Annotated in this window: 28 protein-coding genes and 1 pseudogene (2 of these 29 only partly in view); 25 read left to right on the forward strand and 4 right to left on the reverse strand. The window is 61.2% G+C overall.

Going from position 1 to position 57,671, the window contains the following annotated elements:
- From NKT35_RS10050 to NKT35_RS10085, 8 genes are all read left to right on the forward strand, one after another.
- On the forward strand, window positions 1-930 hold the 3' portion of the coding sequence (locus NKT35_RS10050) for an MFS transporter (RefSeq protein WP_254300953.1). It extends 264 nt beyond the left edge of the window; the window shows 930 of its 1,194 coding nt (coding positions 265-1,194); its start codon lies beyond the left edge, outside the window; it ends in the stop codon at window positions 928-930.
- A 53-nt stretch (window positions 931-983) separates the two neighbouring features.
- Window positions 984-1,787, forward strand: coding sequence for a 2,5-didehydrogluconate reductase DkgB (gene dkgB / locus NKT35_RS10055; protein ID WP_254300954.1), 804 nt, complete (start codon window positions 984-986; stop codon window positions 1,785-1,787).
- Between the two features lie 105 nt (window positions 1,788-1,892).
- The gene (locus tag NKT35_RS10060; protein ID WP_254300955.1) at window positions 1,893-2,729 is read left to right on the forward strand and encodes an AraC family transcriptional regulator; all 837 of its coding nucleotides are present in this window, start codon (window positions 1,893-1,895) and stop codon (window positions 2,727-2,729) included.
- Window positions 2,730-2,834: 105 nt separating this feature from the next.
- Window positions 2,835-3,548, forward strand: a complete 714-nt coding sequence (locus NKT35_RS10065; RefSeq protein ID WP_254300956.1) for an AzlC family ABC transporter permease — start codon at window positions 2,835-2,837, stop codon at window positions 3,546-3,548.
- Window positions 3,545-3,856: an AzlD domain-containing protein gene (locus tag NKT35_RS10070; protein WP_254300957.1), complete on the forward strand. Its 312-nt coding sequence runs from the start codon at window positions 3,545-3,547 to the stop codon at window positions 3,854-3,856. The genes NKT35_RS10065 and NKT35_RS10070 overlap by 4 nt, the downstream gene beginning before the upstream one ends.
- Before the next feature lie 58 nt (window positions 3,857-3,914).
- Window positions 3,915-4,256, forward strand: a complete 342-nt coding sequence (locus NKT35_RS10075; RefSeq protein WP_254300958.1) for an FKBP-type peptidyl-prolyl cis-trans isomerase — start codon at window positions 3,915-3,917, stop codon at window positions 4,254-4,256.
- A 116-nt stretch (window positions 4,257-4,372) separates the two neighbouring features.
- Window positions 4,373-5,233: an AraC family transcriptional regulator gene (locus NKT35_RS10080; protein WP_254300959.1), complete on the forward strand. Its 861-nt coding sequence runs from the start codon at window positions 4,373-4,375 to the stop codon at window positions 5,231-5,233.
- Between the two features lie 132 nt (window positions 5,234-5,365).
- The gene (locus NKT35_RS10085) at window positions 5,366-7,054 is read left to right on the forward strand and encodes a hydrogenase maturation protein (RefSeq protein ID WP_254300960.1); all 1,689 of its coding nucleotides are present in this window, start codon (window positions 5,366-5,368) and stop codon (window positions 7,052-7,054) included.
- A 25-nt stretch (window positions 7,055-7,079) separates the two neighbouring features.
- On the opposite strand, the gene NKT35_RS10090 is transcribed toward NKT35_RS10085, so the two are convergent.
- The gene (locus NKT35_RS10090; RefSeq protein WP_254300961.1) at window positions 7,080-7,532 is read right to left on the reverse strand and encodes a hypothetical protein; all 453 of its coding nucleotides are present in this window, start codon (window positions 7,530-7,532) and stop codon (window positions 7,080-7,082) included.
- Window positions 7,533-7,596: 64 nt separating this feature from the next.
- The gene (locus NKT35_RS10095) at window positions 7,597-8,052 is read right to left on the reverse strand and encodes a ricin-type beta-trefoil lectin domain protein (RefSeq protein ID WP_254300962.1); all 456 of its coding nucleotides are present in this window, start codon (window positions 8,050-8,052) and stop codon (window positions 7,597-7,599) included.
- 417 nt (window positions 8,053-8,469) lie between these two features.
- On the opposite strand from NKT35_RS10095, the gene NKT35_RS10100 reads away from it, so the two are divergent.
- From NKT35_RS10100 to NKT35_RS24155, 4 genes are all read left to right on the forward strand, one after another.
- Window positions 8,470-10,110, forward strand: coding sequence for an acyl-CoA dehydrogenase family protein (locus NKT35_RS10100; protein ID WP_254300963.1), 1,641 nt, complete (start codon window positions 8,470-8,472; stop codon window positions 10,108-10,110).
- A 182-nt stretch (window positions 10,111-10,292) separates the two neighbouring features.
- On the forward strand, window positions 10,293-10,598 hold the full coding sequence (locus NKT35_RS10105) for a transposase (RefSeq protein WP_254300964.1): 306 nt from the start codon (window positions 10,293-10,295) through the stop codon (window positions 10,596-10,598).
- Window positions 10,576-11,055: a transposase gene (locus NKT35_RS10110; protein ID WP_254300965.1), complete on the forward strand. Its 480-nt coding sequence runs from the start codon at window positions 10,576-10,578 to the stop codon at window positions 11,053-11,055. The genes NKT35_RS10105 and NKT35_RS10110 overlap by 23 nt, the downstream gene beginning before the upstream one ends.
- 2 nt (window positions 11,056-11,057) lie before the next feature.
- On the forward strand, window positions 11,058-11,450 hold the full coding sequence (locus tag NKT35_RS24155; protein WP_371926500.1) for an Arm DNA-binding domain-containing protein: 393 nt from the start codon (window positions 11,058-11,060) through the stop codon (window positions 11,448-11,450).
- Between the two features lie 225 nt (window positions 11,451-11,675).
- Here NKT35_RS24155 and NKT35_RS10115 read toward each other — a convergent pair whose 3' ends face one another.
- Window positions 11,676-11,828 carry a hypothetical protein gene (locus NKT35_RS10115; RefSeq protein ID WP_254301436.1) on the reverse strand — a complete coding sequence of 51 codons (153 nt, stop codon included), beginning with the start codon at window positions 11,826-11,828 and terminating at the stop codon, window positions 11,676-11,678.
- Window positions 11,829-12,306: 478 nt separating this feature from the next.
- On the opposite strand from NKT35_RS10115, the gene NKT35_RS10120 reads away from it, so the two are divergent.
- The 13 genes and pseudogenes from NKT35_RS10120 to NKT35_RS10180 all read left to right on the forward strand — a co-directional run bounded on the left by NKT35_RS10120 (window position 12,307) and on the right by NKT35_RS10180 (window position 57,622).
- Entirely contained in the window at window positions 12,307-12,684 is a 378-nt protein-coding gene (locus tag NKT35_RS10120; RefSeq protein WP_254300966.1) for a hypothetical protein, read from the forward strand.
- Between the two features lie 33 nt (window positions 12,685-12,717).
- Complete coding sequence (locus tag NKT35_RS10125; protein ID WP_254300967.1) at window positions 12,718-13,824, forward strand: MupA/Atu3671 family FMN-dependent luciferase-like monooxygenase; 1,107 nt, start codon at window positions 12,718-12,720, stop codon at window positions 13,822-13,824.
- Between the two features lie 5 nt (window positions 13,825-13,829).
- Window positions 13,830-19,790, forward strand: coding sequence for an SDR family NAD(P)-dependent oxidoreductase (locus NKT35_RS10130; protein ID WP_254300968.1), 5,961 nt, complete (start codon window positions 13,830-13,832; stop codon window positions 19,788-19,790).
- Window positions 19,736-23,071 carry a beta-ketoacyl synthase N-terminal-like domain-containing protein gene (locus NKT35_RS10135; protein ID WP_254300969.1) on the forward strand — a complete coding sequence of 1,112 codons (3,336 nt, stop codon included), beginning with the start codon at window positions 19,736-19,738 and terminating at the stop codon, window positions 23,069-23,071. Before NKT35_RS10130 ends, NKT35_RS10135 begins: the two co-directional genes overlap by 55 nt.
- Before the next feature lie 20 nt (window positions 23,072-23,091).
- On the forward strand, window positions 23,092-23,997 hold the full coding sequence (locus tag NKT35_RS10140) for a beta-ketoacyl-[acyl-carrier-protein] synthase family protein (RefSeq protein WP_254300970.1): 906 nt from the start codon (window positions 23,092-23,094) through the stop codon (window positions 23,995-23,997).
- A 141-nt stretch (window positions 23,998-24,138) separates the two neighbouring features.
- Entirely contained in the window at window positions 24,139-30,336 is a 6,198-nt protein-coding gene (locus NKT35_RS10145) for an SDR family NAD(P)-dependent oxidoreductase (protein ID WP_254300971.1), read from the forward strand.
- Between the two features lie 60 nt (window positions 30,337-30,396).
- A complete protein-coding gene (gene fabD / locus NKT35_RS10150; RefSeq protein ID WP_254300972.1) occupies window positions 30,397-33,660 on the forward strand; it encodes an ACP S-malonyltransferase in 3,264 nt (1,087 codons plus the stop codon).
- 40 nt (window positions 33,661-33,700) lie between these two features.
- Window positions 33,701-53,878: an SDR family NAD(P)-dependent oxidoreductase gene (locus NKT35_RS10155; RefSeq protein WP_254300973.1), complete on the forward strand. Its 20,178-nt coding sequence runs from the start codon at window positions 33,701-33,703 to the stop codon at window positions 53,876-53,878.
- A gap of 101 nt (window positions 53,879-53,979) precedes the next feature.
- Window positions 53,980-55,145 (forward strand): annotated as a pseudogene (locus NKT35_RS10160) (NADH:flavin oxidoreductase/NADH oxidase family protein).
- A gap of 68 nt (window positions 55,146-55,213) precedes the next feature.
- Window positions 55,214-55,495, forward strand: coding sequence for an acyl carrier protein (locus NKT35_RS10165; protein WP_254300974.1), 282 nt, complete (start codon window positions 55,214-55,216; stop codon window positions 55,493-55,495).
- Between the two features lie 31 nt (window positions 55,496-55,526).
- On the forward strand, window positions 55,527-56,276 hold the full coding sequence (locus NKT35_RS10170; RefSeq protein ID WP_254300975.1) for an SDR family NAD(P)-dependent oxidoreductase: 750 nt from the start codon (window positions 55,527-55,529) through the stop codon (window positions 56,274-56,276).
- 13 nt (window positions 56,277-56,289) lie between these two features.
- The gene (locus tag NKT35_RS10175) at window positions 56,290-57,321 is read left to right on the forward strand and encodes a zinc-binding dehydrogenase (protein ID WP_254300976.1); all 1,032 of its coding nucleotides are present in this window, start codon (window positions 56,290-56,292) and stop codon (window positions 57,319-57,321) included.
- Window positions 57,322-57,370: 49 nt separating this feature from the next.
- Window positions 57,371-57,622 carry an acyl carrier protein gene (locus NKT35_RS10180; protein ID WP_254300977.1) on the forward strand — a complete coding sequence of 84 codons (252 nt, stop codon included), beginning with the start codon at window positions 57,371-57,373 and terminating at the stop codon, window positions 57,620-57,622.
- A 9-nt stretch (window positions 57,623-57,631) separates the two neighbouring features.
- Here the strand turns inward: NKT35_RS10180 and NKT35_RS10185 are convergent, their stop codons facing one another.
- Window positions 57,632-57,671, reverse strand: partial view of an SDR family NAD(P)-dependent oxidoreductase gene (locus NKT35_RS10185; RefSeq protein ID WP_371926477.1) — the final stretch only. The gene runs 980 nt beyond the window's last position; the window shows 40 of its 1,020 coding nt (coding positions 981-1,020); its start codon lies beyond the right edge, outside the window; its stop codon occupies window positions 57,632-57,634.

The raw sequence follows: 57,671 nt of genomic DNA on the forward strand, positions 1-57,671 counted from the left end.
CCGGGCTACCAGGCGCTGATCGCCGCCCGCGTATTGACTGGCCTGGCGCACGGCGTGTTCTTCTCGATAGGTTCGACGCTGGCCACCGGCCTGGTGCCCAAAGACAAGGGCGCCAGCGCCATCGCGCTGATGTTTTCCGGCCTGACCGTGGCGCTGGTGACCGGCGTGCCGCTGGGCACCTTCATCGGCCAGCATTTCGGCTGGCAGTCCACCTTCCTGGCGGTGTCGCTGCTGGGCGTGCTGGCGCTGCTGGGCAGCCTGGTTCTGGTGCCGTCCAATCTGCCCAAGCCAGCGCGGGCTTCGCTGTCCAGCCAATTGGCGGTGCTGGCGCAGCCGCGGCTGCTCTTGGTGTACGCGATGACGGCGCTGGGTTACGGCGGCTCGTTCACCGCTTTCACCTTCCTCGCGCCGATGCTGGAGAACGTGAGCGGCTTCGCGCCGGGCGCGGTGGCGCTGATCATGCTGCTGTACGGCGTGTCGGTGGCCATCGGCAATATCTGGGGCGGCCGCTTGGCCGATCGCAAGGGCCCGGTGGGCGGGCTGAAGATCATCTTCGCCGGCCTCTCGCTGGTGCTGCTGGCCCTGACCTTCACTGCCGGCTCCAAGTGGCTGGTGGCGCTGACGGTGCTGGCCTGGGGCGCGGTGGCCTTCGGCAACGTGGCCGGATTGCAGCTGTATGTGGTGTCGCAGGCCAAGGCCCGCGTGCCGCACGCGGTGGACGTGGCCTCCGGTCTCAATATCGCAGCGTTTAACGTCGGCATCGCCGGCGGCGCCTGGCTGGGCGGCCAAGTGGTGGCCAGCCTGGGGCTGATGGCCACGCCGTGGATAGGCGCCTTGATCGTGCTGGGGGCCTGGCTGTTGACCGCCTGGTCGGGTAGGCTGGACGCCATTGATGCTGAAAGCATGCCGTTGGCCGCAGACCGAATTTGATTCTCTCGCCGGGCGCGAGCCGCCCGGCCTTACATTGCAAAAGGAAACGCAGCATGAAAATGCCGAAACTGGGCGTGGGCACCTTCCGCCTGAAGGATCAACAAGCCGAGGAATCTGTAGTGATGGGCCTGGAGCTGGGCTACCGCCACATCGACACCGCGCAGATCTACCGCAACGAGGCCGATGTCGGCCGCGCCATCGCCAGGGCCGGCGTGCCGCGCGATGAGCTGTACGTCACCACCAAGATCTGGACCGACAAGTTCGGCCCCGGCCTGCTGATTCCCAGCTTGCGCGAGAGCCTGGACAAGCTGGGCCTGGACAGCGTGGACATGACGCTGATCCATTGGCCGTCGCCGAAGGACGCAGTGCCGATGGCGGTGTACATGGAGCAACTGGCCGAGGCCAAGCAACTGGGCCTGACGCGCGAGATAGGCGTATCCAATTTCACCATCGCTCACCTGAAGCAGGCGATAGACGCCGTCGGCGCCGATGCCATTGGCACCCATCAGCTGGAAGTGCACCCCTATCTGCAGAACCTCAATGTCCGCGCTTTCTGCCGCGAACATGGCATCGCGCTGACCGGCTACATGCCGCTGGCCTACGGTCGGGTGGTGAGCGATCCGGTGCTGCTGGCCATCGCCGCCAAGCACGGCGCGACGGCGGCGCAGGTGGCGCTGGCCTGGCAGCTGCAGCAGGACATCGCGGTGATCCCGTCGTCCACCAAGCGCGCCAATCTGGCGGCCAATCTGGACGCGCTGCAGCTGCGCCTGGACGAGGACGACATGGCGCGCATCGCCAAACTGGAAGACGGCGGCCGCATCGCCGATCCGGACTTCGCCCCGGCCTGGGGCGACTGATGGCCTTCCGGCGCGCCGCCGCGCTACACTGAAAACGCGCGGCGTGCCGGAATCCTCCGGCCGCGCGGCAATTTCGTGCAAGACGCGCGGCGGGAACGGCAAGACATGAAGGAAGGGATGGGCGAGCAGGCCAGCTTCTATCACCTGGAAGCGTTTGGCGGCCTGGAGATGCTGGACGCGAAATACCATAGGCACCGGTTTTCGCGCCATGCGCACGAGAACTTCTGCGTAGGGGTGATCGAGGAGGGCGTGCAGCGCATCCTGTTCAACGGCCGCGACCGCCTGGTGCCCAAGGGCGATATCTTCCTGGTCAACGCCGACGAGGTGCACGCCGGCTCGGCCGGCATCGCCAGCGGCTGGTCTTACCGCGCCATCTATCCGTCGCCGGACATGCTGCTGTCGCTGTCGCGCGATCTGGCCCGGCCGCAAGGCACTGTGCCATGGTTTCCCGAGGCGATGATTCACGATCCCGGCCTGGCCGAACAATTGCGGCTGGTCTTCTCGCTGCTGGCCGAGGACGGCAACGCGCTGTTCAAGGAGACGCTGCTGCTGTCGTCGCTGGCCTGGCTGATGGCGCGCCATGGCCAGAGCCGTTTCGAGCTCCGCCAGCCGCCGGAGGCGGACGACCGCATCCTGCGCGCCCGGGACTATATGGACAGCTTCCCCGAGCGCGACAGCTCGCTGGCCGAGCTGGCGGCGCTGGCCGAACTCAGCCCCTGGCATTTCCTGCGGCGCTTCAAGCAGCGCGTCGGCGTGCCGCCGCACGCCTATCTGGTGCAGGCGCGGCTGCGCAAGGCGCGCCAGTTGCTGCTGGCCGGCTGCCCGATACCGGAGGCGGCCATCGCCTGCGGTTTTTCCGACCAGAGCCACTTCCACCGCCATTTCCGTCGCGCGCTGGGCATCACGCCCGGCCAGTTCGCGCAGCGGCTGCCGCGCCGCTGAGGCGAGCAATTTCGTTCAAGACGCTCCCCCTGCCTTTTGCCTAATCTGGTTCGCGACGGCCGGTGCAGACCGGATCGGCCGCGAACGCAATGCAGAAGGCAAGCTATGGATCATTCGCAATCTTTGGTTTTGGAACCGCGGCCCGGGCGCGACTTCGCCGCCGGCGCCGCGCAGATGCTGCCGCTGTGCCTGCCGGTGCTGCCCTGGGGCGTGCTGGCAGGCTCGATGGCGGTGCAGGCCGGACTGAGCGCGGCGCAAGGCGTGGGCATGTCGGCGCTGGTGTTCGCCGGCGCGGCGCAGCTGGTGTCGCTGGGCATGGCGATGGCTGGCTCGGGCGCGCTGGCCATCGCGCTGACGGTGTTCTTCATCACCGCCCAGCATTTTCTGTACGGCTTGTCGATGCGCGGCCAGGTATCGGCCTGGCCGGCGCGGCTGCGCCTGCCCTTGGGCGTTCTGCTGACCGACGAGCTGTTCGCGCTCAGCTGCGCCAAGGGCGGCGGCCAGAGTCCGGCTTATCTGCTGGGCGCGGGACTGATGTTCTACCTGAGCTGGCTGCTTAGCAGCATCGCCGGCATCGCGATGGCGAACACGGTGCCGGACCTGGGCCGGCTGCATCTGGACTTTTCCATCATCGCCACTTTCGTCGCCATCGTGGTGCCGATGGTGAAGCGGCGCAGCGCGCTGTGCGGGGCCTTGTTCTCGCTGCTGGCGGCGATGTTGCTCAGCTGGCTGGGCGTGGAAGGCGGCATCGTCATCGCCGGCGTGGCCGGCATGCTGTTCGCGGTCTTGGTTGCGCGCCTGGGAGGAGAGAAAGCATGAGCTGGGGATTGATTCTGCTGCTGGCGGCCATCGTGTTCTGCAACCGCTACGTTTTCCTTGAGCCCAGGGTGCCGGTGAAGCTGCCGGCCTTGCTGGAGCAGGCGCTGCAATACGCGGCCCCCTGCCTGCTGACCGCGATCTGCGTACCCATCATCCTGCTGGATCAGGGCGCGCTGCGGCCGTTCCCGGACAATCCTTATCTGTGGGGCGCGCTGGCCAGCGTGGTTTTGGCCTGCCTGGTGCGCAATATGGTGCTGAGCGTGCTGGCCAGCTTGGCGGCGTTCTACGCGTTGTGCGCGTGGCTGTGAGCGGCCGGGTTACAATGCGCTGTTGTCGCCCGCGCGGCGTTTTGTGGATGAAAGAGCAATGAGCGAAGAGTTGAAGATCGAAGACCTGGTGCTGGGCGAGGGCAAGGAAGCCGTGCGCGGCGCGCTGATCACCACTCACTACACCGGTTGGCTGGAGGACGGCAGCAAGTTCGACTCCTCGCTGGACAAGGGTCGGCCGTTCCAGTGCGTGATCGGCACCGGCCGCGTGATCAAGGGTTGGGATCAGGGAATGATGGGCATGAAGGTGGGCGGCAAGCGCAAGCTGTGGGTGCCGGCGCATCTGGCTTACGGCGAGCGCCAGATCGGCGAGCGCATCCCGGCCCACTCCAACCTGGTGTTCGAGATCGAGTTGCTGGAAGTGCTGACGCGCGACGATTGACACCTGGGCCGCGCGGCGGCCCTTGCCTGTCCATTCCCATCGACGCGGCGATTGAGCAAGCTGCGTCAAGTGCAAGCCACCGCGCCGAGGCATAGTGGGCGCATGGAGGAGGGACAATGGACCGACTGAAGCAGTACGCGCGGCGTTTCGCCAGAGTGCTCGATTACATCGACCGGCATTTGGCTGAGCCCTTGGATATCGAGCGGCTGAGCGCCGTCGCCCATTTTTCCCGCTTTCATTTCCACCGCCAGTTCTCCGCCTATTGCGGCGTCAGCGCCGCGCGCTACATCTTGCTGCAACGCTTGCGCCGGGCTTCGTTCCGGCTGGCGTTTCAGCCGACGCAGCGCATCATCGATATCGCGCAGGACTGCGGTTTTGACAATCCGGAATCATTTTCGCGCGCCTTCCGCCAGGTTTTCGGCCAGTCTCCCAGCGGCTTTCGCCGCCAGCCGGACTGGGTGGGCTGGCATGCGAAGATGAGGCCGCCTGTTGGAGAGGGAGTGCCGAATATGGAAGTGAAGATCGTCAATACTGCTGACATCGCCGTCGCGGCGCTGGAGCATAGGGGGCCGCCGCAGCGCGTCAACGACAGCGTTGCTCGCTTCATCGAATGGCGCAAGGCCAGCGGCTTGTCGCCCATCGCCAGCAGCCAGACTTATGGCATCGCCTACGACCATCCGGACGCCACGCCGCCGGAGGCGTTCCGCTTCGATGTCTGCGGCAGCGTGGCGGGCGAGGTGCCGGCCAACCCGCAAGGCGTCATCGCCAAAACCATCACCGGGGGCCGCTGCGCGGTGCTCAGGCACGCGGGCAGCCATCAGCGGCTGGGCGAAGCCGTGCGCTGGCTGTATCGGCAATGGCTGCCGGCCAGCGGCGAAGAATTGCGCGATTTCCCGGTGTATTTCCATTATCTGAACCTGTCCAGCCAGGAGCCCGAGCACGAGCTGCTGACGGATATCTATCTGCCTCTGCGCTGAGCGCCGCCCTGGCCATTCGGACTGGCGTTGGGCGGCATGTCCGGCGGATTTGCGCTGAGTCAAATGTCATGCCATTCATCCTGCTTACGCTGCCCGCTTTTTGCTTGATTCAATTCTGCGGGAGCGCAAGCCATGAGAATCGTCCTGTTGTCCACCGCCTTCAACGGCCTGACCCAACGCGCCTGGCTGGAGCTGCGCGCCTCCGGCCATCAGCCTTCGGTGGTGCTGTTCACCCATGAAGAGGAGGTGACGCGGGCGGTGCTGGCCGCCCGTCCCGAGCTGGTGATCTGCCCCTTTCTGAAAGACCGGGTGCCGCCGGCCTTGTGGCGCGACGGGGGATTTCCGGTGGTGATCATCCATCCGGGCATAGTCGGCGACCGCGGCGCATCGGCCTTGGACTGGGCCATTCTCAAGCAGGAAAAACGCTGGGGCGTGACCGCGCTGCAGGCGGTGGAGGAAATGGACGCCGGGCCGGTGTGGTCCAGCCGCGAATTCGATCTGCCGGCCGGCCTGCGCAAGTCGGAGCTGTACAACGGCCTGGTCAGCGACGCGGCCATTTATTGCATCCGCGACGTGGCGGAAAAGCATGGCGGCGGCTATCTGCCGCAAGCGGTGGATTATGCCGACCCGGCGGTGCGCGGCCGGCTGCAGCCCAATATGCGGCAGCAGGACCGCGCTTTCGACTGGCGCGATCCGGCCGCAGACATCCTGCGCAAGATCGCCGCTTCCGATGGCCAGCCCGGCGTATTGGCGGATTTGGCGGGCGGCCGCTATTACCTTTACGACGCGCATCTGGATGCCAGGCGCGGCGAGCCGGGCGCGATCCTGGCGACGCATGACGACGCGGCGCTGGTCGGCGCCGGCGATGCCAGCCTGTGGATAGGCTCGCTCCGGCGGCCGCCGCAAGCCGACGAGGAAACCTTCAAGCTGCCGGCGCGCCTGGTTTTGGGCAAGCGCTTTGAGGACGCGCCCGTCCTGGAATGGTCGGCAGAGACGCATCCGCATTGCGATGAGGCGTACCAGCCTATCCGTTACCGTCAAATCGGCAAGGTGGGCGAGCTCACCTTCGAGTTCTACAACGGCGCTTTCAGCACCGAGCAATCCCGGCGGCTGCAGCGTGCCTTGCAATGGGCCAAGCAGCAGGAGACTGAAACGCTGGTGTTGCGCAGCGGCCGCGGCAGTTTCTGCAACGGCATCCATTTGAATGTGATCGAGGCGGCGGACGATCCCGCGGCGGAGGCTTGGCGCAATATTCAGGCCATAGACGATGTGTGCCTGGAAATCCTCACCGCCAGGCAGATGACGGTGGCCGGCGTGGCGGGCAATGCCGGCGCCGGCGGCGTGATGCTGGCCTTGTGCGCCGATGTGGCGCTGGCGCGCCAGGGCGTGGTGCTCAATCCGCATTATCAAACCATGGGCTTGTACGGGTCCGAGTACTGGACCTATGTCCTGCCGCGCGCGGTGGGCGCGGCAGAGGCGGCGCGATTGTGCGGCGAATGCCTGCCGGTGGGCGCGCGTGAGGCGTGGCGGCTTGGCATGCTGCAAGATATCGGCCCGCGCGACCCGGCGCAGTTCGGCGTCTGGCTGCTGCAGGCGGCGAAATCGGCGCGCGCCACTTGGCCGGATCGCTGGCAGCGCAAGCTGGAGCTGGATGCGCTGCAATTGCGCCGCTGCCGCGAGGCGGAATTGGCGGAAATGCGCCAGGACATGCTGGAGAACCGCCGCCAGTTCGCCGAAAAGCGCCGCGGCTTCGTGTTCAAGCGCCGCGCCTGCGCCACCATGCAAAGGTTGATCGCGCCATGGGCGAAGCAGGCTGGCTAGGCTGTGGGCGGCGTTGTCCCGCGGCTCAGGCCGCGGGCTCCAGGGCGCCGCGCGGAACGGCGGTGAAGGGGCGAAAGATCCATTGCGGATAGTATTCGTCGTCAAGTTCGGACAGCTGCAGCGAGGGAGGCTCGATGCGCTGCCTGTAGCCAAAGGCCAGGGTCGGATCTGCGGCGCTGATGATATTGCCGGGAGTGGAGAAGACGTCCCAGCGCTGCTGGATGTTGTTCGCGGGCTGCAGCAGTTGCAGGGTGAGCGGAGCGCCCAGCCTGATGTCCTCCGCGCCGATCACCAGTTGATTGCCGCTGGTGGCCAAGCCGAACAGGCCCTGGACGAAATCGATATTGAACAGGGCCAGTAGATTGTTGCTCAAGGGTTTCAGCACCAGTTGGGCGCCTTTGATGGAATCTTCGGCGGAGATGGCCAGTTCGGGGTTCTCTGCGAAGGTAATGAAAAAGGGAACGCTGGAGAATGACATCGGAAGCTCCTGGAGGGCGGCGAAGGGAGGCCGATGCGGCCTCCCTTCGCCGAAACGCGCCGACTTAGACCGATTCGGCTATCAGTTCGGTTTTCAGCGCGGAGGTCAGCGGCTTGAAGGCCCATTGCTGAGCCGGCGAAGCGTTGAACTCATACAGCCAGATCAGGCTGCCGACGCCGCCGCGGTTCTGGTTGTCGATGACCAGGTTGGCGTTTTGGCGGTTGGCGATGAAGCCCGGGCGGGAGTACAGGTCCCAGCGTTGGCTGATGGCGCCCTGGTTGTAGGGCTTCAGCACCAGCGGCTTGCCGCTGGAAAGATCGGAAATGTCGATGACCAGATTGTTGCCGCTGGTGGCCAGACCGAACAAGCCGTTTTCGAAGTCGATGTTGAACAGGGCCAGGAAGTTGCCTTGAATCGGCCTCAGCGACAGTTGCGAGCCGCTGATCGAGTCATTGGCGGCAATGCCCAGAGTGGTGTTTTGGCTGTAAGTGATGAAATACGGGACAGAAGAGAATGCCATGATCGCGAATCTCCAATATTTATGCCAACGAAGTGTTGGTTTTATAGCTATAGCAGCGATTTTGTAGTGTGCAAGATTTGAAAGTGACGTGTTTTTTCATTAAGGCTATTTTTTTATAAAATCACTTTAAAATCAATAAGTTAAAATTTTCATGTAGAAATACTTAGATTGAAATGTTTCAATAATTTATCGTGTCGTAAATTCAATTTTTGAATAATATAAATCTGGAAATTTATATGAAATTTAATGATTTACTATTTGGTGGAATTGCGACATTTAATCTTGATTCCAATTTGGTATTCAGGTCTTGAGTAGCTGGCATGAGTGACGGGTGTTGTTTCGGATCTCGCCTTTATACTGTTTGCTTCGCCGGTTTGGTGGGACAGCCATCGCGCTGGCATTTCCAGGAGTCGGAGCATGAGCTGGCATACCCATGAGGTGAGCAATCAGTTCGACGAGTTAACCGATTACAAACTGATGGACAGCGACGTGGCGCTGGCAGAAGCGCTGGAGCATGCCGGCGCCGGCTGGGCAAAGCCCTGGCTGCGGGACTACGGCGAGACGCTGGGGCGGGCGGACAGCTTCGAGCGCGCCGAGCTGGCCAACCGCTTTGCGCCGCAATTGCAGGCCTTCGACCGGCGCGGCCGCCGGCAGGACAAGGTGGAGTTTCACCCGGCCTGGCATGAGTTGCTGGCGATGTATCGAGGGCAGGGGCTGGTGTCGTTGCCCTTCGATAATGAAAGATCAGGCCGCTGGACCGCCTTCATGGCCGGCTTTTATCTGCATGGCCAGGTGGAGGCGGGCAGCTTGTGTCCGGCCACCATGACCCAGGCGGCCATCCCCTTGCTGCGGCAGGAGCCGGCCTTGTGGGCGCAACTGGGCGGCAAACTGTTCAGCCGCGAATACGATGGCCGCGATCTGCCATTGGAGCGAAAAGCCTCGGCCTGGATCGGCATGGGCATGACCGAAAAGCAGGGCGGCTCCGATGTGCGGGCCAATGCCACCCAAGCGACTCCCGTCGCCGCAGGCGGCCGTGGCAGCGAATATCTGCTGCGCGGCCACAAATGGTTTTTCTCGGCGCCGATGTGCGATGCCCACTTGGTGGTGGCCAAGACGCCAGATGGCGCGCCATCTTGTTTTTATGTGCCGCGCTGGCGGCCGGATGGCAGCCGCAACGCGGTGGCGATCCAGCGGCTGAAGGACAAAGTGGGCAACTGCAGCAATTCCAGCAGCGAGGTGGAATTCCACGACGCCTGGGGCGTGCTGATGGGCGAGCCGGGCCGCGGCATCCCCACCATCATCGAAATGGCCACCTATACCCGCCTCAACTGCGTGATCGGCAGCGCGGCGATGCTGCGCCAGGGTCTGGCGCAATCCATCGCCTACACCCGCCAGCGCCAAGCGTTCGGCAAGCGGCTGGCCGAACAGCCGCTGATGCGCGCCGTCTTGGCCGACCTGGCTTTGGAGAGCGAAGCGGCGCTATGGCTGGCGGCGCGGCTGGCTCAGGCTTTTGAGCGCGGCGAGTCCGCCTGGAAGCGCATCGTCACGCCAGCGGCCAAATTCTGGGTATGCAAGCGGGCGGTGGAGATCACCGGCGAAACCATGGAAGTGTTCGGCGGCAATGGCTATGTCGACGCCGGAATCATGGCGCGCTTGTTCCGCGAAGCGCCGGTCAACTCCATCTGGGAAGGTTCCGGCAATGTGATGTGCCTGGACGTGGCGCGGGCCATCCTGCGCGAGCCGGAGGCTTGGCAATGCCTGCAGGAAGAACTGCGGGCCATGGCGGGAGACGACGGCGCGCTGCGCGCGGCATTGGACGAGCTGCGCGATCTGGCGGCCTTGCCTGCGGCCGAGCTGGAAATCCAGGGCCGCCGGCTGGCTCAGCAGCTGGCGCTGACGGCGCAGGGCTGCTTGTTGAGCGCCCACGCGCCGCAGGCGGTGGCGGATGGCTTCATCGCCAGCCGCTTGGCCGATGGGCGCTGGGGAGGGGTGGTCGGCGCGCTGGATGCGCGCAAGCTGGATATCGATGCCTTGCTGAGGCGGGCTTTGCCGGTGTAGCGTTGGATAAGCCGCGTGGGCAAGCCTAAGCTTTTGGCGCGCGCCGCGGCGCCATGATTGATTGAGGAGAGCGCATGATCAGCTGTTATGCCCGTTACGTGTTGGATGCCTCGAAACTGAGAAGCTGTCTTGAAAATAAAATTAGGCGAGAATCAAGCCCCCAGAATGCAGTGTGACGCCCCTTGGCTGATCCAACCGACCTGGCCGAGCGACAATGGCATCTCATCGCTCGTCACTTTCAGCCGACCAACCGGCGCGGCCGGCCGTGCAAGCACGATAAGCAACTGATTGTTAATGCCATTCTTTATCTAAGCCAAAGCGGTTGCCAGTGGCGGATGTTGCCAACCAACTTTCCGCCTTGGCAAACGGTGTATGACCACTTCAGCCGATGGAACAAGCAAGGCATATGGGAGCGCGCTTTGGATGAGCTGACGCGCGCCCATCGCCGGCAGAGAAAAAAAGTCGATGCCCAGCTATGGCATCGTTGACTCGCAAAGTGTGAAAACCGTGCTGGCCAGCGAAGACGTGGGTATCGATGGCGGCAAGAAAACCAAGGGACGCAAGCGCCATATTGTCGTGGATAGCTTGGGGAATTTGCTCCACGTTCAGGTTCATGCGGCCAATGTGCACGATACCAAGGCCGCTCCCTCTATCTTGGCGCGAGCACTGGAAAAATGGTCGGGCCTGCGCGCCTTCTCGGCAGATGCGGGCTATCGCGGCACGACGGTGAATTTTGTACAGGAGGTATTGGGACGCGGATGCCACATTTCGACCAAGATCAAGGATGGCTTTGCGGTGCTGCCGAAACGGTGGATTGTGGAACGTACGTTTGCTTGGCTGGGCAACTTCCGCCGACTATCGAAGGATGTCGAGATATTGACGGCGACGGCTGAGAACTTTGTGCGCGTCGCCATGCTAAAAATAACGCTTGCCAAACTGCGGTAGGCATTAACCAGACAGCTTCTAAGTCTGTTGTCTATCACTACGATTCTGATGCTCCTGGGCTTGGTGTTCGGGTCACTGCATCAGGCGTCAAAAGCTACATCTTTCAAAGTTACATCCACCATAAGCAGTTTCGGATGACAATCGGGGATGTCAGCGCTTGGCGTCTGAACGCTCCTGCACGAAGCACGGAGAACAGCGCACGCAAGGAAGCCCGCCGATCCCCTGAGATGCTGGCCGAAGCACAGCGGGTGGAAGTCATCCCAACCAAGCGCCCCACGGTGATGGAAACTCTCTATCTGGAACAGGGACGAAATCGAAGCGGTGTTCAGATACCTAACCCAGCAACAGGGCAGTCTGGCGCTCCGGGATCTCGGCATTCTGATGCTGATGTATAACACAGGCGCGCGCCCAGGAGATTGTCGGCCTCCGGGTCGGCGATGTTGACCTGGGTAGTCCGCTGTGGGTGCGGCTGCACGGCAGGGGCGATAAATTGCGCAATTGTCCGATTTGGCAGGACCTTGCTCAAGCAGCTTGTAACGGTTTGCCAGGTAGATCCATTACTTGTAGAAGTTCAGACTTGATCTGACAGCCTCCCGTTTTGATAGCGCCCGGTTGTCAGATCAGTTCAGCTTGTCGACCTTTTCCCTCCATTCCGATTTACCCTCGATAAAGGTCTGCAGCGGCGTGCGGCCGCAGCACATCTTGCCCTGATGGTTGTAGTAGGCCAGCCAAGCACGGCTAGGCATGCCGACGAAACCTCGCACCAAAGCCATGGCTGGTACTTGTGGTTGTGGGCGCCGGTGACGGACTGGGGCGCGCTTTTTCAGATCAAGTCGTCGCGCAGGGCGTTGTGCTGCGGCGAAAAATTTCCTACGTTACCATGTATGACCATGGCATCATCTCGTGGGGCGGGTGTTTGCGGTTGCGTATGCATGCCAGCCGCAGGGGGCGTTCCCTCTTTGACTATCTCGGTTCTTCGATCGATGCTCATCTGAATCAAGTGATGGCTCACTCTCAGGTGTCCGCGTTACGAAATGCTGCCAGTAGCGGGTGAACAGTTACTGGCCCCGGCCGCGTAGGCGATCCTCGCCAAAGGCGGCCGAGAAGTGAGTCGCGAGGGAGGAGCGGGGGTAACTATCAGTCTTGCTAGGACAATGTGTTTGAAACCCGGTGTAACGTAAGGAGCCGCCGCAAAGCAAATCATCAGGCTTTGCTCGAGGTTTAACTAACAGTTTTTTCCGAGGGGTTAGTTTGAATCTACTCGACACCACCTGCACAACGATGCCGTATTTTGAAATACCGCCGCGGCATTTGGCCAAGTTTAAGGAATTTTGCGAGTTTTTCATCCAAAAAACCGCCCGGGAACCCAAATGCCTTTACTACGGCTTCAGCTTCAATGGCACGCAGGCGCATTGCCGTGAATCTTATGCCGATGCCCAAGGTGTGCTGGACCACATAGAAAATATCGCTGAATTGAATCTGCGGGCTATGCATTTGGCGACAATCGTACGCTACGAGGTTCATGGCCCGTTGGCCGAGCTTGAAAAGCTTCGTGAGCCGCTGGCCTTTTTGAAACCGGTCTTTTACACCGTCGAATACAGTTATCGGCAGGATCCGGCTCGACAGTAACGACGCGGCGTCTCCCCACTATGAGGTCAAACTATGACGGTCGAGCAATTACTGGGTGTGAACGCTCATCAGAAACCGAGCGAGGCACATTCGCGCCGAATGGCATTTAGCCTGCTTTTTTTTTCTGACGTGCGTCAGGATATTGGTGCGGCTGAAAAATACCGTTTCACCCGTGATCTGACCTTGTTTGGCGACCGGGAAGGCTTCAGTGCGGTCTACTTTCCGGAAAGGCATTTCCACGAGTTCGGTGCCATCTACCCAAATTCGGCTGTCATGGCTGCTCACCTGATTCCGCAGACGACCTCCATCCGTTTCCGGACGGCCGGTATTAGCCTGCCGCTGCATCATCCCGCAGAAATCGTGGAGTGGTGGGCCATGAACGACGTGCTATCGGGTGGGCGCGTCGATCTGGGATTCGGTTCGGGTTGGAACAAACAAGACTTTATCTTCGCGCCCAACAACTTCGACAACCGCCGCTCCGTGATGCTTGAGCGACTCGAACAAGTCCGGCGCCTGTGGGCCGGGGAGAAGCTGACATTCATCGGCCCTGGGGGCACCCCGGTCGAAGTTGCGACTTATCCTCGCCCGCTGCAAAAGCATCTAAACATCTGGATCCTGGTCGCCAAGAGCGAAGAAGCGTTCATCGAAGCCGGCCGCGACGGTTACAACGTATTCACTATGTTGTATGGAAATGACCTGGAGTCGCTGCGCCATAAGATTCACCTCTATCGCGAGGCGCGCCGCGAAGCCGGCCATGATCCGCATGCTGGGGTTGTGTCGTTGATGTTGCACACCTTGATCGGGGCGGATCGGGAGAGCGTGCGCTCCTTGGTCGAGGCACCGTTCACCGAGTACGTGCAAAGTTCGCTCGGCGCGCACCTGAAGGAACGTACCAATGCCGACGGTCGTGCGTTCGATGAGGGCGAACAACGGCAGATTCTGGAATACGCGGTCGAGCGCTACTACGAAACAGGCGCTTTATTCGGCTCCGTGAGCGACGGTCGGCGTGTGGTCGATCATGCCTTAGACGTGGGGGTGAACGAAATCGCTTGCCTGATGGATTTCGGTGTCGATTACGCCACCGTTTTGCAGTCACTTCCTTATCTGAAAAAACTTGTTTACTTCTATAAGCCGGAATAAATGTCGTGGATACAGATCGCAAGAGAACACGCATAGACGCTAAACTGAAGGCCCTCGCCACTGCACAGGTGCCGCGCAAGGCGGAATCCGCGACGCCAGAGCCCATCGCCATTGTCGGCATCGCCGGATTTTTCCCGCAGTGTGCCTCCGTCGCCGAATTCTGGAACGCGATCGATCAGGATCGTTCGTTGTTGGAAGAAGTTCCCATCGACCGTTTCGATGTCGACGAGGTGTTCTGCCCGGGCGAGATCCGGGAAGGGAAGACACGTAGCAAGTGGGGCGGCTTTATTCCCAATATCCGGCAATTCGATGCGAGTTATTTCGGTATTCTGCCAGACGAAGCCGAACGGATGGATCCGCGCCAGCGTCTTCTGCTGATGGCAGTTCGCCAGGCTCTGGTGGACGCAGGCTATCGTCCAGACGCCTTGCGAGGAACGAAAACCGGCGTGTTCGTTGGGGCGGAGCACAATGAATACGCGCAGTGCATGGCAGATGCGGACGTGGATGTCGGTACTGGATTACACCAGTCCGATAGCATGCTGGCCAACGGACTGTCTTATTTCTTCGATTTGCGTGGACCGAGCGAATCGGTCAATGCGATGTGCGCTGGCGGCGCCGTCGCCTTGCATCGCGCTGTGGTCGCTATGCGTGCGGGGGAAATTGACCAGGCCGTTGTAGGCGCAGCCAACCTAATCTTGAAGCCAGACATTGCGATTAAGCTGTCGCAAAGCGGGCAGATGAGTCCGATTGGCACCGTCAAATCCTTCGGTGCTGATGCCGACGGCTTTTTGTGCGGCGAAGGCGTGTGCGCCATGTTGCTCAAGCCCTTGGGCCGGGCCCAAGCGGACGGTGACGCTATTCATGCATTGATTCGCCATACCGCCGTTAATTACAACGGCCAAGGTAGCTCCTCGATCGCGGCACCCAGTGTCGCGGTCCATTCTCAGCTTATCCAAACCTGTTACCGTCAGGCTGGCGTGGATCCACGCGACGTCCGCTATATCGAGGCGCAGGGGATGGGAAATCCAGCCTCGGATATCGCCGAGTGGGATGCGTTCAATCATGCGTTGAAGACCTTGGCGGACGAAAAGGGGGCGAAGCTCCCCGAGGGCAATTGTTATGTAAGCACGCTCAAGCCCTTGTCCGGGCACTTGCATGCTGCATCCGCGCTAGCAGCCATCTGCAAAGTCGTTCGCAGCTTTCGTACCGGCATGATTCAAGGTGTGCTCGGTTTCGACACCATCAATCCGCACCTTACGCTCGGTGGGATGCCCTGCCGCATCGCCGAGCAGAGTGATGCCTGGCCGAGTGGACGGGAACGTATCGCGGGCGTTCACTCCTTCGGGGCGGGTGGCAATAATGCGCACATCCTGATCGAGGCGTACCACGAGCCGGCCGAAGAGCAATCCGAGCAAACAGGGGACATGATTCTGCCGGTTTCGGCGCCCACGCCACAGCTGCTGGAACAAGCGGTTTTCGCGCTACGCGCCAAAGTGGCCGCCCATGCCGAGTACCCTCTTTGGCGTATCGCACTGACGCTTAGTCATGGGCGCGAAACGTTTGCCTCCCGCGTCGTGTTTGTTGCCGCGAGCCGTGAAGAGTGGCTGAGCCAGAGTGAGGCTTTCCTCAAGGGAGAAGCATGCAGCGGTGTGTGGCTCCAAGACGCCACTACGGAAAACAATGATGTGCGGCTGTCCGAACAAGGTATGGCGTTGCGCTGGCTTGTCGGTGAGGAGGTGGCCTGGCCGGCTCCAGAACAGCATGGTCCCTGGCGAGTGCACTTACCGGCTGCGCCGCTCGATACTCAGCCGTACTGGTTTTCGTCGTGCTCGTCACGCACGCGCGATGATGCGTCAATCTCGGTCTCCGACCTGGGGGCACGCACATGGGCCGAACAGGTGGTACGTACCGCGCTCGGCGCTTTGTTGCGCCGTCCGGGGCAGGAGCTCGATCTGAATGCCGAATTGAGCGAAATGGGGTTCGATTCGCTGATGGTGCGCCACCTTTGCCGCCGCATGCGCGACGATCACGGCGTGGAAATCGAGCCAGCATTGCTGTTCGAGCTGACGCGTCCGGTGAGGCTGGTCGAATGGCTGGCAAACCGCGGCCATCCGTCCCGCGCGTCGTCGCCTAAGCGAGCACCGCGCCCGATGCGTCCATGCCTGATCAAAGGGGGGCGAGAGCCGATCGCCATTATAGGGTTGGCCGGCGTCTATCCGAAGGCTGCGAATGTCGATAAGCTTTGGCGCAATCTAGTGGCCGGCCTTGATTGCATCGACGAGCTGCCCACGGAGCGCTGGGCGACGTCCCATTTCTTTGAGCCGGATCCAGCCCGGGCTGTGGAGCGTGGACTCAGTTACGGCAAGTGGGGTGGTTTCCTTGAAGACTTGCACGCCTTCGATCCGTTGTTTTTCTATCTTTCCCATGCCGAAGCGCAGTACATGCATCCCAAAGAGCGATTATTCATGCAGTGTGCCTGGCATGCCTTGGAAGACGCGGGCTATCCCCCGGGCGCCCTTGCCACCGAGAAGGTCGGCGTTTTTGTCGGCGTTTCGAAAGCAGGGTATGACAATTACCGCGATTCTTTCTTCTCGGTCGCCAACCGGGTGTCCTACCGCTTCAACTTCACCGGCCCGAGCATGCCGGTCGATACAGCTTGCTCTTCCTCGCTTTCCGCTATCCATGAAGCCTGCTTGCACCTGCAGTCAGGGGAGTGCGATTTGGCTCTGGCTGGAGGTGTCAACGCCTATACGCACCCATCCACGTTCGCCGAATTTTCACGCTTAGGTGTTATGTCGCCGGATGGCAAGTCACGCGCCTTTGGTGACGGCGCAAATGGCTTCGTGCCGGGTGAGGGAGTGGGCGCGGTGTTGCTTAAGCCGCTCGAGCGAGCCTTGGAGGATGGCGACCATATCCATGGGGTGATTCTCGGTAGCGCGATCAACCACGGCGGCAAAACCAACGGCTATACCGTACCCAATCCGGAAGCGCACAGGCTCCTGATTCGTCAAGCGCTGACGCGCTCCGGTATAAGCGCGAGCGCCATCGGTTATGTTGAGGCCCACGGTACAGGTACCGCGTTGGGCGACCCGATCGAATTGCGTGGACTGACCGAAGCCTTTCTGGAGGACGGCGTCGAAGTGGGAGCTTGCCGCTTGGGCTCGGTCAAGACCAATATCGGCCATTTGGAAGCGGCGGCAGGGATCGCCGGTTTGACGAAAATCCTGTTACAGATGCGCCATCGGCAGTTCGTGCCGTCGTTGCACTCGAGTACCCTGAACCCGGACATCGTCTGGCATGCCTCGCCTTTCCGCGTGCAACAGCGGGTGGAGGCGTGGGATGCGTTACCCGCCGATCACTCGCACTCGCCGCGGATCGCTGGACTGTCATCGTTTGGCGCAGGTGGCAGCAATGCCCATCTCATCGTGCAAGAAGCGCCCGACGACACCCGGCCGAAGTCGCCGGACCAAGGCCGGCGACTATTCGTCCTGTCGGCGCGCAATGAAGCGGCGTTGCGCCGCTATGTTGACTCCTTGCTCAACTTCATCGAAAGCGGCGTACCGGTTTCGCTAACCGATCTCACTTACACGCTGCAAATCGGTCGCGAAGCTATGCAGTGGCGGCTGGCGTGCGTAGCCGAATCGCTCGAGGCGCTTGCTTCGGACTTGCGCGGCTTCATATCGGGTGCGCCTGGACATGGAGTTCAGGTGGGCAAAATCAAACGGGTCGAACAGCGGCTCGGTGCCTTTAGCGTCGACGAAGACGCTCATCGATTGGCGCGTCAATGGTTCGATCAAGGCAAGCTCCACTATCTCGCTAAGTTGTGGCTCGACGGCGAGGAGTTGGATTGGCGTGCCCTATACCAGGGCGGTGACGCGCGCCGTATCAGCTTGCCGGGCTATCCTTTCGACAAGGAAGTGATCCCGCCCGCGCCGATGGTATCGCCCATTGGTGTCGGAGAGGTGCGGGACCTGACCCTGACGAGCACAGGCACTTTGACCGATGGCGGAGGCCTTGGAACCTTGCTGGTGAAGCCGCGCTGGCAGCCCGCCGCACTGCGCCGAGGCGGTTGGCGTGGTCCGGTGCGCGTTGTGTGCTGTGAATTGCGAGGGGCGGATGAGGTGCCCGGTTGGCTCAAGCTGCCGGGTGAGGAGCGAGGTATTGCTGAACGTTTTAAAGCGCACTCTATAAGCATAAGCGAAACCTTGCGGCATATCATCAAGGATGGCGCGCGCACCAGCACCCTGGTGCAGCTGTTGATTCCTTCACGACACCGCTGGCTTTGCGGTCTGTCCGGCTTGCTTAAGACCGCGAGCCTGGAGAGTAGCCGCATCCAGGCGCAATTGATCGAAGTTCCAGAGGGCATGGCGGGTGCTGAGTTGGCCGACGTCGCCACGCGCGCGGCCCAACTCGACGAGACTTGGTTGCGTCACGATGGCAGCGGCTTCAGCGCTCTGCGCTGGGACGATATCCGCTTGCTCGGCACGTCGAACCTGCCGCCGTGGAAGGACGATGGCGTGTACTTGCTGACTGGAGGCTTGGGCGGTCTGGCCCGGTTGTTCGCTGAGGACATCGCTCAACATGCTCGTCGGGTCACGCTAGTGTTGGTGGGACGTTCGCCTCTGAGTGAACGGCACGCCCAATGGCTGAAAGTGCTGAATGCATCCGGTGTTTGTGCGATATATCAGCAAGCCGATATTGCCAATGCCGCCGAAGCCGAGTGCTTGGTTGCGGATATCGAATCACTGAAGGGGGCGTTGACCGGTGTGCTGCATTGTGCGGGTGTGCAGCGCGATGCCTTCATTATCAATTCACGGCCAGAGGACTGGCATTCCGTCATGGCACCGAAGACGGAGGGAATAGTCAATCTAGACCGCGCCACACGCCATTGCCGGCTCGACTGTTTTATCGTGTTCTCTTCCGCCTCGGCCGCGGTCGGGCATCCTGGCCAGGCTGGCTATGCCGCGGCCAACGGATTCATGGACGGATTCGTCGAAGAGCGGCAAGCCCTGGTAGCGGCGGGAGAACGCCATGGGAGGACCGTGGCGATCGATTGGGGACTGTGGCGTGACGGAGGCATGCAGGTAAGTGCAGAAGTTGAACGGATGTTGCAGGATGGATCGGGCATGATTCCGCTTAGCCGGGAGTCGGGCCTCTGCGCCTGCTATGACGCGTTGGCCTCCGGAGATTGCCGAGTCCTGGTGATCGAGGGCGACGTCGCACGATTGCGGCGCACGCTGTCCGGAACGGCTACGGGCAAACTGGCATCTCCGGCGCGAGGAGAGATGCGACAGGTCCTGTGGTCTGCCCTTTCCGAGGTACTGGGTATCTCGCCAGACAACATCGATGAGCAGGCAGACTTCGAATCGGTCGGGCTTGATCAGCCGGCATTCAATCGGATGCTGAGCGAGCTTGGCCTGCATTATGCGCTCGAGCTCTCGCCACTTCTTTATCGCGAATGCCGCACCATTGCGGAACTCGAACACCACATGGCCGCTCGCCTGGGGTATATGGATGGCACTACGGCGCCGGGTGTGGAAAAGGGCAATGCGAGCGAGCGAGCCGCCGAGTATCTGAAAAACCTGCTCTCGAGCGTGATTCAACTTCCGGAACATCGGATCGACGCAGATGAGCCGTTCGAACGCTACGGCATCGACTCGTTGATGGTGATGAAAATGACCGCCAAGTTGGAGGAGACTTTCGGGTGTTTGCCTAAAACCTTGTTCTACGAATACCAAAACATCCGCGAGCTAAGCCACTATTTCGCCGAAAAACATGGAAATATCCTGGCTGAGCAGACCCGCGTGCCGGAGTGCGCCTTGCCGTCAGCCAGCGTAGCATCTGCTGAGCCGACGCGGCAGGGCGCGGCTTTGCCCGACGAGGCCGGGGGGGGGATATCGCGATCATCGGCTTGGCCGGACGCTATCCCGGTGCTGAAAACCTTGGTGACTTCTGGCGGGTGCTGAACGAAGGGTGCGATTGCATCACTGAGATTCCCGCCGAGCGTTGGGATCACGCTCACTATTTCGATCCAGACCGCAACGCTGCAGGCAAGACCTATACGAAGTGGGGGGGCTTTATCGAGGGCGTTGACTGCTTCGATGCCGCCTTCTTCAATATCTCGCCGCGCGAGGCCGCCATTATGGAACCGCAAGAGCGACTCTTCCTGCAAACGGCTTATGAGGCGATCGAAGACGCGGGCTATACGAGGCAAAGTTTGGCGAGCAACGCGACTATCCATGGTGTCGCCGGCAGCGTCGGTGTTTTCGTCGGGGTAACTTATGAGGAGTACCAACTGTATGCGGCGGAAGCCACGGCACGGGGGGAGCCGATGGTACTGTCGATGAGCCCGTCCTCCATCGCCAACCGGGTATCCTACTTCTGCAATTTTCACGGGCCAAGCATGGCAGTTGACGCAATGTGCGCTTCGTCGTTGACTACCGTGCATCTGGCCTGCCAGAGCCTAAAAAACGGTGAATGCCGGGTCGCGTTGGCGGGAGGAGTCAACGTCTCCATCCACCCGGCCAAGTATCTGATGCTCGGCAAGGGCAAATTCGCATCCAGCAAAGGACGCTGCGAAAGCTTCGGCGCGGGCGGCGACGGCTATGTCCCGAGTGAGGGCGTGGGTGCGGTGCTACTCAAGCCGCTTGGCGCAGCGCTGGCCGACAAAGATCGGATTTACGGCGTGATCCGAGGCAGCGCGATCAATCACGGTGGCAAGACCAACGGCTATGCCGTGCCCAATCCGAACGCGCAGGCCGACGTGGTAGCGCGTGCCATAGCCAATGCCGCCGTCGACGCCCGGCAGATCAGTTATGTTGAAGCGCACGGAACCGGCACTGTGCTGGGTGATCCGATTGAGATCGCAGGCATCAGCAAGGCCTATCGCGCGCATACGCAAGACAGTGGCTTCTGCGCCATCGGTTCGGTGAAGTCGAACATCGGGCACTGCGAGAGTGCGGCGGGTATCGCAGGCCTGACCAAGGTGCTATTGCAGATGAAGTACCGCAAGTTGGTACCGTCGCTGCATGCTCACACCTTGAATGCCAACATCAATTTCGACTCGACGCCTTTTAAGGTGCAGCAGACATTGACAGAGTGGGCTCCGCGCTCGACCTCGGGCGAGTCCTTGCCGCTCATCGCGGGCGTCTCTTCATTCGGCGCCGGAGGCACGAACGCACACTTGATAGTTGCCGAGTGGCCGCAGACCCGCGCCGTGTCCATCGACTCGCCGCGCGAACCCGTCGCCATTGTGCTGTCTGCCAAGAATGCCGAAGCTCTTCGAGTCCAGGCTGAACGCATGGCTGCCTGGATTCGTGCTCATGAAGCGGAGGGTTTCGATGTGCGCGCAATGGCGTATACCTTGCAAGTTGGACGCGAAGCGATGGATCACCGGCTGGCATTTCTGGCGGAAAATGTTGCACAGGTAATGGCATCGATCGATGCCTTCCTGCATGGTGGCGCGGCAACAACAGGACTCCGGTTTGGCCAAGCGCGGGAAGGCCAGCCGACGCCAACGGCTGCCGCTCGCTCATCACTTGAACAATCGGCATGGAGCCGTGATCTGCCGACGCTACTGCGTCATTGGGTGGACGGGGGCGAAGTACCCTGGTCTTTGCTGTATGACGGCGAGCCGCCGGCGCGTCTCAGCTTACCGACCTATCCGTTCTCTCGCCAGCGCTACTGGCTGCCCAAACGCACAGTCTCGGCAGGACTGGGCGTGACCTTGTGCCAAGATGGCACGGCTACTGCGCCCGGCAAGATCAAGTTGCGTCCGCTGCATACCTTGGCGGACACCCCGGCTGCGCCTAGTCGTCAGGCCGCCGCAAGCTCGGTGCCGACGGGCGGGATGGCATCCAAGGATGAGGCTGTGGCTCCTATGCCGCAGTTGGATGTGGAATCGATGCTCACAGCGTGGTTGGCCGACGTGCTGTATATGAGCGCCGGCGATATATCGCAGGACAAGCCCTTCATCGACTTGGGCCTGGATTCGGTGGTGGGCGCGGAATGGATACGTTCGGTCAACAAGCATCTAGGGTTGGCCCTCCCCTCCAGCGTGGCCTATGAGCATTCAACTATCAAGCGTTTGGCGAGACATGTGCAAAGTCTGATGGCTGGTCAAGCTCCCTCTGCAGCCGTGGCCAAGACGGCGCCTGCCGTCATGTCCGCAGTCCATCCACGAGAAAGTGACCGGAGCGGAACGCTCAGTCGACTGGAGCAAATGTTGAGCGCGTCCCTGGCCGACGTTCTGTATATGAGTGCAGGCGATATTCCGCAGGACAAGCCGTTTATCGACTTGGGTCTGGATTCGGTAGTGGGCGCGGAATGGATGCGAACGGTTAACAAGAACTTGGGTTTGGCACTGCCCGCCAGTGTGGTTTACGAACAAGCCACGATCCGGCAGCTGGCACGCTATCTGCACGGCCAAGGTGCAGGCAACGTGCCTGTCGGCGCATCCGCGGCTGATGCGGTTCCGGTCGCCGCGCCTGCAGCATTGGTCGACGAAAGCACGCGGAGCGAAACGCTCAGTCGACTGGAACGGATGTTGAGTGCCTCCTTGGCCGACGTTCTGTATATGAGTGCAGGCGATATTCCGCAGGACAAGTCGTTTATCGACTTGGGTCTGGATTCGGTAGTGGGCGCGGAATGGATGCGAACGGTTAACAAGAGCTTGGGTTTGGCACTGCCCGCCAGTGTGGTTTACGAACAAGCCACGATCCGGCAGCTGGCACGCTATCTGCACGGCCAAGGTGCAGGCAACGTGCCTGTCGGCGCATCCGCGGCTGATGCGGTTCCGGTCGCCGCGCCTGCAGCATTGGTCGACGAAAGCACGCGGAGCGAAACGCTCAGTCGACTGGAGCAAATGTTGAGCGCATCCCTGGCCGACGTTCTGTATATGAGTGCAGGCGATATTCCGCAGGACAAGCCGTTTATCGACTTGGGTCTGGATTCGGTGGTGGGCGCGGAATGGATGCGAACGGTTAACAAGAGCTTGGGTTTGGCACTGCCTGTCAGTGTGGTTTACGAATACGTCACGATCCGTCGGCTGGCTCGCCATCTATATGATCAAGGCGCAGGAGGCGAGCCAGAACCGTTTGTCGCCGTTCAGGCATGGCGCTTGTCGTCCGCACCGGAGAACCAGGGCGAGTCGGAACTGGATGCCATACTCGCGCAGGTGCGGAGCGGCGAACTCGAGATCGGCGTGGCCCAGAAACTCATTGACGACGTATTGCAAAAAATCGGCTAATCCACCATAGGACTGAAGCGATGGTTGCTTGTTATCTGAGTAATATCGAATATACGCTTGGTGAAACTAGGCGGCACTATAGAGAGGCTCCCAGCTTCGAGGACGTGACTCGCCGCTATGCCATGCCGGATTTGCCTGAACTGTTCGGCTGGGGCCATTTCCATGAGACCAAGCGCAGCCTGACCGACTTGATCGTGGAGACAGCACAACGCACCCTTGACGCCAGTGGACTCGCCCCAGATCAGATCGACGTCCTCTTGGTATGCAGCACCAATATGCGCACGGCACATGAGCCGTTTTATCCGGAGCTGCTGCAGCGATTGGGGCTTAGCAGGGCGTTTCCGATCGGCATCGCCTGGGGCGATTGCGCCATGTTGATGTCAGCGCTGGAGACCGCATGTTCGCTGTTGAAAACTGGGCGGCGCACGGTTTTGATCGTAGCCGCCAACCGTATCGAGCAAGAAAGCTATCGCTTCCAGCGCTATGCTTTGTTCAGCGACGGCGCCGTCAGTTGCTTGGCCACGGCGGAACGTTGCGAAGGCTACGAAGTGCTAGGCAGTCACGCCATGTCCCAAAGCCAAGTGGTTCAAGGCGATGCCGAGCCAGATGACAGCACACTTTACCGTGCTTGCCACGATCATCTGATGCAAGGTATGGGAATGCGCATCGGGGACATCGAGCGCGTGCTCGCCAGCAACGTGTTCCTGCCGGTTCTGGCTATCAAGGAGGGCCGGATCGGTGCTGCGCGTGCGCAGCTATATCTTGATAATGTAGTACGCATTGGCCACTGCTTTTGCGCGGATCCGCTTGTCAATCTACGCGACTTGGATGCATCCGGCGTTGGCCGCGATGGCGGGGTGTTGATGCTGACCGCCAACGCCAGCGGTTTGCGCGGCCAGATGGTGCTGCGTCGCGTTCGATCGTAATGCCGCCTGGCTCCAGCCTTGGCGCCACCGCAATGGCGCCGAGGCCAGCCGACCTATTACCGCTCACAGGTTTGGTGCTGGACGATTTCTTGTAGATTTAGGTGCGATGAATCATTGCCTACCTTGATTTCGGAATCTTCCATGGCGCATTCAACTTCCAAGTTCGGACATCCCAAGCGCATTGCGCGTTCCGACGCTGTTCAAACGGTAGAGGGCGGACTCGCCGCTGCGAACCTTCCCTCCCCCTCCGCGAATGATATCGCAATCATCGGATTGGCGGGACGCTACCCGATGGCGGCCGATCTCGACCAGTTATGGCAAAACCTCAAGAATGGGCGAGACTGTGTAACGGAGATTCCTCAAGACCGCTGGGATCACGCGGCGATCTTTTCGCCGAAAAAAGGGGAGGTTGGCAAAACTTATAGTAAGTGGGGCGGCTTTCTCGATGGGGTCGATTGTTTCGACCCAAGGTTTTTTAATATTTCCCCGCGCGAGGCGGAAATCATGGATCCGCAGGAGCGCTTGTTCCTGCAATGTGCCTACAGCGTGATTGAGGATGCTGGTTATACGCGCCAAGCCCTCGCGGATGTGGGGGACGTTGGCGTCTTTGTCGGTGTGCAATATACCGAATACACCGCTTTCAGTAATTCTGAAACCATCGTCGCCGCGCTGCCGGCCTCGATTGCCAATCGGGTATCCTATTTTTGCGGTTTGCAAGGGCCGAGCATAACGATTGATACCATGTGCTCCTCGTCGCTGACCACCGTGCATCTTGCCTGCCAGAGTCTGCAAAGCGGGGAGTCCCGCTATGCGATTGCGGGCGGAGTCAATGTCTCGATTCATCCGAACAAATACCTCCTGCACGCCCAGGGACGTTTCGCTTCCAGCATCGGTCGCTGCAAAACCTTCGGGCAGGGGGGGGACGGCTATGTTCCGGCGGAAGGCGTCGGTGCCGTATTGCTTAAGCCGTTGGCTGATGCTATTGCCGATCGCGACCATATCTATGGCGTGATAAAGGGAACGGCGATCAATCATGGCGGCAGGGCGACTGGGTTTACCGTGCCGAAATCGACAGCCCAGGCAGCCGTTCTGAGCATGGCCTTGAAACGCGCGCGCGTGTCGGCGCGAGGGGTCGGTTACCTTGAGGCGCATGGCACGGGAACCGCGCTCGGCGACTTGATTGAGATGGAAGGCCTCTGCAGCGTGTTCGCACAGGACGGAGTTGGCGCTGCGGGCTGCGCGATCGGCTCGATCAAGTCGAATATCGGCCATTGCGAAAGTGCGGCAGGCATCGCTGGCCTAACCAAGGTTCTGTTGCAGTTCAAGCATGGTCAACTCGTGCCGTCGCTTCATTCGCATGAACTCAACCGTAACATCGATTTTGACAATAGCCCATTTCACGTCCAGCAGTGCTTGGCGCCTTGGCCCAGGCAAAGCTGCGCGTCCGATGGCCAGGTCGCGTTACCGCGCATCGCCGGCATTTCTTCCTTTGGCGCAGGAGGTGCCAACGCGCATGTCGTCGTCGAGGAATATATCGCGCGTCCTGAGGAGGAAGAGGCTGAAGGACAAGCCCCTGTTCTGATCGTTCTGTCCGCGAAGAACAGCGACCGTTTGCGCGAACGGGCGATTCAACTGCGCGCTAGGCTGGCGCTTGATAGGGCGTTGCCGGATGGCCCCCGCTATGGTTTGCGCGCGGTGGCCTATACCTTGCAGACCGGACGCGAAGCTTTGGAGGAGCGACTCGGATTTGTGACGGAATCCTGGCAAGCGCTGGATGACAAACTGGCGGCGTTTATCGAGCTTGGCCACGAGGCTTCCGACATTGTGACCGGACGCGTAGTTAAGAAAGCATCGCAGGCACATCCATCATCGGAGGGCGCCGAAGATCTTGCGCAGGCTGCGGCCCAGGGGCAGCTAGAGACGTTGTTGCGGTGCTGGGCAAATGGAGCCGACATCGATTGGCAGCAACTGAATCGGAACAGTATACCGGAGAAAGTCAGCCTGCCAACGTATCCATTCGCGCAAGAGCGCTATTGGGTGCCGCCCGCCACGCGCGAGCTGGTACATTCTGGCGGCACTCAATGCCATATCACGCCAAGTCTGCTGCATCGATTGGCAGATAGTGAGGCGGGGCATGAATATGTGGCTACGCTCGGTGGTGACGAATTCTTCCTCGACCACCACCGCATTGACGGGCGCAAAATCCTGCCGGGCGTGGTTTACCTAGAACTCGCGCGCGCGGCGCTGCTCGATGCATTGGCCGGGCGGATCGAAGTGGCCGAACTGGCGTTGCGCAATGTGGTGTGGTCACGGCCGTTCGTCAGCGATGGTCGGCCGGCAGATTTGCACTTGATGCTAACACCGAGCGCTGAACGTCGTTTCTCGTTCGAGTTCTATCAAGTCGCGTCAGATTCTGGTGCCTCCGTACGTCGTCTGGTGTTCTGCCGCGGAGAGGCAGAACTGGGTACTGCCACGAGCTTGCCATCTTCGCTGCTGGACGAGGCAAGTCTGCCGGATGAAGCGTGGACAGCGGCAGCCGCTTATTATGATCGATTCCATGGGCTGGGCATTGATTACGGACCCGGGCATCGCGGCTTGCAAGCCATACGGCCGGGTCTGGCGCGGGTGGCCGCCCGTTTGCAGCTGCCAGCGTTTTTACGTGCCCAGGCGTCAGGCTTTGGGCTACATCCTTGTCTGCTCGACTCCGCGCTTCAGGCGTCCATCGCATTTTCACCCGTGGAGCCGGATGAGGCGCGATGCCCGCTGGTGCCATTTTCGCTCGATGAAATCCGCTTCCCGGCCCCAACCGCTGCGCCACGTTGGGCGGTGTTGAGCGCGAGTGTCGCCGAGCGTCAGGGGACGAAGCCGGTGCAGGCCTTCGATGTCGATTTGTATGACGAACATGGACGGTTATGTATCAAGATGACCGGATATGCCTCCCGGAGCTTCAAGCGGGTCAAGACGTCGCCCGAAACGGCGGTGTCGCTGCTTGTTCCTGCGCCGGCTACGGCTGGGCAACCTTCCGATATTGCCGATTACCATTTTGTTTTCTTGTGCGAGCCAGACCTGGAGCGATCCGAGCGCGCACGGCAGCGCTTCCCTTCCGCGCACCTGGTCACGCTCGATTTGCGCGCCGAGCCTGGCCTCGGCATCGACGCTCGCTATGAAGCTTATGCGCTGACGCTTTTGCGCGTAATCCAACAGCATGTCAAGGAAAAGCCACCGGGCAAAACGCTGCTGCAACTCGTTGTCGACTCGCAAGGGGAGGCGGGCGTGTTCGCCGGCTTGTTTGGCTTGTTGCGCACAGTCGCGCGTGAACATGCCGATTTCGATGCGCAATGGTTGACGCCCATGCTGGAACGCGTAGCAGAGCACTGGGTGCCTCTGACCGAAACGCGCGAGGCCTCCGGGGCGGCGCGACCGGTGTGGAAGGATCGGGGCGTCTATCTGTTCACCGGTGGAATGGGCGGACTGGGGCAGATCTTCGCCGAGGATCTGGCGCGTCATGCAGAGAATGCGACTCTGATATTGCTTGGCCGTGCCTCGCTTGGCGAAGCGCAGAAACAAACTCTGGATCAACTGCAGGCGCGAGGCTTGTGCGCGCACTATCTGACAGTCGATGTGGCTGACGACCAGGCGCTCGAACTTGCCGTCCACGAGCTGGTGGAACGCTTCGGCCGGATCGACGGCGTGCTGCACATCGCCGGGGTGCTCGAAGACAAGCTGCTGAGGGAGAAAAGCGAGGATAGCCTGATGCGGGTGCTGGCGCCAAAAGTGAGAGGCACCGTGAATCTGGATCGGGCAACCCAAGACTTATCTCTGGACTTCATCGCGCTGTTTTCTTCGCTTTCTGGCGTGTTTGGCCATGTCGGCCAGGCCGATTACGCCTGCGCCAACGCTTTCATGGATGCCTTCGCGCGATGGCGCAACACCCAGGTTGCCACGGGCCGACGCTCCGGGTTGACTGTGGCGATCGATTGGCCATTCTGGCGGGATGGTGGCATGACCATGCGGCCGGAGGCTTTGGCGCGCTTGCGCGAGCAGACCGGCCTGACGCCACTTGGCAGCGATAATGGTGTGCGGGCGTTGCACGTTGCGATCCGGCAGTCTTGCCCGCGTTTGCTGGTGCTGGAAGGCGTGCGCGCCGAACTCGAAACCTTCTGTGCGCGATTGAGTGCCAAGCAAGAAACGCAACCGGACGTTAGGCGATTCGGTATCAAAGCGAGTGTTGCTCCGTACGAGTTGGCCGACCATTTGACCAAGCTGATCGCTACGATTTTGAAAATCGAAGCAGCCGACGTCGACGTGGAGTCGGAATTGACCGACATGGGCTTCGATTCGGTCACGTTGGTCGAACTGGCCGGCGCGATTCGGGATGCGTTCGGTCAAGATGTGGCGCCGGAGTTGTTTTACGAGTATTCCACCGTGACCGCTTTGGCGCGGCATCTGGGCGCGTGCTCCCGCGTTGAGGCCGCTCCTGCCGTGGAGCGCATGTCGGGCAGCGTCGAGCGCGCGATAAAAGAAATTATGTCCGCCGTGCTTAAAGTACCGGCGAACGCGATCGACAGCGAAGGACAGTGGGAAGACTATGGTCTGGATTCGGTCACCAGCGCTCAGGTTGTGGCCGAACTCAATCGCCAATTCGGCATCGAGCTGCCGGCCGGTGTATTGCTCGATCATGCGACGATCGGGGACTTTGCCGTCTGGCTCGGAGAATCGCATTTACCGGTTGAGACGCCGACGGTGCCGTCGATAGCTGATGCATCGGTTTTACACGTTCTCCGGGCGCTGGCAGGTGAGCTTTTGAAAACAGCCGAGGCGGAACTTGATACGGAAACCGATTTGTATGACTACGGTTTCGACTCTGTGCTGTTGACGGAATTCATCAACGAGGTGAATCGGGTTTACCGTTTGGACACTCAGCCGGCGGACTTACTCGACTTGCCTGCAATGACGCTATGTGGCGTTGCGGACTTCCTGGTCCGGCGCCATGGCATCCGCGACATACTTGCTGCGCCAGCGATCGTGCTTGAACCCGTCGACCTGGGGGCGCAGTTAACTGTTGCCGCAGCGGCGCCCGAGCGTGAGTCCGAGTCTGAAGCCATTCTGTTGTCTGCGCCAAGCGAAGCGCAGTTGCGCGCTGTGGCGGGCAGCATGGTAGCAATATTCAGTAAGCGGCCTGCAGAGCTGATTGATCTACATACATTGGCTTTGACGTCTCAGTCGAGTGGAGCGCTGTGGGGGAAGCGTATGGGGGTGGTGGTGGACAGCGTTCCGGAATTGATCGGCAAGCTCAACGCATACCTCGGCGGCGAAACGTCGATCCCCGGGCTATATACCGGCGATGCAAGCGCAAACCACGCCTTCAGTGCCAGCATCCTAGCAGATGCCGATCTTCGGAGGGTAGTCGATGGCTGGCTGGCAGGTCGGAAATTGACGAGCCTGCTTGAGTTTTGGAGCAAAGGCCTGGAGATCGATTGGACGGCGTTGCGGCAGGGGGAAGGGACCACTTCGGTGGACGCCTCCTGGCATCCAGTGTCGCGTTTGTCAGAGCAGCCCCAAGACGCGAAGTTGTTCTGTGTGCCGGCCGCTGGCGCGAGCGCCGCGATCTTCTATCCGCTTGCTCGCGCGCTGGAGACGCAGGTGGAGGTATATGGCTTCGACTATCGCGGTCTGGTTGCGCCCTGGCAAGCGCATGACACCATGGGGGAAATGGTTAGCTGCTATGTAGACGCAATGCTGCGAGTCCAACCTCAAGGTCCGTATTTGATCCTTGGCCATTCATTCGGCGCCACGATCGCGTTCGAGATGACGCGCACCCTTGAGGCGTTGGGGTCGGAAGTGGTGTTGTTCATGCTGGATAGCTTGTTCTACGCCTCCAAAGACAAGCAGAACCAAGACTTGCTGCCCACTCAGCTCGATTATTTCCTCGGCGACGGCGGCATAACGGGCAAGCAGGTAGCCCAGTGGGCCGTTCGCTCGGCATCCGATGAAGAGACGATAGAAGGTCTGACCGATGCGCGCCAGCGCCAAGCTCAGCTCTTGGCCAGACAGGTCAAGATGAGCATCAACTATCAACCGTCCGGACATGTCGCAGGAACAGTACTCCTGATTTTGTCCGCCAACAGCATTCTCGGCGAAGCCAATCTCGATGAGACATTGGGGCGCTATGCCCGCTATCTGAGCAAAACGCCGCGTGTGAGTACGGTGGCTGGAACGCATATGTCGATGCTTTCCAGCGAAAACGTGGCCTCGCTGGCCAGTGTGCTGTTGACATATCTCACTTTGGAGCGGAGCACCGGTGTCGGGGCTGGAGAGCAAGTGAGATCGCATGCGTAAGTCCGGTTATCCCGAGAAGGACGATGTCGCGAAGAGGGCAATGGTGTGTCGATAGTTTTCATGTTTTCAGGCCAAGGGTCGCAATACCTCCAGATGGGACGAAGTCTGTATGACAGCCATGCGGGATATCGAGAAATCCTACAGCGGCTCGACCGTATAGCCTTGGAAGAGGGAAGCCCGTCCATCCTGGAGAGCATCTATCCGTCATCGCGCCCAAGCGCGCCGCTCGACGACATCCTGGTGACCCATCCCGCAATCTTTATGCTCGAGTATGCCTTAGCCACGATCCTGATCGAACAAGGCGTGAGGCCGGATGCAGTGCTGGGTTCCAGCCTGGGAGAGGTCGCCGCAGCCGTAATCAGCGGTGTGACCGACGTAGAGCGGGCCATGCGTTTTGTAGTGCGACAGGCCCGTTTGCTCGATCAGCAGTGCCCAGCGGGAGGCATGACGGCGGTGCTGGCCCCGACGGGTTTATTCCATGAGTTGCCCGCATTATCCGAGCGTACGGAACTCGCCGCTGTGAATTTCGACGAGCATTTCGTGGTTTCCGGCACAACGGCAGCGCTTGATGATGCCGAGCGCATTTTACAGGCGCAAGGCCGCGTCTTTCAGCGCCTGCCGGTTAGCCGCGCTTTCCATTCGTCGGAAATGGACGGCGTGCGGGATGCCTTCCTCGACCTCGTGGCTGATCTTGCAACCTGCGCTCCGTCGGTGCCGTTCATCTCATCCACTTTCGGCAAGTGTATCGAGACCTTTCCGGCTGATTATTTCTGGAACGTGGTGCGCGGCCAGTTGAATCTGCCTGATGCGGTCGGTGCGCTCGAGCACGGCGGCTTGCCCCACGAGTACATCGATGTCGGGCCGTCCGGCACTCTGGCGAACTTCGTCAAGCGTTGCCTGCCTGCAGCGTCCGCATCCACTTGTTCCTTTATTTTGAGTCCGTTCGATCCGTCTCTCGCGCCATTCGAGCGCGTGATCGGCCGGTGCCGTTCGATTACTCAGCAACGCGAGGATTTCACCGTGAGTCACAGCAAAGTCGTATACATGTTTCCTGGCCAAGGTGCGCAGCAGCGCGGAATGGGCGAGGGTCTGTTCGAGGCCTTCCCCGAGTTGACGGCTGCGGCTGATCGGATCTTGGGGTATTCAATCAAGGAACTTTGTCTGCATGATCCGCGCAACGAGCTGGCGAAGACTGAATTCACGCAACCCGCGCTGTACGTGACGAACGTGCTGTCCTACCTGAGCAAGGTACGCTCGGGCCATACGCCGGATTATGTGCTTGGCCATAGCTTGGGCGAGTTCTGCGCCCTGTTCGCCGCCGGTGCCTTCGATTTCGAAACCGGTCTGCACTTGGTCAAAAAACGTGGCGAATTAATGGCGCAAACCGTGGAAGGCGGCATGGCAGCGGTGCTCAATCTCGACCGGGAGGCGATTGCCGATGCGTTCCGGCGGCTTGGTTGCACCACGCTGGATTTCGCCAATTTCAATGCGCCCAATCAAACAGTGATTTCGGGACCATCGGCCGATCTTCAGGCGGTTCAGTCCGCGCTGGAGGCCGCGGGCGGGATGGTGATTCCGTTGAATGTCAGCGCGCCGTTTCATTCGCGCTATATGAGCCAGGCCATGCGGGAGTTTGGGGATACCTTGCGCGCGACACGCTTTGGCGCGCTGTCGATCCCCGTCATCGCCAACGTCACAGCCGAACCTTATCTCGAGTCCGAGATTTCCAAGCTGCTCGAACGTCAGGTGGGCGGATCGGTGCGCTGGGTGGAAAGTGTTCAGTACCTGCTGCGCAACGGCGTGACTGTGTTCGAGGAGATTGGGCCTGGCAACATCTTGACTAACCTGGTAGCCAAGATTCGGCGCGAGCCATTGCCCGATGTGCCTTCTGAGTCGTCGCGCGCCGCGCCGGCCCGGACGCCGTCCCGGACGTCCGATGTAGCGTTGCACCTTGGATCGGCGTCGTTCCGAGAAGCCTACGGTGTTCTGCAGGCATACGTCGTCGGCGGTATGTACAAGGGCATCGCCTCAATCGAACTGGTAGCCTGCATGGCCAATGCGGGCTATTTGGCGTTCTTTGGCGCGGGTGGCCTGCAAACCAGCGTGGTTGAACAGGCCATCGATACCATCCGGGTGCAAGTGGGCGAAAGGACCTTCGGCATGAACCTGGTCTGCAACCTGGCCAATCCCGGCAAGGAAATGGAGCTGGTGCAGCTGTTCTTGCGCAAGGGCATCACGGTGATCGAGGCTGCGGCGTTCATGCAGATCACGCCTGCACTGGTGCTGTACCGCTTGCGCGGTCTAGGCATGCAAGGGGGCAAGGTAAAGGCGGACAACCGGATCATCGCCAAGATTTCCCGGCCCGAGGTTGCGCAGCAGTTCCTCGAGCCCGCGCCGCGGCATGTGGTGGATAAGTTGCTGGAGCAAGGGCTGGTGACCGACGAACAGGCCCGCCTGGCCGCGCAGGTGCCGATGGCGGACGACCTGACGGTCGAAGCCGACTCGGGCGGACATACCGATATGGGCGTGGCCTTCGTGTTGTTGCCGACCATCATCCGACAGCGCGATCTGGTTTGCCGCGAGCGAGGATATGAACAGCCCGTGCGCGTCGGCGCGGCGGGGGGAATCGGCTCGCCCGAATCGGCTGCGGCGGCCTTCATCTTAGGTGCGGATTTCATCGTTACCGGCTCCATCAATCAGTGCACGCCGCAGGCCGGCACTAGCGACGCCGTCAAGGACCTGTTGCAAGGCATTAACGTTCAGGATACCGAGTACGCGCCTGCGGGCGATATGTTTGAAATCGGAGCCAGGGTGCAAGTGCTCAAGCGCGGCGTGTTCTTTCCAGCGCGCGCCAATAAGCTGTATGACCTGTGGCGGCGCTACGAGTCGCTGGACGAAATTGACGAAAAGACAGCGCGCCAGATCCAGGACACCTATTTCAAGCGCAGCTTCGATGAAGTGTATGCCGAGACGCGCGAATATCTGCGCAAGGTCGCACCGCAAGAAATCGACAAGGCCGAGCGCAATCCCAAGCACAAGATGGCCTTGATCTTCCGTTGGTATTTTGTGCACAGCTCCCGCCTTGCGATGAAGGGCAGCGAGCAGCAGCGGGTCGATTACCAAGTGCATTGCGGGCCGGCGCTCGGCGCCTTTAACCAATGGGTGAAAGGGACGCAGCTTGAAAACTGGCGGCAACGTCACGCTGATGTGATCGCTGAGCGGCTGATGGCCGGTGCCGCCTACTTTCTCAAGACGCGCCTGACCGATCTGTTCGGCCGCTCCGCACCGCAAGACGCGAACAAAGCTGCCGTCACGGTCGATTGACCCCCTGCCCGATTGCCGTTGGTTCCAAAAGGATTGCCCCATGTTGAACAAAATTGTCTCGATGCTGAGAAACTTCCAAACCTCTGAAGCCCCCGTTTCGGACGGCTATCGGCCGATGGAGGTTGCGATCGTCGGCATGGCCTGCCGCTTCCCGGGGGCTGAGGATTACACGCAGTTCTGGGACAATCTGCGTGCCGGCCGCGACAGTGTGGGCGAGATTCCGCCGGAACGCTGGGATTGGCGCGCGTTCTGGGGCGACTCAGTGGTCGAACCGGGCAAAACGCGTGCCAAGCATGCCGGGTGCATCGACAATGTGGCGGACTTCGATCCGCTTTTTTTCGGTATCTCGCGCGCTAGCGCCGAAATGATTGATCCGCAGCAACGGATCATGCTGGAGCTGAGCTGGGCGTGTTTCGAGGACGCGGGCATTCCGCCTTCGCGTTTGGCTGGCAGCCGCATGGGCGTGTTTCTCGGCGCATTCAATCACGACTATAAGGAGCGGCAGGAGCGAATGGCGCTCCCAATTGACGAGCATCGCTCGACGGGCGTCGCCGCCTCGGTCATCGCCAATCGGATCTCTCACTTCTATGATCTGCGCGGGCCGAGCATTGTGCTCGATACCGCCTGCTCGGGCTCGCTTAATGCCATCCACCTGGCGGTGCAGTCTCTCCGGCTCGGCGAGAGTGAAATGGCGCTGGCCGGCGGCATCAGCCTCCTACTAACCCCGACACGTCACGTCGCTTTCGCCAAAACCGGCATGCTGTCGCCATCGGGAGCTTGCAAGAGTTTCGACGACACGGCCGACGGCTACGTACGTAGCGAGGGCGCCGGCGTGCTGTTGCTCAAGCCGCTCGCGCGCGCACTTGCCGATGGCGACATGATTCATGGTGTCATTCGCGGCAGCGCCGCCAACCATTGCGGCAAGACCCATACCCTGACTTACCCGAGCGCCGAGGCCCAGGCGGAGGTGATCCGCACAGCGCTCAAGGACGCCGAGATCGACGCGGGCACGGTGTCGCACATTGAGGCGCACGGAACCGGCACGCCCAAGGGCGATCCTATCGAAATCGAAGGATTGTGCCGGGCGTTCTCCGACGATGCGGCCCGGCAGACGGGCTATTGCGCTATAGGATCGGCCAAATCCAACATTGGTCACCTCGAATCGGCGGCGGGCGTCGCCGGTGCGATTAAGGTGCTGTTATCGATGAAGGCCAGGCAACTGCCGCCGCTGTGCCATTTCTCCACAGTCAACCATCGCATCCGCTTGGATGGCTCCCCCTTTTATCTGCTCGACCGCTTGCAAACTTGGCAGGGTGTGGTCGACCCACATAGCGGCCGTCGCGTGTTGCGCGCGGGAGTCAGCTCATTCGGCTTCGGCGGCACCAATGCCCATCTGATTTTGGAGGAGGCGCCGGAGCGCGTTGAAAGCGGGCGGTCCGCACCTGCGCGTCCCGCTTACTTGATCTGTTTGTCGGCCAAATCGGAGGAGAGCTTGCGCCGTTACCAAACGGCCTTGGCTGATTGGCTCGATGACATGGGGCAGGATGTGCACCTGGAGGACATCGGTGCCGTCTTGGCGTTGGGCCGCGAACATATGCGCTGCCGCCTGGCCGTAACCGTTGGGAGCAAGGAAGCGCTGGCTGCGCGATTGCGGGAGCCGATGGCGGTCTCACTGCTGCCGGCAGCCGGCGTGGACAACGAAGCGGAGCGCCGGGGCAACGATGCGCTTGCCCGCGACATCGTCGAGATGCTGGCGCAAGCGGAACATGATCCCGTGGCATACACGTGCCGACTGGAGCATCTGGCCGTCTGCTATCGAAACGGCGCCACAGTGGATTTTGCCGCCCTGTTTACCATGCCCGCCCGCCATGTAGTCTTGCCCGGCTATCGATTTGCGCGCGAACGCTGCTGGCTGCCGGGCGATGTGCAGCCAGTGACCGCCGGGGTCGGCTGGCTGCCGCGCTGGGTGGAGGACGGGCAGCGCGGGAGTTATATCGCCACGTTCCAACCGGACGAGCCCCTGGTGCGCGACCATGTGGTACATGGCCAGCGCTGGCTGGCCGGCGCGCTACAACTCGAGTGCATGCGCGCCGCGTTCGTGGAGCGTGGTGGCTGTTCTTCCTCCTGGTCCGTGAGCGATGTGACCTGGATGCGCCCGCTCGTGGTGGCGGAACAGGCGCTGGACGTACGGTTGCAGATTGGGGAAGCCGGCGACTTTTCCATTGCCGATGCGCGGTGGGAAGAAGATGAAACGGCGTGCAGAGGGCGCATTGGACCGGGCAGCGGCGAATCGCTGGGCGAACGCCTCGATCTGGCCGCGCTGCGCGCGCGCCACATGGACGATGCGCAGGAAACAGAGCGAATCTATGAGCGTTTGCTTGGGGCTGGTCTGGCGTATGACGCTCCTTACCGTGCAATCGTCGGTCTGGCGTTCGACGGCGAAGCTTCGGTGCTGGCTCGCGTTGTCTCCGCCACGACAATGCACGAAGATTTGACGCTCAATCCCGCCGCTATCGATGCGGCATTCCAGGTTGCACTGATGCTGGCCATGCGCCAGGGCGGCGATGCGCCGTGGGTAGGGTTCGCGCTGAGCCGCTTCGACTGCGTGTCGGCGCTACCCGCCGCATTTTGGGTGCATGTCGTGCCGCGCGGCAGCGTAACGGAGGCGAGTCTGGCGTTCGACATCGACCTGATCGCCGAGGACGGCACGCGGGTAGGCCGCGTGGGTGCGTTCCAGCTCAAGCGCAGACACGGCTCGGACGATGTCGCTCCCCGCCATGGAGATGAAGAAATATCAGGCCTCATGCAGGTTGACTGGGTGCCGCTCTTGCCGTCGGATACCACAACTCCAACTTTCGCAAACGGACGCATGGCGATGATCGGTGGCGACGAAGCCAGCCGCGACGGCGTTCGCCGTTTGTACGGCGACGTGGCCTTCCTCGATATCGACGCGAGTCACGACGTCGATCGCGTGTCGCAGGCGCTGGCCGAGGCCGGCCCGATCGAGCGCTTGCTGTGGCTGGCTCCGTCCTCGCCCACCGTGTTCGACGGCGCCGCGTCGTTGGTTCAAGCGCAAGCGGATGGCGTGCTTGCGTTGCTGACAGTGGTCAAGTCGCTGCTGGCCTTGGGGTATGGTGGCTGTCGCTTGGATGTGTGCGTGGTCACGTCCGGCGCGCTGCCGATACGGACCGGCGAGCGGCGAGTGCCGGCGCATGCCGCCGTTCATGGCTTGGTGGGCACCTTGGCCAACGAGCAACCCGGCTGGACTGCGCGCGCCGTGGATGTCGAGGCGGAAAGCGCCTTACCTTTGACGCAATTACTAAGCCTGCCGTCCGATGTGCGGGGGGGCTCGTACGCTTGGCGCGACGGCGTCTTGCTGCGCCAGACCCTGCTTCCGGTGACGATGGACGGAAACGCGGCCGGCGAGAACATGTATCGCCCCGGCGGTGTGTACGTCATCATCGGCGGCGCGGGCGGCATCGGCGCCGCCTGGAGCGAGACGCTGATTCGCGAATGGGGCGCCCAGATTTACTGGATCGGCCGCCGAGCGTCGGACTCGACCATCGAGGCGAATATTGAACGCTTGGCGCGGTTCGGTCCCGCTCCGGTGTATCTGCGCGCGGATGCCGGCGACCCACTCACGCTCGGCGCGGCACTGTCCGCCATTCGTCAACACCATGGAGCGGTCAACGGCGTGATTCATGCCGCCATGGCATTGCAAAGCCGTAGCCTCGAACGCATCACCCATGACGAGTTTCGCGAGTTGCTGGCGACCAAGGTCGACACCTGCGTCAGCCTCGCCGAGGTGTTCGCCGACGAACCGCTCGATTTCGTGGCGCTGTTCTCGTCGATTAACGCCTTTATGTGCGTGCCGAATCAAGGCGCGTACGCCGCCGGCTGCGCATTCGTCGATGCCTTCGGGCGCTACCTGGAAAGTCGGTTCGCATGCCCCGTTGCGGTAGTCAACTGGGGTTATTGGGGAAGTGTCGGTGCGTTGGCCGCCTCGGAGGTTTTTCAGGCGTGGCGAGCGCGAGAGGACTTGGCGTCGGTCGAGCTGCCTGACGCGATGGCAGCGTTGTCGTTTCAATTGACTTATGCCCTAAAGCAGGTTGCCCTGGCGGGGCCGTTGAGCGCGCCGTCTTTGTTGGCGAGTCGTGAGGAGCGGATTGTCGTCAATGCCGCGCATGCCACCGACGCGCCATTGAATATTCCTCACCGCCCGATCGATGTGGCGCAAGCCCGTGGCGGGCTGACCACCCCGGACCTCGACCCGCTGTACTGCCGCCTGCTGCAGGTGAAGCTTTGCGCGTCTGGGCTGTGGTCCGAGCTGCGACCGTATTCGCTCGACGAACTGGCCGGTACATTGGCGCCCGGCGTCACGACGCGCCGTTGGCTGGCACATAGCCTGGAACTGTTGGAACGGCAAGGGTTGGTGCGCCGCGAAGGCGATGGTGAGGCGACGCGCTATGTGCTGGCGCACAGGGAGTCGGCCGAGGCCGTTTGGGCCGAGTGGGCGCGTGCCAAGGCGTTGTGGCTCGCCGATCCGGACCGGCGCGCGCAAGTGGCGCTGGTCGATGCGTGTCTGGATGCATTGCCGGCGGTGTTGAGCGGTCGGACGCGGGCTACCGATGTGATGTTCCCGGATGCGTCGATGGCTCGGGTGGAGGGGATCTACCAACGCAACGCGGTCTCGGACTATTTCAATGATGCGGTGGCGGACACGGTGTGGGCGCAGGTGTCGGCACGGCGGGCATCGGGCGGCCGGGCACTGCGCGTGTTGGAGATCGGCGCGGGCACGGGCGGGACGAGCGCGCGGGTGCTGGCGCGGCTGGACGCGGCGCGGGACTGGGTGGAGGAGTACTGCTATAGCGACGTGTCGAGGGCGTTCTTGCTGCATGCGGAAGAGCATTACGGGGAGGGCCGTCCGTATCTGTCGTACCGTTTGGTGGACGCGGAGCAGGACCTGCCGTCGCAGGGCATCGAGACAGGTCGCTACGATGTGGTGCTGGCGACCAACGTGCTGCACGCTACGCGGGACATCCGCGCGACGGTGCGCCATGTGAAGGCGGCGTTGGCGCGTGGCGGTTTGCTGGTGCTAAACGAGCTCCATGGGGCGTCGGTGTTCAGTCATTTGACGTTCGGGTTGTTGGAGGGCTGGTGGAAGTATGAGGACGCGGCGCTGCGCGAAGCGGGCAGTCCCGGATTGACGGCCCGTATGTGGCAGCAGGTGTTGGAGGACGAGGGCTTTGGTGCGGTGAAGTTCGTCTGCGTCGGGGCGCATGGTCTGGGTCAGCAAGTGATCGTGGCCAAAAGCGACGGCTTGGCGAGAGTGAGGCGCGGCAAACCGACCACGCAAGAGGCGGTGAAAGCGCGGCGAGCTGAGCCGGAACGAACCGTAGAGGCCCCGGCCAGCGATGAGGGCACGCGGCGGGAATCGATCCGCCAAGCCATTCTCGAGGTACTCGCCCATTCCTTGAAGTTCGATGCGTCCGCATTGCGTTTCGACGAGCCGTTTGCAGATTACGGCGTCGATTCGATCACTGGCGTCAACTTTGTGCGCCAGCTGAACGGTCGGCTCGGCATCGAACTTTATGTCACCTGCCTCTTCGACTACAGCACAATCGATCGCTTAAGCGAGTACATCGCCCAACAATATCAATATCCGGCAGCTTGCGCTCTCGCGTCGACGCTCGGGCCTGATCAAGATGTGGCGCGCATCGCCGATATCTTGCGCCAAGAGGCCGCGCCGGTCGCGCGCGCGCCGGACGATGATGCCATCGCCATTGTCGGAGCTAGTGGACGTTTCGCCCAATCGCGCAACCTGAATGAGCTGTGGCGCCATTTGGCCGAGGGACATGACCTTGTCGACGACGTGAAGCGCTGGGACTTGGCCGCCTACTATCCGGACGTCGCGTCGGACGACTACTGCTCGCGCGGCGCCTTCATCGACGGGATTGAAGAGTTCGATCCGCTGTTCTTCAATATCTCGCCGCTGGAAGCGACCTACATGGATCCGCAGCAGCGCCTGTTCTTGCAGGAAGCGTGGAACGCGTTGGCCGACGCGGGCTGCTTGGGTGAGCGCCAGCGCACACAGGTCAGCGTGTACGTGGGCTGCGAGGCCGGCGACTACGATAAGCTGTTCGTCAATACGCCGCCGGCGCAGGCATTTTGGGGCAACGCGCCCTCCATCGTGCCAGCGCGCATTGCCTACTACCTCGATTTGCAAGGTCCGGCGATAGCGGTCGACACCGCCTGCTCGAGCTCGCTGGTTGCCATCCACATGGCATGCCAAAGCCTGCGTAGCGGCGAAGCGTCGATCAGCCTGGCCGGTGGCGTGTTCGTTCAATCGACCCCCGACTTTTATCTGAAAGCCAATCGAGCCGGGATGTTGTCCAAAACCGGCCACTGCCATACCTTCGATAGCCGTGCCGATGGCTTTGTACCCGGCGAGGGGGTGGGGGTCGTCGTAATGAAGCGTCTGGCTGATGCCATTGCCGATCGAGACCATATCTATGGCGTGATACGCGCCTCGGGCATCAATCAGGATGGCGCCAGCAACGGTATCACCGCGCCGAGCGCGCTGTCGCAGCAACGCTTGGAACAGTCGGTCTACGATCGATTTGCCATCGACCCAGCGTCGATTCAGATGGTCGAGGCGCACGGCACCGGAACGCGCCTGGGCGATCCAATCGAATTCGCGGCGCTGTCCGCCGCTTTCAACCACTATACCGACAAGCGAGGGTATTGCGCGCTAGGGTCGGTCAAAACCAACCTCGGTCATGCGGCCACTGCGGCAGGTATGGCTGGCGTGTTTAAGATCCTACTGGCGTTGCGCCACCGCATGATTCCGCCGTCCTTGCATTTTTCCGAAGCCAATCCGACCATCGACTTCGCCGCCAGCCCGTTCTACCTCAATACCAGTTTGCGAGATTGGCAAACGGCGCCGGGCGAGAAACGCCGCGCCGCCATCAGTTCTTTCGGTTTCAGCGGCACCAATGCGCACTTGGTGGTCGAAGAAGCGTCGAACTCCCAGCGCGCGCCATCTTCGACGCAGGCATGCCTGATCGCTCTGTCGGGGCACAGCGCAGCCGCGCTGTACAGCCAGGCTGAACTGCTCCTGGATTTCTGCCGCGCCACGCCTGCGCAACCTTTGCTCGACCTCAGCTTCAGCACATTGACCGGGAGGAAACATTTCGAATATCGCCTAGCCTTGTTGGCCTCGAGCATCGATGAATTGTCGGCCGCGCTCGAAACCTGGCTGCGCACTGGGCATGCCGCGCATTGCTGGAGCTCGGCGGATGCGCGCGCGATTTCATCGCGGCAAGAGGAACGCGCCGAATGCGCGCAATGGACGCAGATGGCCGAGCGTTATTGCCAAGGCCAGCAAATTGATTTCTCCCGCATGTTCGATGGTTTGGAGTGCCGTCGCTTGCCACTGCCCGGTTATCCGTTCGCGCGAGATCGCTATTGGGTCGAAGACCTTCGTGCCGACTGGAGGCCGAGCGACCGAACGGCGCCGTCCCATCCCTTGCTGGTGGAAACTGCCGACGCAGACAGTTTTTACGCGCGCTTCGATGGAGACGAATATTTCTTATCGCAGCATCGAGTGGTAGGCCGGCGTGTCATGCCGGGGGTCGCAATGCTGGAAATGGCGGCGGCCGCGGCGCGGCGCCGCAGGACGAACGCGGATGATAAGGCGATCAGCCTGGAACATGTGGCGTGGATCGCACCGCTTGCCGTGGAGGCTCAGCCGGTCGAGGCGACGCTCGCGCTCGAGCCGCGGGCGGATGGAGAGTGGACGTTCGAAATTCGTCGCGCTCAAGCGTGTGCCGAAAGCGAAATTTATTGCCTGGGCAGCCTGACGCCGGCACCCGCCGAAGCGCCCTGCCGCCTGGATCTGGGCGCTCTCGCAGCCGGTTGCACGCTCGTCGAGCGCTCGAGCGCAGATTGTTATCGCCATTTCGCTGCCGTCGGCATTGACTACGGCGACGCTTTCCGGCGCTTGGTGCATTGGTCGGCTGGACAAGACGCCGAGGGGCGTCGCCAGGTATTGGCCAGGATCGAATCTCAACGAGATGTCGAACATGGGCTTGTTGGTTGGTGGCTCGAACCCGGCATGGTCGACGCCGCGCTTCAGGCGGCGGTGCAACTTTGGGCGGTCGACGCTGCAAGGCCGGTGGCATGGGTGCCGTTCGCCGTCGAGCGCGTCGATATTTTCGGCCGCTGCGCGCCGCGCATGTGGGCGCACGTACTCGAACACAGCGTGCCGGAGAACGGAGCGTCCGCCAAGGTGGATATCGTGCTGGCCGACGACGCCGGCGATATTCGGCTGATGCTATGCGGGTTGACGTTCCGTGTGATGGCGCAAGGGACGACGGGCGAAACCTCGCTGTGGGCGCGTGAGTGGCGCCCGTTGCCCACGCGGCGAGAAGATGCTCCGCCCGTCGCTGACAGGCTGATCGTGGCGGCCTTGGGCGAGGCGCCGGCACGTTTGGCCAATACATTGCCCGGCGTGCCTTACTTGGCGCCTTTTTCCGGGGAGGCGGACTACGAGCTGGCCGGGCTGCGTCTGATGCAAGCCTTGCAAGCGGTGGTCGCCGCCAAGTCAGGCCGACCGACGCGTGTGCAAGTGCTGACGCGCGCTGGCGACAAGACGATGGGGGCTGGCTTGTACAGCATGGTGGCGTCGGTCACACTGGAAAACCCCGGCGTGCTCGCTCAGTTGGTAGAAGTTGATGACGCCGCTTTGGCCGCGGGCATCGAGCATCGTCTGCTCGACGAGGCGTTCGCCATGCCGCAGGTGCGTTTGAGTTGGCGCGACGGCGTTTGGCGCCGAGGCTGCTGGCAGCGGCTCACCGCCGCGCGCGCGGCCCTGCCGTGGAGTGCGGGCGGCGTGTATTTGATTACGGGCGGCTCGGGCGGGATCGGCCGCATCCTGGTCGAGGAGATCGTGCGCAAGGTGGAGCGGCCGGTGATCGTGTTGGTCGGCCGTTCGGCCGCTGCCGATTGGATCGAGGCCATCGCAAGACATGCCACGGTTGAATACTGGCAGGCCGATGTCGCAGACTTCGCGGCGGTCGAGCGGTTGGTGGCTGGCATCATTGAGCGTCACGGCACGCTCACCGGCATCGTGCATGCTGCGGGTGTGCTCGACGACGGTTATTTGCTGACCAAGCGCCAAGAAGCTTTGCGTCGGGTGTTCGCGCCCAAGGTCCAAGGGACGCTCAATCTCGACCGTGCCAGCCGTCACTTGCCCCTGGAGTTTTTCGTGCTGGCGTCCTCGATCAGCGCCGAACTCGGCAATGCTGGCCAAGCGAATTACGCCGCAGCCAACGGTTTCATGGATGCCTTCGCTCGCTACCGTGCCATGCAGACCGAGCGCGGAGAGCGTCACGGCCGGACGCTGGCGGTGAATTGGCCGTTCTGGCGGGAGGGCGGGATGCGCATCGACACGGCGGGCTTGTCGCGCTTGTTCGACAACTGGGGCATGACCCCGATGGGACGTGACTCAGGTGTGGCGGCGCTTTATACGGCTATGGCTCAAAAAGAAGAGGCGCAGGTACTGGTGATGCATGGTGACCCGGTCAGAGTCCAAGCCCTGCTTGCCCGCGATGAAACGCCCGCCTCGCTCGGCGACCTGCCTGGCCAAGATGGCGAGACCTTGACCTTGCCGGTCGTGTTGGCGCAGGCCGCCTTGCTAGCAGGTGTCGAGGCGAGGGATCTCGACCCTTATCAACCGTTTCACGAATACGGATTCGACTGGTCTTTGCAGCACGAGCTGATTCGCGTATTGAGTCATCACCATGCCCGCGACCTGCCGGTTTCCATCTTTTTGCTGTCGACTTGCCTTGCCCAGGTGGCGGATGCCTTGTCGGCGGAATTGTCCTCGGATCCGCGGGATCCGGCTGTCTTGGAGTCCAGTCCCCCTATGAATCAGCACGTCACTGCCATCGATCCGGCTGCCGAGTGGTCTATCACCAATCTTCTGAAAGATCTGGTGTCTTCCGTGACGAGGGTTCCACGCGCCGAGCTTAAGGACGATTGCCATTTTGAGCGTTATGGCCTGGACTCGCTAATGGTGGTCCAGATGACCGGGCAGTTGGAAAAACAGTTTGGCCCGCTGTCCAAGACCCTGTTTTTCGAATACACCACCATAGCCGAGCTCGCTGGCTATTTTCTTGAGAGACATGGAGAAACGGTGCAGCGCTTGAACCGGGGGGCGGAGCCGAACGACGCGGCCGTACGCGAAGAAGCGCCCGCTCTCGTGAACGCGCTTCGCGTGCCCGACGAGCCCCGCGTCGATCGTCCCGCCGCCGCCGCCGCCGCCGAGGCGATCGCTATCGTCGGACTCGCCGGCCGCTATCCGCAAGCGGAGAACCTGGATGCTTTTTGGCGCAACCTGGCCGAAGGGCACGATTGCATTACGGAAGTACCGCTCCAGCGTTGGGACCATGCGCCGTTGTTCGACTCGGAGCGTGCACGCGCGGGCAAGATTAATAGCAAATGGGGCGGCTTCATCGACGGCGTGGATGAGTTTGATCCGCTGTTCTTCAATATTTCTCCGCATGATGCGGAATTCATGGACCCCCAGGAGCGACTGTTCCTGCAATGTGCCTATGAGACCTTCGAGGACGCGGGCTACGGCCGTGGGCCGCGCAGCGCGCTAGGTGACGCAAAGGGGTTGGGACACGTCGGCGTCTTCGTTGGGGTTATGTATCTGGAGTACCAGCTGTACGGTGCCCAGGAGTTGTCTCGCGGCAACCCGCTGGCGCTTGGCGGCAGCGCGGCCTCGATCGCCAATCGTGTCTCTTTCTGCTTGGGCTTGAACGGTCCTAGCCTGGCCGTGGACTCGATGTGTTCGGCATCGCTGACGGCCATCCATCTCGCGTGCCAGGCTATTCGCAACGGCGATTGCGACTCGGCGCTGGCCGGCGGCGTCAACCTGACGCTGCACCCAAATAAATACCTGACACTCGCTCAAGGCAATTTCGCTTCCAGTAAGGGGCTCTGTGAAAGCTTCGGAGAAGGCGGCGACGGTTACGTGCCAGGCGAAGGCGTGGGTGCGATCCTGCTCAAGCCGCTCGACCGGGCCTTGGCTGACGGCGACCAAATCTACGGCATCGTGCGCGGTAGTCAGATCAATCATGGAGGCCGCGCCAACGGCTATACCGTGCCGAACCCGAACGCTCAGGCGGAAGTGATCGGCGTGGCGTACCGCCGAGCAGGCATCGATGTGCGCGACATCACTTATCTGGAAGCGCATGGCACTGGCACCGCCTTGGGCGATCCGATCGAGATCGCCGGCTTGGAGAAGGTATTCCGCGCCGCGACGGATGAGAAAGGTTTCTGCGCGCTCGGCTCAGTCAAGTCCAACATCGGGCATTGCGAAAGCGCGGCCGGTATTGCCGGTTTGACCAAAGTGCTGTTGCAGATGAAGTATGGTGAGCTGGTGCCGTCACTGCATTCTCGTACATTGAACCCCGCCATCGACTTCAGCCTGTCGCCGTTCGTAGTGCAGCAAGCTCGCGCTCCCTGGCATAGGCGGCGGGTCAAGGACACGGCGCGGGAAAAGCCGCGCCTGGCCGGCATTTCCTCGTTTGGCGCCGGTGGTTCCAACGCCCATTTAGTGATTGAGGAATATCTCCCAGCGGACGAAACCCCTGCAGCGCACGCGGCGAGAATGCCAGCGCTGATCGTATTGTCGGCGGCCAGCAAGGAAGGGCTGAAAGAATTGGCGAGGCGGCATCTCGAGTTTGCCCGCGACATGAGGCAGGATGCGGCATCGCTGGTCGACCTGGCTTTCACGCTGCAACGCGGCCGAGAGCCGTTGAAAGAGCGCTTGGCCTTTGTTGCACATTCCGTCGATGAGCTGCGGCGCAAATTCGGTGATTTCCTCGAAGGCCGCGACGATACCGGCGCGCTCTATAGCGGTTCGACTCGGCAAGGTGGCCAGTCTGTGCTGTCCCTGTTTGATACCGTCGACATGGCGCTGATTCTGAAACAATGGGTGGCCGCACGGCAATACGACAAATTGCTCGCGCTTTGGACACAAGGCGCGACGATAGACTGGCAGGACGTATTGCCCGACTCCGGGTGCCGGCGCATCTCTTTGCCGACCTATCCGTTCGCCCGAGAGCGCTATTGGTTTACTGGCATTGAGCGGATAAGCAAGGGGCAATCGGTCATGCCAGTAGTCGAACGTAGGGGTTTTGATCTAATCGATCTCTCGAACGCGCGCGGAACGCGGTTCGCTGTCGATCTTTCCGGGCGCGAGTTTTTTTTCGAGGATCATGTTGTGCGAGGCCAGCGCATGCTGCCCGGTGTCGTGTATCTGGAATTGGCTCGTCAAGCGGCCGAAATGCGCGGCTTGGCAAGTGGCGTGGCCGTCAAGTTGTGCGACGTGGCGTGGCTGCGTCCGACCGTTGCAAGGGAAGGTGGCCTGCGGCTCGAAATCGATCTTGACGCGCGTGACGACGACGGCGTGGATTTCACGATCAGCGAAGTGGCGGTGCATGCGGCTGAAGGTGAAACTTTGCGGGCGAGCGGCACAATTCGCTTTGCGGATGCCAGATGCGTACCAGCATTCGATGCCGACGCCCTGATCGGGCAATTGCAAGGCCAGGGAGAGTCGTACAGCTTTGTCAGTCAGGCCGAATTCTATGCGCAATTGGCCGAGCATGGCTTGGCGTACGGTCCGGCGCACCGCTCGATCACGGCGCTGCATATCGGGCGCGATGCCGTTCTGGCCCGGATTGAGTGCCCGATAGAAGCGAGTATGGACATCGGCGCGTTCGATCTGCATCCATCCATGATGGATGCGGCACTGCAAGCTGTTCATCCGTTGCTGTCAGTCGGTGACGGCGGGTTTGCCGTGCCGTTTGTCGTCGATGAGGTCGTGGTGCATGGCGCATCCCTGGAGCACATGTGGGCCTTTGTGAGACGTGGCGCGGAGTCCGGACAGGGCTTCGTCGTCGATCTGTTCGGTGACGACGGCGAGGCGTGCGTATCGCTGGCGGGATTCAAGGTCAGAGCGTTTGGCGTGCGAGCTTCTGCTCAGACCGTCGAGGACGTGGAGCTGTTGAGCGCGGGTGTGTCGTCGCTGGCTCCCCGTTGGTCATCCCAGGCCTTGCTGCCTGAGCCGGCGCAACTGCGCGGCGAGACGATCTTGCTGCTAGGGTCTTCGCAGGAACATGCCGCGTCGTTGCGCGCGGCGGGGGCGAGTGTCATGGTCTGCGATCTTGGCCCTGCGTCGGAGGTGGAGGAGATCGTTGAAAGATTGAGTGCTTTGCCGGCATTCGACCGGTTGCTCATTTCTATGCCCGTCGGCGTTGCCACATCGATTGCCGATGAGGCGATGATCCACGATCAAAGGTTGCTGGCTGTGTATTGCCTTCGACTGGCCAAGGCGTTGCTTCGCTTGGGATATGACCGCAAGACACTGACCGCCACCATCCTGACATGGGGAGCCTTTGCCGTTGGCGGGCAGGCGTGCGCCGAGCCGGCACAGGCCAGTGTGCATGGCTTCGTCGGCTCTTTGGCCAACGAGATTCCACACTGGCAACTTAGCGTCGTGGATCTGATTAATCATGAAATGCCGGATTGGCGCGTCCTGCTCGTGCCGCCGAGGGGGCCGGGACTCATCTCTTTGGCGTATCGGCAGAGAGGCTGGCTGGTCCGCCAGCTGGTACCGTGTCAGCCGCCAGAACCGCCCGCGCCAGTCTACCGGCAAGGGGGCTTGTATGTGGTGATCGGCGGCGCAGGCGGCATCGGCGAGGCCTGGAGCCGGATGGTGATTCGCGAGTACGGAGCCAGGGTGGTATGGATTGGCCGCCGGCAAGCGGATGCTGCTTTGGATGCGAAGCTGGATGACTTGGGCCAGCTCGGTCCGCGTCCTGTTTACTTGGCCGCCGATGCGGCGAACCGCGCTGCGCTCGAAGATGCCCGCGCGCAGATACTGAAGCGCTTTGGCCGGATCGACGGACTTGTCCATTCTGCAATCGTGCTTGAGGACAGAAGCGTCGCTAACATGAGCGAAAGCCAGTTCGATGCTGGACTCACCGCCAAAGTCGACATCAGCGTGCGCATGGCGCAGATATTTGGCGCGGAGCCGCTTGATTTTGTCTTGTTCTTCTCCTCGCTCATTTCCTTTACCCGCAATGCTGGACAAAGCAACTACTCGGCTGGGTGCGCCTTCAAGGATGCGTTTGCCGAACGAATGCGCCAAGCATGGCCGTGCCCGGTCAAAGTCATGAATTGGGGGTATTGGGGCGGCACCGGAATCGTGGCCTCGTCGGCCTATCGCCAGCGCATGGAGCGTGCCGGGTTCGGCTCGATTGAGGCGGGAGAGGCAATGGGCGCGCTCGAGGAATTGCTCGGCGGACCGTTTGATCAACTGGCTTTCCTTAAGACGCTGCGTCCATTGGGCATTGAGGGGTGCGTACCCGGCGAGCGGATCGTTGTGGCTCAAGCCATCCCCGGAGATACGAGCGCCACCTTGGCGGCGCACGGCGCGGACGTTGTCGAGCGCGATTGGAATCTCGCATTGCTGCTACAACGGGAGGAGGCGTTCCGGGCTATGTCCGAGTCCTTATACTGCCGCCTGCTGCAGGTGAAGCTTTGCGCGTCTGGGCTGTGGTCCGAGCTGCGACCGTATTCGCTCGACGAACTGGCCGGTACATTGGCGCCCGGCGTCACGACGCGCCGTTGGCTGGCACATAGCCTGGAACTGTTGGAACGGCAAGGGTTGGTGCGCCGCGAAGGCGATGGTGAGGCGACGCGCTATGTGCTGGCGCACAGGGAGTCGGCCGAGGCCGTTTGGGCCGAGTGGGCGCGTGCCAAGGCGTTGTGGCTCGCCGATCCGGACCGGCGCGCGCAAGTGGCGCTGGTCGATGCGTGTCTGGATGCATTGCCGGCGGTGTTGAGCGGTCGGACGCGGGCTACCGATGTGATGTTCCCGGATGCGTCGATGGCTCGGGTGGAGGGGATCTACCAACGCAACGCGGTCTCGGACTATTTCAATGATGCGGTGGCGGACACGGTGTGGGCGCAGGTGTCGGCACGGCGGGCATCGGGCGGCCGGGCACTGCGCGTGTTGGAGATCGGCGCGGGCACGGGCGGGACGAGCGCGCGGGTGCTGGCGCGGCTGGACGCGGCGCGGGACTGGGTGGAGGAGTACTGCTATAGCGACGTGTCGAGGGCGTTCTTGCTGCATGCGGAAGAGCATTACGGGGAGGGCCGTCCGTATCTGTCGTACCGTTTGGTGGACGCGGAGCAGGACCTGCCGTCGCAGGGCATCGAGACAGGTCGCTACGATGTGGTGCTGGCGACCAACGTGCTGCACGCTACGCGGGACATCCGCGCGACGGTGCGCCATGTGAAGGCGGCGTTGGCGCGTGGCGGTTTGCTGGTGCTAAACGAGCTCCATGGGGCGTCGGTGTTCAGTCATTTGACGTTCGGGTTGTTGGAGGGCTGGTGGAAGTATGAGGACGCGGCGCTGCGCGAAGCGGGCAGTCCCGGATTGACGGCCCGTATGTGGCAGCAGGTGTTGGAGGACGAGGGCTTTGGTGCGGTGAAGTTCGTCTGCGTCGGGGCGCATGGTCTGGGTCAGCAAGTGATCGTGGCCAAAAGCGACGGCTTGGCGAGAGTGAGGCGCGGCAAACCGACCACGCAAGAGGCGGTGAAAGCGCGGCGAGCTGAGCCGGAACGTATTGTCGAGGCCTCGGTCCGTGAGGTCCAGGCCGGCGCTAAGCCTGGACGCATCAGGCAAGTTGTCAGCTCCAGCGTTGCCCAAGCGCTCAAGGTGGCCGTCGAAGCCATCGACCCGGACGAAGCGTTTGCCGATTACGGGCTGGACTCGATTACTGGAGTCAACCTAGTACGGGTATTGAATGAAGTGCTCGGCATCGACCTGTCCACCACGGCCTTGTTCGACTACGGCACGGTAAACAAGCTTGCCGCGCATATTGCCAAGGAGCATGCGCCGCAAGTTGATGCTCACTCATCTTCCTTGGCGACCTCGCAGAGCGCGCCGCTGGCGCGCGTGCAAGCCGAACCAGCCGTAGAGATGCTGACCGGCGATATCCGATCCGGTGCCAAGCCTAGTGAAATCAGGCAAGTCGTTATCGCCAGCGTAGCCAAGGCGCTCAAGGTGGCGTCCGAGGTGGTCGATCCGGACGAAGCGTTTGCCGACTACGGGCTGGACTCGATAACCGGCGTCAACCTAGTACGGGTATTGAATGAAGCGCTCGGTATCGATCTCTCCACCACTGCCTTGTTCGACTATGGCACGGTAAGCAAGCTCACTGCGCATATCGCCAAGGAGCATGCTCCGCTCGTTGCCGCTCGCACGCCGGCCCCCTTGGTTAAGGCGCAGGCCGCGCCAGAACCCATAGCCGCAGAGCAGGCTCCTCCGATATTTACCTCGGCGCTTGCGGCGACGTTGGCTTCTCCCATCGCCGTGACGCGCGAACCCATTGCGATCATAGGTGTCAGCGGACGTTTCCCGCAATCGGCGTCGTTGGATGAGTTGTGGCGAAATCTGGCATCAGGAATGGATGTCACCACGGAGGTGTCGCGATGGGATCTGTCCCGGCATGAGTCTGAGCGTCCGGCAGAACATATGCGCTGCCCCCGGGGCGGCTTTCTCGCGGACATCGACGCTTTCGACCCATTGTTCTTCAATATCTCCGGGCTGGAGGCTACCTGCATGGACCCGCAGCAGCGCTTGTTCCTAGAGGAGTCATGGAAAGCGCTGGAAGACGCTGGCTATGTCGCCGAGGCTATCGCTGGGCGTAAGGTTGGCATTTACGTCGGTTGTAGTGCCGGGGACTATCGCGGCCAGTTTGCTGCTACGCCGCCTGCCCAGGCTTTCTGGGGCAACGCCACTTCTATCGTGCCGGCGCGCATCGCTTATTTCCTGGATCTGCAAGGTCCCGCGATCGCGGTCGATACAGCTTGCTCCAGCTCCTTGGTTGCCGTTCATCTAGCCTGCCAGGCACTGTGGAGTGGCGAAGTGGAAATGGCACTGGCTGGCGGGGTGTTTGTGCAGGCGACGCCCTCGTTCCATCTTTCGTCGGAGCGCGCAGGGATGTTGTCGCCATCTGGCCGCTGCCATGCCTTTGATGCTCGAGCCGATGGCTTTGTGCCTTCCGAGGGGGTAGGCGTAGTGATCCTGAAGCGGCTGAGTGCAGCTTTGGCCGATGGGGACCACGTCCATGCTGTCATTCGCGGTAGCGGTATCAATCAGGATGGTGCCAGCAACGGCATCACAGCGCCGAGCGCCAAATCGCAGGCAAATCTGATTGAGCAGGTGCATCGGGACTTTGCCGTGCGGGCGGATGAAATCCAGCTGGTCGAAGCCCATGGCACCGGCACTCCGTTGGGGGACCCTATCGAATTCGAAGGCCTGGCGCGGGCTTTCCGCGCCGCTTCGACCGATCGGCGGGCATCTTGCGCGCTTGGTTCGATCAAGTCAAACATCGGTCATGCTGTCACGGCAGCCGGCGTGGCCGGACTCTTGAAGCTGGTGTTGGCATTGCGTCATGGCCAGATTCCGCCCGTCGCCAACTTCAAGGCGGGCAATCCGCGCATCGATTTCGAAGGCAGCCCGTTTTATCTCAATACCGAATTAAGCGATTGGCGCGTGGATGGGATGCCTCGTTGCGCTGCGCTCAGTTCTTTCGGTTTTAGTGGCACCAACGCGCATCTGGTGTTGCAAGAAGCGCCTGGCATCCCTTCTAAGCCAGGTGTGCTCGTGCCGAGATTGTTTGTGTTGTCGGCCCGCTCTAGTGATCAATTGCGCCAACAAGTGCGAAATCTGTCCGACGCCTGCCGGGCGAATCCGGCGGCCGACCCCGCGTCGATGAGTTATACCCTTCTGGCCGGACGTAAGCATTTCGAGTACCGCTTGGCCATAGTGGCCGAAAGCGAGGCCGAGCTGCTTGCCAGGCTTGAAGGTTGGTTGGTAGACGGGGAGGTTTCGCAAGCTGTTTTTGCCGGGCATTATCTGGCCCGTCATTTCGAAGCGAGCAAGGAGGGGCTGGATGAGCTGAATGCTCACTGCACGCATTATCGGCGCGAAAGCGGTCACGCGTCGCAGGTCAACTGCCTGGCGGCGCTGGCCTCCCTATATGTACAGGGCTATCACATCGATCCGCCGGCGTTGTTTGCGCCCGATGACCGTCGCAGAATGCCGCTGCCTACGTATCCGTTCGAACGTCAAGCCTACTGGGCGACAGCCATGGCAAGTGCTGCAGCCTCCGGTGTTCCGTACGATGTCGAGTCTGACACCGTGGCGGCGCTCGCCTCCCCTGTCTTGACTCACAGTACCGCCAGTGAGGCCGGGAATTGGCTCTTTTGTGCCGAACGTTGGAGTGATGCGCCCCTTCTTGAGAATCTGGATTGGCAGGAACGCGTGCGATTGCAAGCCGGCAGAACTTTGGCCGTTTTCGCCGCCGAGCGTTCCGAGGGAGATGACTTTTGCGATTTGATCGGACAAGTGTGGAGACGGGTTGGAATGACCCCTCCCCGTATCGAGCTTTTTGTTGCGGACGGCTGGGATGGCGGTGCCCTGGCGGCGGTGATGCCGGACGTGGCATTCTTCCTCGGTGCGCGTGGCGACGGCAATAGCCGGGAGGCGTTGGCCGACATGAGCACGATCTTCAAGGTCAGTCGGGAGATTATGCAATCCGCTTGGGAGCATCCGCTGGATTGCTATTACCTTTACGACGCAGCTCGCGCCGAGAGCGAGGCTGTCACAGGGTTCGCCGCGTCCGCGGTACAGGAAAACCGGCATCATGCCTGGACCGTGGTCGAGCACCAGGCTGACGCGTCGGCATTGCCCCATCAAGTGTTGCTGCAGGAGTGGCTTGGCTACGAGTCCCGGCCTGGTCAGTCGATGATCGTGCGCTACGGTGCTGGCGGGCGACAAACGCGCGACTTGGTCAAAGTGCCATCGCCTTTGCCGTGCAAATCCGGATTCCGGCATGGAGGACACTACTTGGTGGTGGGGGGGCTTGGCCCAGTAGGCGAACTGTTGTGCCGTGAATTGGTACGGACTTGCCAGGCGACCTTGGTGATTCTGTCTCGTACCGCCATGAACGACGCCATTCGCGGCCAGTGCGATGCGCTGAAATCGTATGGGGGGCGCGTATTTTATCATGAGGTCGATGTCAACGATGCGAAAGCCTTGCAAGTCACTATGGAGACGGTTGCTCGTCAGGTGGGCGAGTTGCACGGCGTGATTCATCTGGCCCGGCTGGTCGACGACGGCCTGATCGCTGGCAAGACGTGGGAGTCGTTCCGGAAAACCGTTGCCGCAAAGGTCGATGGCACCCGCAATCTTGATCATCTGACCGCACAGCAGCCCTTGGATTTCTTCATGGTGTTCTCTTCGATGGCGGCATTCGGCCTCCGTGGCGGCGCCGACTATAGCTATGCCACTGCCTTCCAAAACGCCTTCATGCGCGAGCGGGCGCGATTGCGAACCAAAGGTTTGCGTCAAGGCGCCTCTGTCGCGCACTGCTGGGGGGCTTGGAGCGTAGATCGCTACATGCCGGCCAACAGGACGATGCGCTTGGAGGAGTGTGGGCTGGATGTGATCGATATAGAAGCCGCCTTTCCCGTTTTGCATGCCTGCGGAGTCGATGGCGTATATGGCGTCTTGCGCGTCATCGACGAAGCGCGGGCCATGAGAAATATGGGCATCTCCGAACCCGATGCTCCCCGTCAGGACGATGCGCCAAGCCAGGTCTCGCTGCGCCGATTGATAGTGCGGTGGGAGGAGGCGTACCGCCAAGGGCGGCCGGTAGACCCGGCGACCTATTACGAGGCGCTGAACGGTTGCGACTTGGCTGCGCTGGACGACGAACTTGTCGACAGGCTTGATCTGCTCTTGTTCGCGGAGGAAGGGGGGGAGCTGGATTGGTCGAATACGCCAGTCGTCCATGGCGGCGCCAAGACCGTGCCTGAGGAAGTGGTGGATACCGAGACGCTGATTCAGCAGATGGTGTCGAAGGTGCTTTTGGTGCCCAAGCTCGACCTGGATGACGTGTTCCAGCGATTTGGACTCGATTCGGTGGCGGCGATGCAGCTTGCTTCCGGCATGAGTCACCGCCTCGGATACATCGTTGAACCAAAATGGTTGTTGCAATATTCGACGATTCGTAGATTGGCGGCCCACCTTAACGCCAAGCGGATATTAACCCAGCAAGGGGGCTGAGCATGGATATGTCTTGTCAACATGAGCACCCGTGCGCGATTCATTCTCCGTTCACCATGCCGTGCGGTGCCATTCTGAAAAATCGCTTGGTCAAGGCGTCGATGAGTGAGCAGATGGGGGATGAACGGCACAATCCTTCCCTCGGCTTGGCGACACTTTATGCCCGCTGGGCAGAGGGCGGCATTGGGTTGTCACTGTCGGGCAACATCATGGTGGATCGCGGCGCCATCGGGGAGTTGAAAAACGTAGTACTGGATGAGCGTAGCAACCGGGCAGCATTCGAACGGTGGACCGAAGCCGGACGTCGTGATGGTACCCATTTCTGGGCGCAGTTGAATCATCCGGGTAAGCAGATCATCAATCTGTTGTGCGCCCGGCCGGTGGCGCCATCGCCGATCGCTCTTGGCGAGGGTTTGGAGAAGCACTTCAATAGGCCGCAGGCGCTTGATGAGGCAGGCATTCTGGCCATCGTTGACCAGTTTGCTACCAGTGCCCGGCTGGCGAGGGAGGTGGGCTTTACCGGTGTGCAGATCCACGGTGCGCACGGCTACCTTGTCAGCCAGTTTTTGTCAGAGCGGCATAACCAGCGCGACGACCGTTGGGGGGGGGGCTGGCCAATCGCATGCGATTCGTGATCGAGGTCTACCGGGCCATCCGTGCGGCGGTGGGGGATGATTACCCTGTCGGAATCAAGCTCAACTCGGCAGATTTCATGCGCGGCGGATTTACCGAAGAGGAGTCGCAAGAGGTGGTGCGCGTGCTTGGCGGCATCGGCGTGGATTTGATCGAAATTTCGGGTGGCACTTATGAAAACCCGGTGATGAACGGCAGCATGGCGGACAGTACACAGCAACGCGAGGCGTATTTCTTGGCTTATGCCGAGCGTGTCCGAGCCATCACCGATGCCCCGCTGATGGTAACGGGCGGATTCCGTTCATCGGCTGGCATGACGGACGCCCTGACACGCGGTGCCACTGACTTGATCGGTATCGCGAGGCCCATGGCTCTTGATCCGGATTTGCCGAAGAAGATCATGGCTGAATCCGGTTTCAGCATGCGGCTGCGCAAACTGAGCACCGGGGTGCCGGCCTTTGACAAGATGGTGGCGCTTGACATCACATGGTATGAGCATCAATTGCAGCGCATTGCCAAGCATCGCAAGCCGGACCCCGACATGAACGAGTGGTTGAGCTTCGCCAAGTCGATGTTGTATTACGGCCGCTGCTTCATCCGCAACCGGCATCGGAGGTCTTCACGCGGCCTATGATTCTTGATAGGTGGCATGCCACGGCTTCTCTTGTAGAGTCTGCTCAGAAGAGTAAACGGTGGCAAGCCATGAATGATGTCTACGAATTTATCGTCAAAACCCTCTCAGAGGTCTGCAAGGTCTCTGCGCAGGATATCGAACCATCGCTTAACCTATTCTCTGATCTAGGCATCGACAGTGTCGATTTTCTCGATGCTGTCTACAGCATCGATAAACAATTCGGCATTCGCATTCCGATCGGTCAGTGGATGAGTGCCGTCAATGAAGGTGAGAGCGGCGCAGTCGACTACTTTGTCATGGAAAACTTCGTGGATGCCGTCTCAAGACTGGCATCGGCGGTCAAAGCCTAGGCTGGCGGCACCGAGCGGGCGGAGTGGACTCATGCGAAAGTCTGTACTGGTGACCGGGGGAGGACGCGGAATTGGAGCGAGCATAGTCCAGCGTCTTGCCGCGAGTGGCTATGATGTGGTGTTGACGTATCGGGCTTCGGCCGACGAGGCGTCGGCGCTATGCTCCGCGCTCAATGAAAAGCAGGGCCGCCTTGCAGCGGTCGGTCAATGCTGCGACCTTTCCGACCAACAGGACACTGCTCGTCTTTGCGCTGTGCTCGATGAGCAAGACCGTGTGTTCTACGGTTTGGTCCACTGCGCCGGTGCTAGTTGCGACAGCCTGTCTGCCTTGGCGGATCTCGAACAGGCGAGGCGCGTGATGCAGCTGAATTTCTGGTCTTTCGTCCAGCTCTATCAGACCCTGATCCGCCCCATGTCCGCTGCGCGGGCGGGTCGCATCATCTGCATCGGCTCGGTTGCGGCCGAGTATGGCATGAAGGGCAATGCGCTCTATGCGGCGAGCAAGGCCGCGCTGGCCGGCTTTGTCCGTTCTGCCATGACCGAGATAGCCGGCCGCGGTATAGCCATCAACTGCATTGAGCCGGGGTTCATCGACACCGAGTTGGTTACGCGTTACCACGACAAGCGTCTGCAGATCTGTCAAGACATTCCCGCAGGGCGCTATGGCCAGCCTGATGAAGTCGCCGCTTTGGTCGACTTTCTGTTATCCAATTCGGCATCTTATCTCACCGGGCAGTGTCTCGCGCTGGACGGCGGACTGACCCGAAGCATTGTTTCCTGAATACGGTTATCCCATGCAAGCTTTGCAACTTGTAGCCCGAGAGCGTCTCACCCTGGTCGAGCAAACCCTCCCCCCGGTTGTGCCGGCACATTGCGCGCGCCTCAAGATGGCTTATGTCACCTTGAATCATCTGGATCTGTTCGGCTATCGCGGTATGGCATTCGCCAAGAGGACTTTGCCTCTTACCGTGGGCGCGGAGGGCGTGGGGCGGGTGGTATCTGTGGGAACGGATAGTGACCTGGATTTGATCGGCCGTGCGATGGCGATCTACCCGAGTTTTTTTTGCGGACGCTGCCCGGCATGCGTCAAAGGTAGGGAAAATCTTTGCAGCCAGTCCGGTGGCGTGATGGGGTTTCATCGCCACGGCGTGGCGGCGGATTTTGTCGACGTGCCCGTCTCGATGCTGGTTCCAGTTCCGGATGGTGTGGAACTGGCACATGCGGCATGCGTGCCGGTGACCTTCGCCACTGTGTATCACATGCTGGTGGATAACGCGCGCCTGGAACGGGGCGAGAGCATTCTGGTGCAGGCGGGGGGAAGTGGCATCGGTTCGACTGCGATCCGGCTGGCGCGGCATTTGGGCGCCTCGGTTTTCGCTACAGTGGGTAGCAATGACAAGGCGGAGAAAACCAGGGCGCTGGGCGCCGATCATGTCATCAACTACCGGCAACAGCGGTTCTTGCGTGAGGTTCGCGAGCTAACCGGCAAACGGGGGGTCGACGTGGTGTTCGAGCATGTCGGCGCCGATACCTGGGAAGAAAGCCTTCTATCATTGGCATTGGGGGGGCGCCTAGTCATTTGCGGGTCGACCACCGGGGTCGAAGCCAAGACCAATTTGATGGCGTTATTTAATCAGCATATCCATGTCTTCGGCTCGTTCGGCGCGCCGCTGTCGGGGTTGGAAGCCTCAATGCGGCTTATGCGCGATGGTATTGAACCAGTCATCGATTCCATCCTTCCCCTTGAAGATTTCGAGCGTGGTCTGGCGCGGCTAAGGCGCCGCGAGGTTTTCGGCAAAATTGTCATCGAGATGAGGCCAGAGTGACGGCCCACCTCGCCATAAACTGATTAACAGACGAAATGGAGTGAAAGCGATGAATGAGAATCACGCGTTGGATGTCGTGACTGGGCTGATCCTTGAATTGAACATTCCAGGTCTGGATATGGTGGCTATCCAGCCGCACGCATCGTTGCAATCTGACCTGGGTATTGATTCGCTCAACCGCCTGATTTTGCTCGTACGCTTGCAAGAGCGGGCAGGCATCGAGCTTGCCCGGGTTTCGCGCGATGCGACCGAATTCAAGTCGGTCGGCGATTTGACTTCCTTCATGTTGCAACACGCCTGACCGGAATGGTCAGCGCGGATGGTGCCCCAGCGAAATGATAGTGTCTTGG

The organism is Chromobacterium sp. IIBBL 290-4 (genome assembly GCF_024207115.1).
In the GTDB taxonomy this organism is placed as follows: Bacteria; Pseudomonadota; Gammaproteobacteria; order Burkholderiales; family Chromobacteriaceae; genus Chromobacterium.

What these genes read in the sequence shown, in the direction of transcription:
- dkgB (WP_254300954.1), top strand. Translation starts at nt 984, where the DNA reads ATGAAAATGCCGAAACTGGGCGTGGGCACCTTCCGCCTGAAGGATCAA.
- NKT35_RS10060 (WP_254300955.1), top strand. Translation starts at nt 1,893, where the DNA reads ATGAAGGAAGGGATGGGCGAGCAGGCCAGCTTCTATCACCTGGAAGCG.
- NKT35_RS10065 (WP_254300956.1), top strand. Translation starts at nt 2,835, where the DNA reads ATGGATCATTCGCAATCTTTGGTTTTGGAACCGCGGCCCGGGCGCGAC.
- NKT35_RS10070 (WP_254300957.1), top strand. Translation starts at nt 3,545, where the DNA reads ATGAGCTGGGGATTGATTCTGCTGCTGGCGGCCATCGTGTTCTGCAAC.
- NKT35_RS10075 (WP_254300958.1), top strand. Translation starts at nt 3,915, where the DNA reads ATGAGCGAAGAGTTGAAGATCGAAGACCTGGTGCTGGGCGAGGGCAAG.
- NKT35_RS10080 (WP_254300959.1), top strand. Translation starts at nt 4,373, where the DNA reads ATGGACCGACTGAAGCAGTACGCGCGGCGTTTCGCCAGAGTGCTCGAT.
- NKT35_RS10085 (WP_254300960.1), top strand. Translation starts at nt 5,366, where the DNA reads ATGAGAATCGTCCTGTTGTCCACCGCCTTCAACGGCCTGACCCAACGC.
- NKT35_RS10090 (WP_254300961.1), bottom strand. Translation starts at nt 7,532, where the DNA reads ATGTCATTCTCCAGCGTTCCCTTTTTCATTACCTTCGCAGAGAACCCC.
- NKT35_RS10095 (WP_254300962.1), bottom strand. Translation starts at nt 8,052, where the DNA reads ATGGCATTCTCTTCTGTCCCGTATTTCATCACTTACAGCCAAAACACC.
- NKT35_RS10100 (WP_254300963.1), top strand. Translation starts at nt 8,470, where the DNA reads ATGAGCTGGCATACCCATGAGGTGAGCAATCAGTTCGACGAGTTAACC.
- NKT35_RS10110 (WP_254300965.1), top strand. Translation starts at nt 10,576, where the DNA reads ATGCCCAGCTATGGCATCGTTGACTCGCAAAGTGTGAAAACCGTGCTG.
- NKT35_RS10115 (WP_254301436.1), bottom strand. Translation starts at nt 11,828, where the DNA reads ATGGCTTTGGTGCGAGGTTTCGTCGGCATGCCTAGCCGTGCTTGGCTG.
- NKT35_RS10125 (WP_254300967.1), top strand. Translation starts at nt 12,718, where the DNA reads ATGACGGTCGAGCAATTACTGGGTGTGAACGCTCATCAGAAACCGAGC.
- NKT35_RS10140 (WP_254300970.1), top strand. Translation starts at nt 23,092, where the DNA reads ATGGTTGCTTGTTATCTGAGTAATATCGAATATACGCTTGGTGAAACT.
- NKT35_RS10145 (WP_254300971.1), top strand. Translation starts at nt 24,139, where the DNA reads ATGGCGCATTCAACTTCCAAGTTCGGACATCCCAAGCGCATTGCGCGT.
- fabD (WP_254300972.1), top strand. Translation starts at nt 30,397, where the DNA reads ATGTTTTCAGGCCAAGGGTCGCAATACCTCCAGATGGGACGAAGTCTG.
- NKT35_RS10155 (WP_254300973.1), top strand. Translation starts at nt 33,701, where the DNA reads ATGTTGAACAAAATTGTCTCGATGCTGAGAAACTTCCAAACCTCTGAA.
- NKT35_RS10165 (WP_254300974.1), top strand. Translation starts at nt 55,214, where the DNA reads ATGAATGATGTCTACGAATTTATCGTCAAAACCCTCTCAGAGGTCTGC.
- NKT35_RS10170 (WP_254300975.1), top strand. Translation starts at nt 55,527, where the DNA reads ATGCGAAAGTCTGTACTGGTGACCGGGGGAGGACGCGGAATTGGAGCG.
- NKT35_RS10175 (WP_254300976.1), top strand. Translation starts at nt 56,290, where the DNA reads ATGCAAGCTTTGCAACTTGTAGCCCGAGAGCGTCTCACCCTGGTCGAG.
- NKT35_RS10180 (WP_254300977.1), top strand. Translation starts at nt 57,371, where the DNA reads ATGAATGAGAATCACGCGTTGGATGTCGTGACTGGGCTGATCCTTGAA.